Source organism: Acidocella sp. C78 (genome assembly GCF_907164655.1).
The window spans coordinates 1-55,005 of record NZ_CAJQZK010000072.1 but is presented as its reverse complement, the minus strand read 5'-3'; the positions used below and the strand labels follow the sequence as shown (position 1 = coordinate 55,005).

Annotated in this window: 50 protein-coding genes, 2 tRNA genes and 2 pseudogenes (1 of these 54 only partly in view); 23 read left to right on the top strand and 31 right to left on the bottom strand. The window is 69.0% G+C overall.

Annotated features, from left to right (window positions below; genetic code table 11):
• Positions 1 to 1,048, bottom strand: partial view of a transketolase gene (locus ACIDOCELLA78_RS88320; protein WP_201728588.1) — the beginning only. It extends 1,337 nt beyond the left edge of the window; 1,048 of the gene's 2,385 nt are visible here — the first part of the coding sequence; its start codon is at positions 1,046 to 1,048; the stop codon falls past the left edge of the window.
• Positions 1,045 to 1,185: a hypothetical protein gene (locus ACIDOCELLA78_RS88315; RefSeq protein ID WP_214006280.1), complete on the bottom strand. Its 141-nt coding sequence runs from the start codon at positions 1,183 to 1,185 to the stop codon at positions 1,045 to 1,047. The genes ACIDOCELLA78_RS88320 and ACIDOCELLA78_RS88315 overlap by 4 nt, the downstream gene beginning before the upstream one ends.
• On the opposite strand from ACIDOCELLA78_RS88315, the gene ACIDOCELLA78_RS88310 reads away from it, so the two are divergent.
• Positions 1,169 to 1,639, top strand: a complete 471-nt coding sequence (locus tag ACIDOCELLA78_RS88310) for an Lrp/AsnC family transcriptional regulator (protein WP_201728587.1) — start codon at positions 1,169 to 1,171, stop codon at positions 1,637 to 1,639. The genes ACIDOCELLA78_RS88315 and ACIDOCELLA78_RS88310 overlap by 17 nt on opposite strands.
• A gap of 25 nt (positions 1,640 to 1,664) precedes the next feature.
• Here ACIDOCELLA78_RS88310 and ACIDOCELLA78_RS88305 read toward each other — a convergent pair whose 3' ends face one another.
• Positions 1,665 to 3,770 carry a bifunctional diguanylate cyclase/phosphodiesterase gene (locus ACIDOCELLA78_RS88305; RefSeq protein WP_201728586.1) on the bottom strand — a complete coding sequence of 702 codons (2,106 nt, stop codon included), beginning with the start codon at positions 3,768 to 3,770 and terminating at the stop codon, positions 1,665 to 1,667.
• A gap of 329 nt (positions 3,771 to 4,099) precedes the next feature.
• On the opposite strand from ACIDOCELLA78_RS88305, the gene ACIDOCELLA78_RS88300 reads away from it, so the two are divergent.
• Positions 4,100 to 4,759, top strand: coding sequence for a phosphoribosyltransferase (locus tag ACIDOCELLA78_RS88300; protein WP_201728585.1), 660 nt, complete (start codon positions 4,100 to 4,102; stop codon positions 4,757 to 4,759).
• Positions 4,760 to 4,777: 18 nt separating this feature from the next.
• Here the strand turns inward: ACIDOCELLA78_RS88300 and ACIDOCELLA78_RS88295 are convergent, their stop codons facing one another.
• Complete coding sequence (locus tag ACIDOCELLA78_RS88295) at positions 4,778 to 5,737, bottom strand: ribose-phosphate pyrophosphokinase (protein WP_201728584.1); 960 nt, start codon at positions 5,735 to 5,737, stop codon at positions 4,778 to 4,780.
• On the opposite strand from ACIDOCELLA78_RS88295, the gene ACIDOCELLA78_RS88290 reads away from it, so the two are divergent.
• Positions 5,736 to 5,879: a hypothetical protein gene (locus tag ACIDOCELLA78_RS88290; protein ID WP_201728583.1), complete on the top strand. Its 144-nt coding sequence runs from the start codon at positions 5,736 to 5,738 to the stop codon at positions 5,877 to 5,879. The two genes, ACIDOCELLA78_RS88295 and ACIDOCELLA78_RS88290, sit on opposite strands and share 2 nt — an antisense overlap.
• Positions 5,880 to 5,895: 16 nt before the next feature.
• On the opposite strand, the gene ACIDOCELLA78_RS88285 is transcribed toward ACIDOCELLA78_RS88290, so the two are convergent.
• The 3 genes from ACIDOCELLA78_RS88285 to ACIDOCELLA78_RS88275 form a co-directional block, all read right to left on the bottom strand.
• Complete coding sequence (locus ACIDOCELLA78_RS88285) at positions 5,896 to 7,146, bottom strand: phosphotransferase (protein ID WP_201728582.1); 1,251 nt, start codon at positions 7,144 to 7,146, stop codon at positions 5,896 to 5,898.
• Positions 7,143 to 8,498, bottom strand: a complete 1,356-nt coding sequence (locus ACIDOCELLA78_RS88280) for a nicotinate phosphoribosyltransferase (RefSeq protein WP_201728581.1) — start codon at positions 8,496 to 8,498, stop codon at positions 7,143 to 7,145. Before ACIDOCELLA78_RS88280 ends, ACIDOCELLA78_RS88285 begins: the two co-directional genes overlap by 4 nt.
• 139 nt (positions 8,499 to 8,637) lie before the next feature.
• Positions 8,638 to 8,922, bottom strand: a complete 285-nt coding sequence (locus ACIDOCELLA78_RS88275; protein WP_201728580.1) for a hypothetical protein — start codon at positions 8,920 to 8,922, stop codon at positions 8,638 to 8,640.
• On the opposite strand from ACIDOCELLA78_RS88275, the gene ACIDOCELLA78_RS88270 reads away from it, so the two are divergent.
• The 7 genes from ACIDOCELLA78_RS88270 (at position 8,899) to ACIDOCELLA78_RS88240 (ending at position 12,695) form a co-directional block, all read left to right on the top strand.
• Entirely contained in the window at positions 8,899 to 9,141 is a 243-nt protein-coding gene (locus ACIDOCELLA78_RS88270; protein WP_214006279.1) for a hypothetical protein, read from the top strand. The two genes, ACIDOCELLA78_RS88275 and ACIDOCELLA78_RS88270, sit on opposite strands and share 24 nt — an antisense overlap.
• 235 nt (positions 9,142 to 9,376) lie before the next feature.
• The gene (locus tag ACIDOCELLA78_RS88265; protein WP_201728579.1) at positions 9,377 to 9,940 is read left to right on the top strand and encodes an RNA polymerase sigma factor; all 564 of its coding nucleotides are present in this window, start codon (positions 9,377 to 9,379) and stop codon (positions 9,938 to 9,940) included.
• Positions 9,930 to 10,604: an NrsF family protein gene (locus tag ACIDOCELLA78_RS88260; RefSeq protein WP_201728578.1), complete on the top strand. Its 675-nt coding sequence runs from the start codon at positions 9,930 to 9,932 to the stop codon at positions 10,602 to 10,604. The genes ACIDOCELLA78_RS88265 and ACIDOCELLA78_RS88260 overlap by 11 nt, the downstream gene beginning before the upstream one ends.
• A 190-nt stretch (positions 10,605 to 10,794) precedes the next feature.
• Positions 10,795 to 11,064 (top strand): nitrate/nitrite transporter NrtS, encoded by a 270-nt coding sequence (nrtS, locus tag ACIDOCELLA78_RS88255; RefSeq protein ID WP_201728577.1) that lies wholly within the window; start codon positions 10,795 to 10,797, stop codon positions 11,062 to 11,064.
• Positions 11,065 to 11,255: 191 nt separating this feature from the next.
• Positions 11,256 to 11,444 (top strand): hypothetical protein, encoded by a 189-nt coding sequence (locus ACIDOCELLA78_RS88250; protein ID WP_201728576.1) that lies wholly within the window; start codon positions 11,256 to 11,258, stop codon positions 11,442 to 11,444.
• On the top strand, positions 11,405 to 12,172 hold the full coding sequence (locus tag ACIDOCELLA78_RS88245; RefSeq protein WP_201728575.1) for a DUF3047 domain-containing protein: 768 nt from the start codon (positions 11,405 to 11,407) through the stop codon (positions 12,170 to 12,172). Before ACIDOCELLA78_RS88250 ends, ACIDOCELLA78_RS88245 begins: the two co-directional genes overlap by 40 nt.
• A gap of 46 nt (positions 12,173 to 12,218) precedes the next feature.
• A complete protein-coding gene (locus ACIDOCELLA78_RS88240; RefSeq protein ID WP_201728574.1) occupies positions 12,219 to 12,695 on the top strand; it encodes a hypothetical protein in 477 nt (158 codons plus the stop codon).
• A gap of 28 nt (positions 12,696 to 12,723) precedes the next feature.
• On the opposite strand, the gene ACIDOCELLA78_RS88235 is transcribed toward ACIDOCELLA78_RS88240, so the two are convergent.
• The 5 genes from ACIDOCELLA78_RS88235 to ACIDOCELLA78_RS88215 form a co-directional block, all read right to left on the bottom strand.
• Positions 12,724 to 13,434, bottom strand: coding sequence for an EAL domain-containing protein (locus tag ACIDOCELLA78_RS88235; protein ID WP_201728623.1), 711 nt, complete (start codon positions 13,432 to 13,434; stop codon positions 12,724 to 12,726).
• A gap of 351 nt (positions 13,435 to 13,785) precedes the next feature.
• Positions 13,786 to 13,860, bottom strand: a tRNA-Val gene (locus tag ACIDOCELLA78_RS88230).
• Between the two features lie 70 nt (positions 13,861 to 13,930).
• Complete coding sequence (locus ACIDOCELLA78_RS88225) at positions 13,931 to 14,497, bottom strand: hypothetical protein (protein ID WP_201728573.1); 567 nt, start codon at positions 14,495 to 14,497, stop codon at positions 13,931 to 13,933.
• Positions 14,497 to 15,522 carry a cyclopropane-fatty-acyl-phospholipid synthase family protein gene (locus tag ACIDOCELLA78_RS88220; protein WP_201728572.1) on the bottom strand — a complete coding sequence of 342 codons (1,026 nt, stop codon included), beginning with the start codon at positions 15,520 to 15,522 and terminating at the stop codon, positions 14,497 to 14,499. The genes ACIDOCELLA78_RS88225 and ACIDOCELLA78_RS88220 overlap by 1 nt, the downstream gene beginning before the upstream one ends.
• Before the next feature lie 68 nt (positions 15,523 to 15,590).
• Positions 15,591 to 16,391, bottom strand: coding sequence for a DUF1295 domain-containing protein (locus ACIDOCELLA78_RS88215; protein WP_201728571.1), 801 nt, complete (start codon positions 16,389 to 16,391; stop codon positions 15,591 to 15,593).
• Positions 16,392 to 16,489: 98 nt separating this feature from the next.
• Here ACIDOCELLA78_RS88215 and moaB point away from each other — a divergent pair, with 98 nt between their 5' ends.
• Positions 16,490 to 17,029: a molybdenum cofactor biosynthesis protein B gene (gene moaB / locus ACIDOCELLA78_RS88210; RefSeq protein WP_201728570.1), complete on the top strand. Its 540-nt coding sequence runs from the start codon at positions 16,490 to 16,492 to the stop codon at positions 17,027 to 17,029.
• A gap of 30 nt (positions 17,030 to 17,059) precedes the next feature.
• Here moaB and ACIDOCELLA78_RS88205 read toward each other — a convergent pair whose 3' ends face one another.
• Positions 17,060 to 17,569, bottom strand: a complete 510-nt coding sequence (locus ACIDOCELLA78_RS88205) for an Lrp/AsnC family transcriptional regulator (RefSeq protein ID WP_201728569.1) — start codon at positions 17,567 to 17,569, stop codon at positions 17,060 to 17,062.
• Positions 17,570 to 17,720: 151 nt separating this feature from the next.
• On the opposite strand from ACIDOCELLA78_RS88205, the gene ACIDOCELLA78_RS88200 reads away from it, so the two are divergent.
• Genes ACIDOCELLA78_RS88200 through ACIDOCELLA78_RS88180 form a run of 5 tightly spaced genes read left to right on the top strand, consistent with a single transcriptional unit; the run spans position 17,721 to position 23,208 of the window.
• Complete coding sequence (locus tag ACIDOCELLA78_RS88200; protein WP_201728568.1) at positions 17,721 to 18,281, top strand: bifunctional precorrin-2 dehydrogenase/sirohydrochlorin ferrochelatase; 561 nt, start codon at positions 17,721 to 17,723, stop codon at positions 18,279 to 18,281.
• Complete coding sequence (gene cobA, locus ACIDOCELLA78_RS88195) at positions 18,278 to 19,069, top strand: uroporphyrinogen-III C-methyltransferase (RefSeq protein ID WP_201728567.1); 792 nt, start codon at positions 18,278 to 18,280, stop codon at positions 19,067 to 19,069. Before ACIDOCELLA78_RS88200 ends, cobA begins: the two co-directional genes overlap by 4 nt.
• A 4-nt stretch (positions 19,070 to 19,073) precedes the next feature.
• Positions 19,074 to 20,822, top strand: coding sequence for a sulfite reductase flavoprotein subunit alpha (locus tag ACIDOCELLA78_RS88190; protein WP_201728566.1), 1,749 nt, complete (start codon positions 19,074 to 19,076; stop codon positions 20,820 to 20,822).
• Complete coding sequence (locus ACIDOCELLA78_RS88185; protein WP_201728565.1) at positions 20,822 to 21,505, top strand: phosphoadenylyl-sulfate reductase; 684 nt, start codon at positions 20,822 to 20,824, stop codon at positions 21,503 to 21,505. The genes ACIDOCELLA78_RS88190 and ACIDOCELLA78_RS88185 overlap by 1 nt, the downstream gene beginning before the upstream one ends.
• A gap of 29 nt (positions 21,506 to 21,534) precedes the next feature.
• A complete protein-coding gene (locus tag ACIDOCELLA78_RS88180) occupies positions 21,535 to 23,208 on the top strand; it encodes an NADPH-dependent assimilatory sulfite reductase hemoprotein subunit (RefSeq protein ID WP_201728564.1) in 1,674 nt (557 codons plus the stop codon).
• 85 nt (positions 23,209 to 23,293) lie between these two features.
• Here ACIDOCELLA78_RS88180 and ACIDOCELLA78_RS88175 read toward each other — a convergent pair whose 3' ends face one another.
• Both ACIDOCELLA78_RS88175 and ACIDOCELLA78_RS88170 read right to left on the bottom strand, forming a co-directional pair.
• Positions 23,294 to 24,538, bottom strand: a complete 1,245-nt coding sequence (locus ACIDOCELLA78_RS88175) for a c-type cytochrome (RefSeq protein WP_201728563.1) — start codon at positions 24,536 to 24,538, stop codon at positions 23,294 to 23,296.
• Complete coding sequence (locus ACIDOCELLA78_RS88170; protein WP_201728562.1) at positions 24,538 to 26,202, bottom strand: PQQ-binding-like beta-propeller repeat protein; 1,665 nt, start codon at positions 26,200 to 26,202, stop codon at positions 24,538 to 24,540. The genes ACIDOCELLA78_RS88175 and ACIDOCELLA78_RS88170 overlap by 1 nt, the downstream gene beginning before the upstream one ends.
• A gap of 194 nt (positions 26,203 to 26,396) precedes the next feature.
• Between ACIDOCELLA78_RS88170 and ACIDOCELLA78_RS88165 the strand changes: the two genes are divergently transcribed.
• Positions 26,397 to 27,803 carry an FAD-binding oxidoreductase gene (locus ACIDOCELLA78_RS88165; protein WP_201728561.1) on the top strand — a complete coding sequence of 469 codons (1,407 nt, stop codon included), beginning with the start codon at positions 26,397 to 26,399 and terminating at the stop codon, positions 27,801 to 27,803.
• A gap of 23 nt (positions 27,804 to 27,826) precedes the next feature.
• Here the strand turns inward: ACIDOCELLA78_RS88165 and ACIDOCELLA78_RS88160 are convergent, their stop codons facing one another.
• The 6 genes from ACIDOCELLA78_RS88160 to ACIDOCELLA78_RS88135 form a co-directional block, all read right to left on the bottom strand.
• Entirely contained in the window at positions 27,827 to 29,932 is a 2,106-nt protein-coding gene (locus ACIDOCELLA78_RS88160; RefSeq protein ID WP_201728560.1) for a TonB-dependent receptor, read from the bottom strand.
• A complete protein-coding gene (locus ACIDOCELLA78_RS88155) occupies positions 29,932 to 31,041 on the bottom strand; it encodes an S-(hydroxymethyl)glutathione dehydrogenase/class III alcohol dehydrogenase (protein WP_201728559.1) in 1,110 nt (369 codons plus the stop codon). The genes ACIDOCELLA78_RS88160 and ACIDOCELLA78_RS88155 overlap by 1 nt, the downstream gene beginning before the upstream one ends.
• Before the next feature lie 92 nt (positions 31,042 to 31,133).
• Positions 31,134 to 31,706 (bottom strand): S-(hydroxymethyl)glutathione synthase, encoded by a 573-nt coding sequence (gfa, locus tag ACIDOCELLA78_RS88150; RefSeq protein ID WP_201728558.1) that lies wholly within the window; start codon positions 31,704 to 31,706, stop codon positions 31,134 to 31,136.
• A gap of 222 nt (positions 31,707 to 31,928) precedes the next feature.
• Entirely contained in the window at positions 31,929 to 32,678 is a 750-nt protein-coding gene (locus tag ACIDOCELLA78_RS88145; protein WP_201728557.1) for a c-type cytochrome, read from the bottom strand.
• A 42-nt stretch (positions 32,679 to 32,720) separates the two neighbouring features.
• Positions 32,721 to 33,605, bottom strand: coding sequence for a quinoprotein dehydrogenase-associated putative ABC transporter substrate-binding protein (locus ACIDOCELLA78_RS88140; protein ID WP_201728556.1), 885 nt, complete (start codon positions 33,603 to 33,605; stop codon positions 32,721 to 32,723).
• A gap of 152 nt (positions 33,606 to 33,757) precedes the next feature.
• The gene (locus tag ACIDOCELLA78_RS88135) at positions 33,758 to 35,605 is read right to left on the bottom strand and encodes a methanol/ethanol family PQQ-dependent dehydrogenase (protein WP_249675729.1); all 1,848 of its coding nucleotides are present in this window, start codon (positions 35,603 to 35,605) and stop codon (positions 33,758 to 33,760) included.
• 296 nt (positions 35,606 to 35,901) lie between these two features.
• On the opposite strand from ACIDOCELLA78_RS88135, the gene ACIDOCELLA78_RS88130 reads away from it, so the two are divergent.
• Both ACIDOCELLA78_RS88130 and ACIDOCELLA78_RS88125 read left to right on the top strand, forming a co-directional pair.
• Entirely contained in the window at positions 35,902 to 37,899 is a 1,998-nt protein-coding gene (locus ACIDOCELLA78_RS88130; RefSeq protein WP_201728555.1) for a sigma-54-dependent Fis family transcriptional regulator, read from the top strand.
• Positions 37,896 to 38,456, top strand: coding sequence for a nucleoside 2-deoxyribosyltransferase (locus ACIDOCELLA78_RS88125; RefSeq protein WP_201728554.1), 561 nt, complete (start codon positions 37,896 to 37,898; stop codon positions 38,454 to 38,456). The genes ACIDOCELLA78_RS88130 and ACIDOCELLA78_RS88125 overlap by 4 nt, the downstream gene beginning before the upstream one ends.
• On the opposite strand, the gene ACIDOCELLA78_RS88120 is transcribed toward ACIDOCELLA78_RS88125, so the two are convergent.
• Positions 38,350 to 39,420, bottom strand: a complete 1,071-nt coding sequence (locus ACIDOCELLA78_RS88120; protein ID WP_201728553.1) for a hypothetical protein — start codon at positions 39,418 to 39,420, stop codon at positions 38,350 to 38,352. The two genes, ACIDOCELLA78_RS88125 and ACIDOCELLA78_RS88120, sit on opposite strands and share 107 nt — an antisense overlap.
• A complete protein-coding gene (locus tag ACIDOCELLA78_RS88115; protein ID WP_201728552.1) occupies positions 39,420 to 40,877 on the bottom strand; it encodes an MBOAT family protein in 1,458 nt (485 codons plus the stop codon). The genes ACIDOCELLA78_RS88120 and ACIDOCELLA78_RS88115 overlap by 1 nt, the downstream gene beginning before the upstream one ends.
• Before the next feature lie 150 nt (positions 40,878 to 41,027).
• Here ACIDOCELLA78_RS88115 and ACIDOCELLA78_RS88110 point away from each other — a divergent pair, with 150 nt between their 5' ends.
• The 3 genes from ACIDOCELLA78_RS88110 to ACIDOCELLA78_RS88100 all read left to right on the top strand — a co-directional run bounded on the left by ACIDOCELLA78_RS88110 (position 41,028) and on the right by ACIDOCELLA78_RS88100 (position 46,033).
• Entirely contained in the window at positions 41,028 to 42,164 is a 1,137-nt protein-coding gene (locus ACIDOCELLA78_RS88110; RefSeq protein ID WP_201728551.1) for an ATP phosphoribosyltransferase regulatory subunit, read from the top strand.
• 4 nt (positions 42,165 to 42,168) lie between these two features.
• On the top strand, positions 42,169 to 43,458 hold the full coding sequence (locus ACIDOCELLA78_RS88105) for an adenylosuccinate synthase (RefSeq protein ID WP_201728550.1): 1,290 nt from the start codon (positions 42,169 to 42,171) through the stop codon (positions 43,456 to 43,458).
• Between the two features lie 79 nt (positions 43,459 to 43,537).
• Positions 43,538 to 46,033 carry a TonB-dependent receptor gene (locus tag ACIDOCELLA78_RS88100; protein WP_249675724.1) on the top strand — a complete coding sequence of 832 codons (2,496 nt, stop codon included), beginning with the start codon at positions 43,538 to 43,540 and terminating at the stop codon, positions 46,031 to 46,033.
• A gap of 72 nt (positions 46,034 to 46,105) precedes the next feature.
• Here ACIDOCELLA78_RS88100 and ACIDOCELLA78_RS88095 read toward each other — a convergent pair whose 3' ends face one another.
• From ACIDOCELLA78_RS88095 to ACIDOCELLA78_RS88075, 5 genes and pseudogenes are all read right to left on the bottom strand, one after another.
• Positions 46,106 to 46,858, bottom strand: a complete 753-nt coding sequence (locus ACIDOCELLA78_RS88095; RefSeq protein WP_201728549.1) for an HpcH/HpaI aldolase/citrate lyase family protein — start codon at positions 46,856 to 46,858, stop codon at positions 46,106 to 46,108.
• Positions 46,859 to 47,348: 490 nt separating this feature from the next.
• Positions 47,349 to 48,185 carry an alpha/beta fold hydrolase gene (locus ACIDOCELLA78_RS88090; RefSeq protein ID WP_249675721.1) on the bottom strand — a complete coding sequence of 279 codons (837 nt, stop codon included), beginning with the start codon at positions 48,183 to 48,185 and terminating at the stop codon, positions 47,349 to 47,351.
• 23 nt (positions 48,186 to 48,208) lie between these two features.
• Positions 48,209 to 50,143, bottom strand: a complete 1,935-nt coding sequence (gene acs, locus ACIDOCELLA78_RS88085; RefSeq protein WP_201728548.1) for an acetate--CoA ligase — start codon at positions 50,141 to 50,143, stop codon at positions 48,209 to 48,211.
• Positions 50,144 to 50,239: 96 nt separating this feature from the next.
• Positions 50,240 to 52,512 (bottom strand): annotated as a pseudogene (locus ACIDOCELLA78_RS88080) (NADP-dependent malic enzyme).
• Between the two features lie 146 nt (positions 52,513 to 52,658).
• A tRNA-Leu gene (locus ACIDOCELLA78_RS88075) sits at positions 52,659 to 52,744 on the bottom strand.
• Between the two features lie 24 nt (positions 52,745 to 52,768).
• Between ACIDOCELLA78_RS88075 and lipB the strand changes: the two genes are divergently transcribed.
• A complete protein-coding gene (lipB, locus tag ACIDOCELLA78_RS88070) occupies positions 52,769 to 53,455 on the top strand; it encodes a lipoyl(octanoyl) transferase LipB (protein WP_201728547.1) in 687 nt (228 codons plus the stop codon).
• Positions 53,456 to 53,460: 5 nt separating this feature from the next.
• Here the strand turns inward: lipB and ACIDOCELLA78_RS88065 are convergent, their stop codons facing one another.
• The 3 genes and pseudogenes from ACIDOCELLA78_RS88065 to ACIDOCELLA78_RS88055 form a co-directional block, all read right to left on the bottom strand.
• Positions 53,461 to 54,096 (bottom strand): hypothetical protein, encoded by a 636-nt coding sequence (locus tag ACIDOCELLA78_RS88065; protein WP_249675718.1) that lies wholly within the window; start codon positions 54,094 to 54,096, stop codon positions 53,461 to 53,463.
• Positions 54,097 to 54,193: 97 nt separating this feature from the next.
• Positions 54,194 to 54,379 (bottom strand): annotated as a pseudogene (locus ACIDOCELLA78_RS88060) (polysaccharide biosynthesis protein); the annotation flags it as partial.
• A partial coding sequence (locus ACIDOCELLA78_RS88055) for an oligosaccharide flippase family protein (protein ID WP_283770830.1) occupies positions 54,301 to 55,005 on the bottom strand: 705 nt, incomplete at its 5' end. The gene ACIDOCELLA78_RS88055 and the pseudogene ACIDOCELLA78_RS88060, both read right to left, overlap by 79 nt.

Here is a 55,005-nt window from a genome sequence, read left to right as displayed (position 1 = left end):
GCCTCACGCCCATGTGGCGCTGCCAGGCCCGCATCTGCTCGACCGTCATCACCCCGCCGTGATTGTCCTTGTGCCCGGCGATCGGCGTGCCCCAGCCCTTGATCGTGTAGGCGAGGAAGCAGGTCGGGCGGTCGTGATCGATGGCGGCGAAGGTGTCCGCCATGGTCTGCACGCAGTTGCCGCCGAGATTTTCCATCAGCGCGGCCAGCTCGGCATCGCTGCGCCGGGCGATCAGCGCCGAGACCGCGCCCTGGTCGCCCAGCTCGTCGAGCAGGCGCCGGCGCCAGGCGGCGCCGCCCTGGAAGGTGAGTGCTGCGTAGCGCTGGTTGGGGCAGGAATCGATCCAGCATCGCAGCGCCTCGCCGCCCGGCTCGGCGAAGGCCGCGCGCTGCAACGCGCCGTATTTGATCCGCACCACGTCCCAGCCAAAGGCCTCGAAGATCTTCTCGATGCGCTGCCACAGCCCCTCGCGGGCCACGCCGTCGAGCGACTGGCGGTTATAGTCGATCACCCACCAGACATCGCGCAGCCCGTTCTTCCAGCCTTCCTGGAGGCATTCGTGGATGTTGCCCTCGTCGATCTCGGCATCGCCCATCAGCGCGACCATGCGGCCGCGCCGCAGATCCCGCCCCCAGGGCTTCGCCGCGATATAGTCCTGAACCAGGGAGGCGAAGGAGGTGATGGCGACGCCGAGCCCGACCGAGCCGGTGGAAAAATCGACGTCGTCATCGTCCTTGGTGCGGCTCGGATAGCTCTGGGTGCCGCCGAAGCCGCGGAAAGTCTCCAGTCGCGCGCGCGTGGTGTTGCCCATCAGGTATTGCATCGCGTGGAACACCGGGGCGGCGTGCGGCTTGACCGCGATGCGGTCTTCCGGGCGGAGCGCGGTGAAATAGAGCGCCGCCATGATACTCACCATCGAGGCGGAGGAGGCCTGGTGCCCGCCAATCTTGATGCCGTCCGCCTTCGGCCGGAGGTGGTTGGCGTTGTGGATCATCCAGTGCGACAGCCAGAGCAGGCGCTGTTCGGCGGTTTTCAGATGCGGCGTCATTCGCGGTCTCCCGGCGTGAGGGCGGTGCGCCGAGTGTAGGCGGGCGGGCGGAGCGAATCCTTGCGATTCGCGCGCGTGAAGGCGATATTGTGGTGAAATTTTTCATGGATTTTTATGATCATGGTGAAATCCGGCACGATCGATGATTTCGATAGGGAGATTCTGTCCACGCTGCGGAGCGATGCGCGGATCTCCATGCTCGACCTCGCCGAGCGGGTCGGGCTGAGTGCGACGCCGGTGGCCCGCCGCGTGCGCCGGCTGGAGCGCGAGGGCATCATCCGCGGCTATACCGTGATGATCGACGAGGCGGCGCTCGGCTACGATGTCTCGGTGTTCGTCTCGGTGAAGCTGGACAAGCAGGTGGACGACGCGCTGGTGCGCTTCGAGGCGGCGATCGCCTCGTTTCCGGAAGTGGTCGATTGCTGGCTGATGACGGGCAGCCGCGACTATCTGCTGCGGGTGGTGACGACGAGCCTTGCCGGGTTCGAGCAGTTCCTGGTCGGGCAGCTGACGCGGGTGCGGGGTGTGGCCTCGATCGAGAGTTCGATCCCGCTGCGCCGGGTCAAGGCCGGGGTGTCGCGCGCGGCCTGAAGGGGCGGCGCGAACGGCGCGCCGGTCAGGTGCCGGCGAAGGCGGAGACGGGGGGCAGGCGCGGCAATGCGTCTGCCCGGGCGCGCAGCCAGCCGGCGACATCCTCCTCAGGCATCGGCCGGCTGAACAGGTAGCCTTGCAGCGAGCCGACGCCGAGTTCGACGAGGTGGCGGTTCTGTTCCGTGGTCTCGACCCCCTCGGCCGTGACTTGCAGGCCGAGGGCACGGGCGATCGAGAGGATCGCCTCGATCGTGGCGTAGCCGTTGCGCCCGGCATCGCGGACGAAGGACTGGTCGATCTTGATGACGTCGATCGGCAGGTTGCCGAGGAAGGACAGCGAGGAGAAGCCGGTGCCGAAATCGTCGAGCAGGATGCCGATCCCCTGGCGGCGCAGGCTGTCGAAAAGCTGCGCCGAGCGTTCGGCGTCGTGCAGGAACATGGTTTCGGTGATCTCGATCTTCAGGCGCGAGGGCGGCAGGCCGGAGACCGCGAGCGCATGCTCGACATCCTCCATGAGATTGCCGACCAGCACATGGGCGACCGAGATGTTGACGGTGACGGCGATCGAGGGATCGGGCCAGCCGGCGGCGGCGAGGCAGGCCTGTTCGAGCACCCAGCCGCCGATCCGCTGGATCTGCCCGCTCTGCTCGGCGACGGGGATGAAGGTGGCGGGGCTGATCGCGCCGCGCAGCGGATGCATCCAGCGGAGCAGCGCCTCGAACGCGGTGCAGGCACCATTGCGCGCGGAGATGATCGGCTGGAATGCCAGGCTGAACTGGCCGTCGCGGATCGCGTCCCGCAGCCCCTGCTCGAGGTCGTAGCGGTCCGCCATGTCTTCGGCGAGGGCGGGGTCGAACCGCTTGGCCCGGCTCTTGCCCTCGCGCTTGGCGGCATACATCGCGACATCGGCGGCGCGGATGACGATGTCGGCGGACTGGCCGTTATCGGGATAGAGGGCAACCCCGACCGACGCCTCGATCCGGCAGATATCGGCGCCGACGGTGATCGGCGGGCGGATCGCGTCGATCAGATTTCCGGCGAGGCGCAGCGCCGCGTCGCCATCGCAATCGGGAAGCGCGATCAGGAACTCGTCACCGCCCCAGCGTGCCACGTCGCCCCTGCCATCCACCGCCGCGGCCACCCGCGCGGCGGTCTGGCGCAGCACCTGATCACCGATTTCGTGGCCGCGCAGGTCGTTGATCTGCTTGAAATTGTCGAGATCGAGGAAGAGTAGCGCGACACCGGACGGCGATTGCGCGGTGCCGCCAAGCATTGCGGCGAGACGGCTGTTGAAGGTCGCGCGGTTGGAAAGCCCGGTCAGCGGGTCGATCGAGGCGAGGCGGCCGAGCGCCTCGGCATAACGTTCGCGCTCGGCAACCTCGTGGGCCAGTTCCGACGTCCGCTCCGCGACGCGGCGCTCCAGCGTCGCATTGGCCTCGGCGAGATCGAGCCGGACCCGTTCGAGCGTCTTGCGCTCCTCTTCGGCGCGGATCGTCAGGACCTGGTTCCAGCGGGTGAGCCGGAGCCCGTTCAGCACGGTGCGCGAGGTGCGCCGGGCGAACACGAAGGAGGCGATGAAGCCGAAAATGCCGAATACCGCGAATCTGCCGCCGTCATCCGGCCGCGCGAACAGCACGAAGGCGACGCCCGGCAGCATCACCGCGGCGCAATAGCCGACGATCAGCCGGAAGCTCGCGCTCAGCACCGTGACGCTGCCGCCGGCCATGGCGAAGAACACCATGAAGGCATAGGCTTCGGAGAGGGGGGGCAGGCGCCAGAAGAACAGCCAGGAGAAACTGCCGAGCAGCAGGGCGAGCGCCATCGTGCCGGCGCCGAACCGGCGGATCTGCCGCCGCCCGTCGAACGCCTGCTGGCGAAGCCGGGGAAACAGGATGAACATGTCGACGAAGCGGATCGCCGAGATCAGCAGGATACCGGCGTACCACGCATAGAGGCCGGGCGACAGCTCAGGTGTTCGCACCACGACGATCAGGATCGCGGAGACCGCGATGGTGACGAAAACGCTGCTGCTGCCCATCGAATAGAGCAGCGATGCGCGATCACGCTGGATCAGCCGCTCAAGCTCGGGGTCTGGCGGGGCATCCGGGCTCGGGTGCGGGGTTGTCCACATGGAATGCTACCGGGCAGGCGTCGGTCTGCTGAAATGCGGTTTCGAATGCAAGACGGCATTGCTTTCAACTGTTTCGGGCGAGCGCCGGGACCGCCCTCCTGCGTCACGAATTATGCACGATCCGGTTAACGAAACATTATCGAAACGGCTTTGCCCCGGGACCCTACCTTGCGCGGGAGGAATGACCGTCGCCTCGGGATCTGGACCATCCCCCTCCCCTTCCCTTTCCCCGCGGAGGATCATCCGATCTGGTGATTCCATTTGACCGGCAACGCCACCACGCTCGGGACCGGCGCCGGGAGAGATTGCCGGGCGCGGGAGCGGAGACGATGTTTCAGGACCGTCACGAGGCCGGCCTGCGCCTTGCCGCTCGGCTGCGCCGGTTCAGGCGCGCGCGGCCGGTGGTGCTGGCGCTGCCCCGCGGCGGCGTGCCGGTCGGTTTCGAGGTGGCCGCGGCACTGGAGGCGCCGCTCGATGTGCTGCTGGTCCACAAGCTCGGCGCGCCGCACCAGCCGGAGCTGGCGATCGGCGCGCTCGGCGAGGGAGAGACGGCGGCGCCGTATATCGACACGGCGCTGGTGCGGCGGCTCGGCGCCCCGGCGGCGTACATCGCCGGGGAGCAAACGCGGCAGGCGGCGGAGCTGGCGCGCAGGCGGTCGGTCTATTGCGCCGGGCGGGCGGCGGTTGCGATCGGCGGGCGGACGGCGATCGTCGTCGATGACGGGATCGCCTCGGGGGCGACGATGCGGGTGGCGCTGGAAATGGCGCGGGCGCGGCACCCAAAGCGACTTGTGCTGGCGGTGCCGGTTGCCGGGCAAGACGTGATCGCGCGGCTGCGCCCGCTGGCCGACGAGGTGGTCTGCGTCGAGATGCCGGCGAGCCTTGGCGCGGTCGGCGAATGGTATGCCGATTTCGGGCAGGTCGGCGATGACGAGGTGGTCGACACCCTCGCCCGCGCCGCGGCGCGGCCGGGCGCGAACCGCGGATGACGCGCCGGGCCGGCGCGGTCATGCCGCGTCGTGGCAGGTCGCGATGGCGCGGGCGATCGTTTCAGCGGCATCGATGATGGCAAGGCGGCGCGGCGCCCCCGCGCCGGCATCGCCGGGCGGCACGGTGTTGGCGATGACGATGCCATCGAGCAGCGGCGAGGCGAAGAGTTCGGGCGCGCCGCCCACGAACAGGCCATGCGCGGCGGCGGCGTGCACCGCGACGGCGCCGGCCTCGCGGCAGGCGCGGGCGGCGCGCAGCAGGGTGCCGCCGGTGCTGACGAGATCGTCGATGATGATCGCCGCCCGGCCACGCACCTCGCCGGCGAGGAGCGCGCCGCTGACCACGCCGCCCGAGCGGTGTTTCTCCATGCAGGCGCTGCCCACATCCGCGCCGGTGGCGGCTTCGAGCGCCTGGCGGAACTGTTCGGCCCGCTTGGCGCCGCCGGCATCCGGCGAGACCGCGACGACGCGGGAGCGGCGCGGCAGGGCGGCGAAATGCGCGGCGAAGAGCGGCGCCGCCGGCAGGTGGATCGTGGGGCAGCGGAACGCGTTCTCGAAGGCGGCGAGGTTGTGCACCTCGAGCGCGATCACCCCGGCGATGCCGACCGCCTCGAACAGGGCGGCGACGTAGCGGGTGGTGATCGGGTCGTTGGGCTTGGTCCGGCGATCCTTGCGGGCGTAGCACAGATAGGGGGTGACGGCGGTGACGCGGGCGGCGCCGGCATCGCGCAGCGCGCCGCAGAAGAACAGCAGGCGGCAGAGCCTGTCGTTGGGCGAGGCGCCGGGGCCGCCATGCAGGCTGTGCAGCACGAACGCGTCGTGGCCGCGCACATCCTGCAGCGGCCGCGCCTTGTGCTCGCCGTCCTCGAACTCGCGCTCCTCGTGGCGGGCGAGCGCGATTTCGAGACGGGCGGCGACCCGGCCGGCCAGCGGCGCGCTGCCCTGGAGGCCGAACAGCGAGAGCGGGGCGCGGGTCATGGCGGCATCCTTTCACCCATCGGGGTCATGCGGGCGGGGCGTCGTTGGTATCGATGTCGGTGTCGGCATCCGCATCGAGCCGCATGCCCTGCCCCGCGGCGAGGGCGGCGGCGCGGGCGCGGGCGGGCGCATCGCCGGGTGACGCGACGAGCAGGACGCTACCGCCGGCGGCGAGCGTGGCCGCGGCCTCGCGCCAGCGCGGCCCCTCGGCCCCGGCGAGACGAAGGATGCGCGCGCCGGGCGGCGAACTGGCCGCCGCGGCGCGGCGCGCGGCGCGGGCGCGGGTCGCCGCGTCGTCCGGCCCGGCAAGGAACATCAGGCGCGGCGGGGCGGGGTCGAGAAACCGGCGCGAAGCGGCAAGGTGAGCCCGCGCGGCGGCGGCGAACGCGGGCATTTCGGCCGGGTCGGTCTGCCGGCAGGCCTTGCCGGCCAGGGCGTAGCAGCGGGTCGCGGCGCGCAGGGACAGGAAGAGCGGCAGGGCGCGCGGCCAGTCGGGATCGGGGGGCGGCGTCCTGATCGGCGTTGAACAGCGCGTTGGCGAGATCGCGCCGGCCGCGCAACTCGAGGTCCATCAGCAGGAAGGCGAGATCGTGCAGCGTGTCGATGCAGCCGATCTCGTCGCTGAACTCGATGCAGTCGAACAGGGTCGGCCGGCCGCGGAAGAGGCAGATATTGGCAAGCCGGAGATCGCCGTGACAGCGCCGCACCCAGCCGGACGCGCGGCGCCGGTCGAGCAGCGGCGCGAGGGAGGCGAGGGAGGCTTCGGCGCGGCGGCCGAGGGCGGCGACCGCTTCGCCATCGAGCAGGGGGCCACCAGGCGCGGGACCGCCAGGCGCGGGACCATCGGCTGGCCGGGTGAAGCGGGCGAGTTCGCGGGCGTTGTCGGCGATGACGCGGGCGACCGCGGCGCTGCCGCCATGATCGGGCCGGCGCGCGGCGGCGAGATGGAAGCGGGCGATCCCGGCGCCGAGGGCGCGCATCAGCGCCGGGGTGAGCGCGCCGGCCGGCGCCATCGCGTCCAGCAGGTCGGCCTGGGCGAAGCGGCGCATCATCACCACGCAGTCGAGCGTCTCGCCCGGACCATCGAAGGCGAGGCGGCCGGCTTCATCGCGGGTGATGCGGCGGACCGCGAGATAGAGCGCGGGCGCGGTGCGGCGGTTCAGCGTCAGCTCCGCCTCGCAGGCGGCGCGGCGGGCGGCGAGCGTGGTGTAGTCGAGTGCGGCGTAGCGGATCGCCCGCTTGAGCTTGTAGGCGCGGTCGGCGGCGAGAAAGACGATCGAGCAGTGGCTGGCGATGCGCTCGACCCGCCCGCCGGCGAGGCCGTAACTCGCCGGCCGCGAGAGGAAGGCGATCGCCGCCTGCTGGTCGGGCGGATCGGCGGGAAGCGGATCGGCGGGTGGCGCGGTCACGCGAGCCCCGCGGCGCGGGCGAGGCGCTCCGCGAGGGCGCGGTCGACCTCCCTCGCGAGGGCGCGCAGGCCGGGGCTGATCGTCACCTCCGCGCGGCCGGGGTCGAGGCGGCGCAGCGCTTCGGGCAGGCGCGCGAGGGCGCGGCGGGCATGGCCCCGCGCCGCCTCCAGCCCCGGCAGCCCGGCGACGCGGCTGCCGCCCCGCATGGCCGGGCGCAGCAGATCCTCGCCGGGGACCGCCTCGTCGAGCCGGGCGATGGTATCGGCCTCGATCGTGCCGCCGGGCCCATGGCGACGGACCACCCGCTTGCGCCCCGGCCAGGTCGCCTTGCCTTCGCTGCGCTTGCGCCGGGGGAGTCCGGCGTATTCCTGGAGCTTGTAGGCGCAGTCGAGCGCCGGCGCGTCCGCGGCGGTGGCGAGCGCGGTGCCGACGCCGTACCCATCGATCGGCGCGCCGGCGAGGGAGGCGATCTTCGCCTCGTCGAGCCCGCCGCTGGCGAAGATGCGGATCGCCGCGCAGCCGGCGGCATCGAGAATGCCGCGCACCGCCCTGGCATGGGCGCCGAGATCGCCGCTGTCGATCCGCACGGCGGCGATCGTGACGCCTTCGGCGGCGAGGCGCGGGGCGAGGGCGGCGACGAGGCGGGCGGCGGCCTCGGTGTCGTAGGTATCGATCAGCAGGGTGAGGCCGGCCGGGCGGCTGCGGGCGAAGTGGCGAAAGGCGGTCGCCTCATCCGCATAGGCCTGGACGAAGGCATGGGCCATGGTGCCGAAGAGCGGGATGCCGAAGGCGCGGCCGGCGGCGACGGTCGCCGTGCCGTCAAACCCGGCGAGGTAGCCGGCGCGCGCGGCGAGCAGGCCGGCCTCGGCGCCATGCGCGCGGCGCAGGCCGAAATCGACGAGCTGCCGGCCGCCGGCGGCGAGCACCATGCGCGCAGCCTTCGAGGCGATCACGGTCTGGAAATGAATGAGGTTGAGCAGGCGGGTCTCGACCAGCTGGGCCTGCGGCAGCGGGGCGGTGACGCGCAGCACCGGCTCATCGGCGAAGAAGACCGTGCCTTCCGGCATCGCATCGACATCGCCGGTGAAGCGGAAGGCGGCGAGACTGTCGATGAAAGTGCGGTCGAACCGGGCGGTGGCGCGCAGCCAGTCTAGCTCGTCGGCGCCGAAGCGGAGGGTTTCGAGAAACTCCACCGCCTGTTCGAGCCCGGCGGCGACGAGGAAGCCCCGCCCGGGCGGCAGCGCGCGGAAGAACAGCTCGAAGACCGCGATATCGTCCATGCCGTCGGCCGCGTAGGCGTCCAGCATCGACAGCTCGTAGAGGTCGGTCAGCAGGGGGCTGGGGTCCGACATGGCCGAACCATGCGCGGGACCGCGCCCCGGCGTCGATGATCCTGGTCAAGCGGCGGCGCGGGGCGATCCGTCCGATCGTGGACGTATCCTCATCCGGTCGGGCGTTGCCGGCCGAACGGATGAGGCGGGGGTGGCGCGCTCAGTTTCCGGGCCGAGGCGCGGCGGGGCAGGCGGAATGCGCGGCCAGCAGGGTGACGACGCCACGGCATGTGGTGACGTGATCGGCCCTGGCGATGCCGGCCAGGTTGACCGCCGACTCCGGCGAGACGGCGGGGGCTTGCAGATATGGCGCGATGGCAACCTCGTCCGCGGTGGAGACCACCCTGCCCCCGGCGGCGAGCGCCACGGCGCCGAGGCCCGACAGCGGCGCCAGCACGACGAGGGCGGACGCGATGCGACGATGCGCGATGATAAACCTTTTCATCTTGTTTCCTATCGAGTCGGTGATGTGACGAAAAGATTTTTTCTCGGGAAGGATTTTCGCTTGTTATTGTTTTTGTTGATGTTGTTGTTCGTGATCTTGTTAGTTCAGCTCGGGTTTTTCCGACGCCTGTTCATTTTCAGCCCGCATCGGGCGCTGCGCCGATCGGTGGCGCGCCGCACGGGAGAGGGGGTGGAATTGTTATTAGGGGCGGATGGTTAACAAGTCGTTTTGATATCTGGCCGTTCGCAAAACCGGTTGGCCGATCGGGTAGCCGCGATCGTGCCGGCCGGTGGCGATCAACGGCGCGGCGTCGTGTCTTGAGCCGGTTTGTGAAACGACGCACGGGCTGGACCTCGCCTGTTGAATTCCGCATCATCCCGCAGCCCGGAGGTATTTTGCCGATCGGGAACAATGTCCGATTTACACGCGCTTCATGAATGATAGGTATTGCGCCATGAGCGAGCAGGGCGACTGGGCGCGGTGGCTGAGCGAGGCGCAGGCCGGGAATCGCCGGAGCTACGAGGCGTTGCTCAGGGCGGCGCTGCCGTGGCTGCGCGGCATGGCCCGCAGGCGGTTCCCCTGGGCCGATGCGGCCGAGGCCGAGGATATGGTGCAGGATACGCTGCTGGCGCTGCACCGCAACCTGCATCTCTACGATCCGGGCCGGCCGGCGGAGCCTTTTCTGCTCGGGATCCTCAAGCTGCGGGGGGCCGACCGGCGGCGGACGCGGGCGCGGCACCAGGTCCGCGAGACGCCGCTCGACGATGTGCCTGTAACCTCGACGGCCCTGGCGACGAAAGAGACGCAGGAGGTCGCGATCGATGCCGGGCGCGTGTCATCCGCGGTGGGCGCGCTGCCGCCGCGCGACAGGGAGATTCTGGAGATGCTGAAGCTGCGCGAGATGTCGCTCGCCGAGACCTCGGCGGCGACCGGGATGAGCGTGGGCGCGCTGAAGGTGGCGACGTTCCGGGCCATCCGGCGCCTGCGGGCGAAACTGGGAGTGACCGATGAGGAGTGAGGACCTGATCACGTCGCTGGCGCAGGATCTGGGCGCCGTCAGGCCCCTGCCCTCGCCCGCGCGGCTGCTGGCGGTCTGGCTTGGCGTCAGCGTTCCGGTTCTCGCCGCGATCACCCTGATGATGGGGCCGCGCCCCGATCTTGCCGGGAAATGCGGCGAGGCGGGGTTCGTGATTTCGCAGGGTCTCGGCGTCGTCACGGCGGTGGTCTCGGCCTATGCCGCGTTCTGCGCCGGCCGCCCGGACCAGCCGGGGTGGAAACTCTGGGCGCCGATGCTGGCGATGCTGGTCTGGCTCGGCGATCTTGGACGGCAATGCGCGGTTGTGAGCCTGCAGGACGCCGGCGGCGTGCTGCGCCTGCAGCTCGACCCGATGTGCGTGCCGGCCATCGTCATCGCGGGCGTGATTCCGGCCGGCTTGATCGTGGCGCTGATGCGCCGCAGCGCGACGTTCCGGCGCGACCATGCCTGCCTGTGCGGCGCGCTCGCCGCGGGCGCGGCGGCGGACGTGGCGCTGCGCCTGTTTCACGGCTCGGTCAACATCGCCACTCTGCTCCTGTGGCAGATGGGAAGCGTGATGCTGTTCACCTCCACCGCCTGGTTCATCTCGAGCACGATCCTGCGCAATGTCGCGCGGGCGCCGCGCCGCCGGCAGCTGGCCGGCTGATGCGCCGCCGGGCCGGGCAGGCATCCACCCGTGACCGGACCGATCGCGCCGAGGCGCCGAACCGCGAGGCGCGGGGCGCCGTCGGAAATGCACACGGCGTCCGAACCGGATACGAAATATTAAGAGAAGCGCCGGTACACCGCGCCGATGCTCCCTTCGCCTTGCCCATGACCCTGAACAGATGACGCAGATGGCACCGGCAGACGACGGCCCGCCCGGGATGGTCGCGATGGCGCGGCGGGCGATCCGGCTCAGCCTCGCAGACGGCATTCCGGCGCGCTCGCTGCGCGTCGCCATCGTGGTCGGGATCATCCTCAATCTGATCAACCAGGGCGATGCGCTGCTCGGCCTCGCCCGGCCGCACTGGCTGAAGATGATCCTCACCTTCATCGTGCCCTATTGCGTGGCGACCTATGGCGCCGTGTCGTACCGGATGCGGGAGGGCGGAGGGGCGGAATGACGCCAAGCCAGCACAAGCACGGAGCGTGCCGATGACCGCCGGAAGACCCGGACCCCTCGCCGCGCTGGCGACGCTGTCGCTCGCGATGGCGGGAAAAATACTCTCGCGCCTGTAACCAACAGGTCGGTCGCCGCGAAATACGGAGCAGCGGCCTCGCTGGATGCCGCCACACATCGACACAGGAGTTTGCCATGCGCGGCACCTATCGCCGGCTTCTTCTCGCGGCCTCGCTCGCGGTTTTCGCAACCGCCGGCACCGCGTTCGCGCTGCCCGGATGCACCCCGCACGACCGGCTGATCCAGAAGGTCGATACCAGCTACAAGACGCAGTTCCACACGAAATGCGCGACACCGGGCGCGACCGCGCAGACGGGGCGCTGACCCCGGTGCGCAGGCGTTCGCATGCCGGCCGGCGCGATGCCATCACGGCGCTGACCGTTTTTGGTGTGCTGGTGACGGCACTCGGCCTGCCCGCCACGGCGCCAGCCGGCGCCGCGGCGGCGCAACCGCCCGCGTTTTCCTCGGGGTCGCTGGCGGGATGGACGGTCAAGCGGTTCGATGGCCGCCATGTCACGCATTATGCGCTCGCCGCCGCGCGCGGCGGCGACGTGCTGCGGGCGGTCTGCAACGATTCGGCCTCAGGCCTGATCTGGAAGCACCGGATCGATCTCGACGAAACCCCGGTGATGAGCTGGCGCTGGAAGATCGCCCATGTCTATCCCGGGCTCGACCCCCATGCGAAGTCCGGCGACGATTATCCCGCGCGCGTCTATGTCGTCGCCGGCAATCCGCTGTTTCCCTGGACGCTGCGCAGCCTTGTCTATGTCTGGGCGAACGGCCCGGTCACGGCGGCGAAGCACGGGCCGCACGGCACGAGTTTCTACCCCGACCCGTATACCTCGCAGGCCGAGATCGTCGCGCTCCGGCAGGGCCCTGCCGGCGCCGGCCAGTGGGTTGCCGAGCAGCGCAACGTGAAGGCCGACCTCGCCCGCGCCTTTGGCGGCCATCGGCACATCATCGGCGCCATCGCGGTCATGACCGATTGCGACGATTCGCACACCCATGGCCGTGCCTGGTACGGCGATATCGGTCTGCGGGCCGGCGGGTAGAGCGGGCCTGCTTGCCTCGCACCGGGCAGGTTCCCATTTCCGCAGCATGGTCACGGAACGACAGCCGCACGGCCTCGGTGTCATGGCGCTGCGGCGCTATATCCTGAGCGTGGCGGCGGGCAATCTCGCGTGGGAGATCGTGCAGCTCCCGCTCTATCGCATCTGGTATCACGCCGGCGCGCTGCGCCTGGCCGGCATCGCCCTTGCCGGAACCTGCGGCGATATCCCGATCGCGATCGTGTCGCTGGTCTGCGCCTTCAGCCTGTTCGGCAGGGATGGTGCCGCGCCCTCCATCGGCCCGTCCGTCGCCTGGGCGACCGTCGCCATCGGGTTGGTTTACACGATCGGCAGCGAAATGGTGCATCTGCGGCTTGGCACATGGCACTATGCGGCGCTGATGCCGCGCCTGCCGTTTCTCGGCGTCGGCCTTGGCCCGACGCTCCAGTGGCTCGCCATTCCGCCGCTGGCGCTGCGCGCCGCGGGTGGGCGGTTCGGCCAGCCGCGCCAGGCGCGCGCGGCGTGAGGCCCGGCCCTCCGAAGGGCGCGGCGGTTCAGGACGCGGGAGGCGCGCGATCGGGCCAGTCTGGCGCGGGCAGGCTGCGAAAACCCGGCCTCGCGAAGACATAGCCCTGCATGAGCGTGATGCCGAGATCGGCCAGCGCGGCGCTCTCATCGCGCGTTTCAACGCCTTCGGCAACGATGGTGATCGCCATTTCGCGGCACATCGCGGCGCAATGGCCGACGATGCTCCGCCGCCCTTTGTCCGTGTCGATCCCGCGGATCAGCTCCATGTCGAGCTTGACGAGGTCGGGGCGGAATTTGGCGAGCAGGTTGAGGTTGGAATATCCCGACCCGAAATCGTCGATGGCGGTGCGAAAGCCCATCGCCGCGTATTCGGCGACGATGTTGGCCAGATGGTCGGGGGCGGCGAGAAGCTCACCCTCGTTGATCTCGAAGATGAGCTTGCCGGTGGGAAACCGGGAGCGGGCGGCGGCCTGCAGCGTGGTGCGGATGCAGGCCCGCGGCTCGTAGACGGCGTTGGGCAGGAAATTGATCGAGAGATCGGACGCCATGCCGCCAAGGCCGAGCGATGCGGCGGTCTCGATCGCGGTGACGCGGCAGGCCTGGTCGAACGTATAGAGTTCGGCCTTGCCGACGCTGCGCAGGATGCTCGCCGCGGACTCGCCGGCGGGGCCGCGCACCAGAGCCTCGTAGGCGAAGACCGATCGCGCCGCGATATCGACGATCGGCTGAAACGCCATGGCCAATGGCCGGTCGAACAGCCCCTGCCGGCAGCCGGCGCAGGATTTCGTGATTTCGGGACGTGTTTCAGTCATCCCCATGCCGACATCGTCATCATTGATACGCCCTCAAGCCAAGCATCCGGAAAGACAGATTTAAGGTTCGGCAGGATGCGACCAATTATTTAACGAAACGCTAAAATGCTCCGGCACATCGGGCTTGCGGTTCTGCCCCGTGGCGGCGGCGCTGCGAAAATCCGCAGCCGACGCAAAAGGGCGCCAACGGCCGGACTGTTCAGCAGATAGCCAATGTATTTGTGACGATCGGATATTGGGAACCGGGCACCATCCTGTTTCGACGTCGCGAAAGGATGGTGGGTGCGACAGGGATTGAACCTGTGACCCCCGCCGTGTGAAGGCGATGCTCTCCCGCTGAGCTACGCACCCGGTCCGCTCGTCTCTAGCGGCGCGGCGCGGCGAAGGCAAGAGGCCCCACAGAGGCGGGGCGCGGTTCCGCTCAGCGCCGCGCCGGGGGCACCGCGGGACGGACGGTGGCGAAGGCAAGACCGAGGAAAAATGTGAGGCAGGCGACGCTGAAGCCGTTCAGCGTTGCGAGCGATGCGGCGGCGGCGGCCGGATAGGTCGCGACCGGCGGCATCGGGGCGAGGCGCAGCGCGGCATAGGCCAGGAAGGGCAGCCCGGCGAGGGCGAACATCGTCCGCCGTTCGGACTGGTGGAAGCCGAGCGTCGCCAGCATCACGCAGGGAATGAGGAACAGCGCCACCCCGGAGGAGAAGCCGAGCACGTGGTTGCACCATGCGGTGTTCAGCGTCGCCACCGTGCAGAGCAGGGCGCGCGCGGCGTAGCCGCTGCGCCGGGCAAGCAGCGGCACCGCGAGCCAGAACGGCAGCGAGGCCAGGGTGAGCAGCACGAACGGGCCGGCATCGCGCCCGAGCACGGCCCAGAGATAGAGCGGGTAGAACGGCGTGTTGCCCGCCAGCACGAGGGCGATCGTGTTGCAGGTCGCGGTCAGCCCGTCCTCATGCGCGACGAAACCGGCAAGGGCGCGGGCGGCGGCGCGCATCAGACCGGCCGCAGCCGGTAGTGGCTGACCCCCCAGGACTCGCCGCCGGCATGGCCGAACAGCCCCTCGGTGGCGAGGAAGAACAGCCGCCAGCGGCGCTTCCACAGCGCGGCCTCGGCACCATAGACGCGGCTCAGGATCTCGCCGATCGGGCCGGCGTTGCGGTCGTAATTCTCCAGCCAGAGGCGCGCGGTGCGGGCATAATGCGTGCCGTTCCAGCGCCAGTCGGCCTCCAGCGCGAACAGGTCGGAAAACTGGCCGATCAGCCCGTGGCTCGGCATGATGCCGCCGGTGAAGAAATGCCGGGCGATCCAGTCCGCCGGATCGTCGTGATCGAAGCGGTAGGGGCCTGTGCGGTGCGAGAACACGTGCAGGAACAGCGCGCCGCCGGGCGCGAGCCACTGGCGGACGCGCCCGAGCAGGCCCTGCCAGTTGGCCATGTGCTCGAACATCTCGACCGAGACCACCCGGTCGAATGTCCGCTCGGGGATGAATGCGTTCATGTCGGCGGTGACGACGCAGAGATTGGCCAGGCCAAGCCGCGCGGCCTCCGCCTCGATATGCGCGCGCTGCGAGGCGGAATTGGAGACGGCGGTGATGGCGGCGGCGGGGTAGCGCTCGGCCATGAACAGGCTGAGCGAACCCCAGCCGCAGCCGAGTTCGAGAATCGACTGCCCGTCGGCGAGGCCGGCATGCTCGCAGGTCTGAGAGAGCGCCTCGATTTCCGCCGTCTCCAGCGTATCGGCCGGAGAGCGGAATAAGCAGCTCGAATATTTGCGGCGCGGCCCCAGCACCTGACCGAAAAACGCCGCCGGCACCTCGTAGTGCTGGGCATTCGCCGCATCGGTGTGCAGGGCGATCGGCAGGCTTGCCATGTCGCGGGCGAAGGCGCGTTCGGCATCTGCCGTCAACGAGGCGAGCTTGCGGTCGGTCCGCCCGACCAGCCCGGCGATGCCGCGGCGGGTCAGCGCGTCGGGGATCGGCAGGCGCTCGGCCATTCCGGCCATGGTGGCGGCGAGGTTCATGCGTTCGCTCCGGGGCTTGGTTCAGACCCTAGGGTTACGGCGCCGTGGGGCATACGGATGCACCGCGCTCAGCCGCGCCACCGCTTCGGCCACGGCACGATCGGGCTGACCCGCGCCTGGTAGTCGCGATAGGCGTCGCCGCGCGAGGCCAGCATCTCGCGTTCGAGCGGCGGCACGCCGGAGATTTTCGCCAGCAGCCAGTACATGAACAGCGGCGCGGCGAGGCCGGCGAGGCCCGGCCACCACGGCCCGGCGAGCCCGATCAGCGGATAGGCGAGCCAGACCAGGATCTCGAAGAAATAGTTCGGATGGCGCGACCACGCCCACAGGCCGCTGGCGCAGACCTTGCCGCGATTGGCCGGATCGGCGCGGAAGGCGTGCATCTGCCGATCCGCCAGCCCCTCGCCGGCGACCGATCCGGCGAAGACGGCGAGCCCCGCAAGGGTCAGGCCGGGGGCGAGCGGATAAGGGTTGCTCGCCGCGAGCGTCACGGCAAGGGCCAGCAGCCAGGCGACCGCGGCCTGGATCATCAGCAGGGCGAACATCCGCCGCTCGAACCCCGCCCCCCATTCGGCGCGGAACCGCGCATAGCGCGCATCCTCGTGGCGGATGGCGGCGGTGCGGCGCAGGATGTAGCCGCCGAGCCGGCCGGCCCAGACCAGCACCAGCGCCGCCACCAGCAGCCGCCGCGCCGGCGCCGCCGTGCCGAGCGGCACCAGCGCGCCGACCGCCCCGGCGATGCCGGTGCCGAAGGTCCAGAACACGTCGACCCAGCCGGAATTGCGGGTCGCGCGCTGCGCCACCCAGGCGCCGGCCATGACCAGCATGAGAAAGAGCAGAAGCGTCAGCGCGAGTGCCGGATATGCCATGCGCAAGACATTCATCCGCCCCGCACTTCGTCAAGGGCCGGGCTGCGCCGCCGGCGCCGAATCGCTATATGACGCGGCAGATCAGAAGGAGCCTCGCCATGTCGCGCATCGACGAAAGCCGCAAATTCGTTCCCGTCTCCATCGCCGTGATGACCGTCTCGGACACGCGGACGGCGGAGACCGACACGTCGGGCGACGCGCTGGCCGCGCGCGTCGTGGCCGCCGGCCACAGGCTGGCCGCGCGCGGCATCGTCCGCGACGACGCGGACCTGATCGCCGCCCGGCTGCGCGCCTGGATCGCCGATCCGGCGATCGATGTGGTGATCACCTCGGGCGGCACCGGCATCACCGGGCGGGATGTGACGCCGGAAGCCTTCTCCCGCGTGCTGGAGAAGGAGATCGAAGGGTTCGGCGAGCTGTTCCGGATGCTGAGCTACCAGAAGATCGGCACCTCGACGATCCAGTCCCGCGCGATCGGCGGGGTGGCGGGCGGTACCTATCTCTTCGCCCTGCCCGGCTCGACCGGTGCGGTGAAGGATGGCTGGGACGACATTCTCGTCTTCCAGCTCGATTCCCGGCATCGGCCCTGCAACCTCGTCGAACTCATGCCGCGGTTGCAGGAACACCTGACCGCCTGAGCGAACGACCGGCCGCCGCGCCCCCGCCGGTCAGATCGGCGGCGGGCCGGATTTCATCCGCTCCATCGCGAAGCGGGAGCTGACATTGCGCAGCGGCACGGCGGCGATGAGTCGGCGGTAGAACGCGTCGTAGGACGGGATGTCCGGCGCCATGACGTGCAGCAGGTAGTCGACATCGCCGCTCATCCGCCAGGCGCCGACGATCTCGGGCATGGTGGCGACGACCTCGGCGAATTTCGCGATCCAGCCATCGGAGTGATCCGCCGTCTCGATCGAGACGAAGACCGAAACCGGATAGCCCAGCCGCTCGGGCGAGAGTGCGACCACCCGGCCCTGGATGACGCCGGCCTCCTCCATCCGCTTGATCCGCTTCCAGCAGGGCGTGGCCGAAAGCCCGACCTCCTTCGCCATGATGGCGAGCGGCACGGTGGCGTCGCGCGCAAGCAGGCGGAGGATCGCGCGGTCGATCGTGTCGAGCGCGGCGGGGGCAACCGGCGCCGGCGGTGCCGGGGCGGGGCTGGTCCGGGCTTTGTCGGTCATTCCAAAATACCCTTCAGTTTTGGATTCGTTTTTCATATCGTCGAGTTAAATCAGAAAATCAAACTTATTTTCTGCTGAATGAGCCGATTTCGGAGAAATCTGTTTTCCTGCCCCGGCCGCGTTCCTATACTTCGTTTGTGCAGGAGACACCATGATCCCGATCGCCCTCGACCCACGGCTGACCTCGCTCGGCGTTGCCGGCAACGGCCCCCTGGCGCTGCGCCGCTACCGCGCGCTGCGGGCGGCGGGGGCCGAAGGCGCGCTGCTGTTCTCCGACGATCCCGCCGCCGAGGCGGTCGAGGCGGCGGGGGCGAATCTGCGCCGCGCCCTGCCGGACGAGGCGGCGCTGGCGGCGCTGCATGTGCTGTGGATCGTCGATCTGCCGGCCGAGGCAGCGGAAGCGCTGGCGGCGCGGGCGCGGGCGGCGCGCGTGCTGGTCAATGTCGAGGACGTGCTGCCCTTTTGCGATTTTCACTCGGTCGCCGAAATTCGCCGCGGCGACCTGCTGCTCACCATTTCCACCGCCGGCGCCGCCCCCGGGCTTGCCGGCGTGCTGCGGCGCGATCTCGAAACCCGGTTCGGCCCGGAATGGGCCGACCGCGTCGCGCGAATCCGCGCGCTGCGCCGCGGCTGGCAGCAGGAGGGCGTGACCATGCCCGAGGCCGCGCGGCGGATCGCCACTCTCGTCGAGGAAGAAGGCTGGCTCGCATGATCCGACATCCCGCATTCGCCCCCGGCAGCGTCTGGCTGGCCGGCGCCGGGCCCGGCGACCCCGCGCTGCTGACGCTGGCGGCGCTGCACGCGATCGAGACCGCCGACGTGATTCTGCATGACGCGCTGGTGCCGGGGGAAATCCTCGGCCTCGCCCCGGCGGCGACGCGGCTGGTGCCGGCGGGCAAGCGGGCCGGCGGCATCCACACGCCGCAGCTCTCGATCAACGAGGACCTGATCGCCCTCGCCCGGCAGGGGCTGCGGGTGCTGCGCCTGAAGGGCGGCGATCCGTTCGTGTTCGGCCGCGGCGGCGAGGAGTGCCTCGCCCTCGCCGCGGCGAGCATTCCCTTCCGGGTGATCCCCGGCATTTCCGCCGGCATCGGGGCGGCGAGTGCCGCGCACATGCCGATCACCCATCGCGGTGTCGCCCGCAGCGTGGCGTTCGCCACCGGCGAGGCCGGGCCGGCCGGCGGCGAGGTGGATTTCGCGGCACTCGGCCGCGCCGCCGACACGCTGGTGCTCTACATGGCGCGGCAGAATATCGGCCGCATCGCCGCCGCCCTGATCGAGGGCGGCCGCAGCCCGACCGATCCGCTGGCCTTCCTGCTCGACGCGACGACGCCGCGCGAGCGCATCGTCCACACCACGATCGGCGCCGCCGCCGCCATCGCCGCCACCCTGAAGCCGGCCGCCACCCTGGTGATCGTCGGCCCCGTCGCCGGAATCGGCGCGATGCTCGCGCCGCACCGCCCGGACGCCGAACCCTCGATCCGCTCCGCACAAGGTTGACATCATGACCCGCACCGCCGCCCTGCCCCGTTCCGCCCCCTTCGCGCCCGAGGACATCGCCGTTCTCGACAAGGTGATCGGCCGCGCCTCCAGCACGCAGCGCGCCTGGCTCGCCGGCTTCCTCGCCGGGATCGACGCCGCGAAGGGCGATGCCGCCCCGCCCGCCGCGCCGCCGGCGGCGAAGACGAAACTCACCATTCTGTTCGCCACCGAATCCGGCAATTCCGAGGCGCTGGCGAACGCCGCGAAGAAGGACGCGCAGAAGCGCGGCTTCGCCCCGCGGGTGCTGGACATGGCGGATATCGGCCCCGGCGCGCTGGCCGAGGCCGAGAACCTGCTGGTCATCGCCTCGACCTGGGGCGAGGGCGAGGCGCCGCAGCGCGCCGCCCCCTTCATGCGCGCCCTGCTGGCCGAGGACGCGCCGGCGCTGGAGGGTGTCACCTTCGCGGTGCTCGCGCTCGGCGATTCATCCTATGCGCAGTTCTGCGAGACCGGACGGCAGATCGACGCGAGGCTGGAAGCGCTCGGCGCCCGCCGCATCGCCCCCCGGCTCGACTGCGATCTCGACTACGAGGCACCGGCGGCGAGCTTCATCGACAGCCTGTTCACCGCGCTCGCGCCGCAGGCCGATGCCGGCTCGGTCATTCATGTCGATTTCCACCGCGCCGAGGGCGTCGAGATCAGCAAGGCCAACCCGTTCGAGGCGGAGGTGGCGGCGCTGCACCCGATCACCTCGTCGCGCTCGGAGAGCGAGACGCTGCATCTCGAACTCGACCTCACCGGCTCCGGCCTGAGCTACGAGCCGGGCGACACGCTGGGCATAGCCCCCACCAACGCCCCGGCGCTCGCCGATGCGATTCTCGGCGCGACCGGGCTTGCCGGCAATGCCGAGGCCCGCGAGACGCTGATCCGCGAGCGCGACATCACCACGCTGACCCCGAAGCTGATCGCCGACTATGCCGCGCTGACCGGCGAGGCGAAGCTTGCCGCCCTCGCCGCCGACGAAGCGGCCCGCGCCGCGTTCATCGCCGGGCGGCAGCCGGTCGACCTGTTCGAGGCGTTTCCGCACCGGCTCGATGCCGGCCAGCTCGCGGCCCTGCTGCGCAAGCTGCCGCCGCGCTATTATTCCATCGCCTCGTCGCAGAAGCTGGTGGGGGATGCGGCGCATCTCGCCATCGCCAAGGTGGCGTATGAAAGTGCGGGCCGCGCGCGGCTCGGCGTCGCCTCCGGCATGGTCGCCGAGCGGCTGCGCGAGGGCGACACGCTGCCGGTCCATATCAAGGCGAACCCGCATTTCCGGCTGCCGGAAGATACCGCGACGCCGATCGTGATGATCGGCGCCGGCACCGGCATCGCCCCCTACCGCGCCTTCCTGCAGGAGCGCGAGGCGATGGGGGCGGCCGGGCGGAGCTGGCTGATCTTCGGCCATCGCCGCTTCACCCATGATTTCCTCTATCAGCTCGAAATCCAGGACTGGCTGAAGAGCGGCGTGCTGAACGAGATCGACCTCGCCTTCTCGCGCGACCAGCCGCAGAAGCGCTACGTGCAGCATGTGCTGTGGGAGCGGCGCGAGGCGCTGCAGGACCGGCTCGCCGAGGGGGCGACGCTCTATCTCTGCGGTGACGCCAAGGCGATGGCCCGCGATGTCGATGCGACGCTCGTGCGCATCCTCGGCGGCGAGGACGCGGCGAAGGGCCAGGCCGCACTCGATGCGCTGATCGGCGCCGGGCGCTACAAGAAGGACGTCTATTGATGAGCGAACAGGTTCAGGAGCGCGCGGCGGCGACGCTCGACATGCTGCGCGCGGCGCTTCATGCCCATCACGGCAGGATCGCGCTGGTCTCCTCCTTCGGCACCGAATCCGCCGTGCTGCTCGACATGGTGGCGCGGATCGACCGGGCGCTGCCGGTGATGTTTCTCGATACCGGCAAGCTCTTCCCGGACACGATCGCCTATCGCAACGCGCTGATCGCCCGCCTGCGGCTGCACGATGTCCGCACCATCCGCCCGGACCCCGCGCATCTCGCCGAGCTGGACCCGGAGGGCGCGCTGTTCGGGCGCGACCCCGACCTGTGCTGCACCATCCGCAAGACCATGCCGCTGGACGCCGCACTTGAAGGGTTCGAGGCGTGGATTTCCGGCCGCAAGCGCACCCAGTCCGACCAGCGGGCGCGCATTCTGCCGATCGAGACCGGGCCGGACGGGCGGACCATCGTCAACCCGCTGCATGACTGGGAGCGCACCGATATCGACGCCTATTTCGCCGCCCGGCGCCTGCCGCGCCACCCGCTCGAATCCGAGGGGTTCCCCTCGATCGGCTGTGCGACCTGCACCCGCCGCGTGCGCCCCGGCGAGCCGCCGCGCGCCGGCCGCTGGAGCGGCACCAGCAAGACCGAATGCGGCATCTTCCTCGACCGCGCCGGCCAGGCCGCCTGACCCGACAACGCTAACAGAAAGAGCCCACCATGGCGGATCGTGACGTCATTCAACTCTCCCGCAACGAGGACATCAAGGCGCGGAGCGATTTTCTCCGCGGCACGCTGGTCGAGGAACTCGGCCAGCAGGCGCTCGGCGGCCTCACCGAGGATGGCGGCCAGCTGGTCAAGTTCCACGGCATGTATGTCCAGGACGACCGCGACCTCCGCCCCGAGCGGGCGAAGCGCAAGCTCGACCGCGCCTATTCGTTCATGGCCCGGCTGCGAATTCCGGCCGGCGTGCTGACGCCGCGGCAGTATCTGGCACTCGACCGCATCGCCGATGAGCGGGCCAACGGCACCATCCGGGTGACGACGCGGCAGACCGTGCAGTTCCACGGCATCATCAAGTCGAACGTGCGCGCAGCGCTCCAGGCGATCGACGCCGCCCTGCTCGACACGATCGCGGCCTGCGGCGATGTGAACCGCAACGTGATTTCCACCGCCAACCCCTATCTCTCCCGCGCCCATGCCGAGGCGGCGGAGGCGGCGCGGGTACTTTCGGCGCATTTCCTGCCGCGCACCGGCGCCTGGCGCGAGGTGTTCATCGGCGATGAGCGGGTGCTCGGCGGCGAGCCCGAGGCCGAGCCGATCTATGGCGCGACCTACCTGCCCCGCAAGTTCAAGATCGCCATCGCGGTGCCGCCCTCGAACGATGTCGACGTTTTCGCGCACGACCTGTCCTATATCGCGATCGTCGAGAACGGGGTGATCGCGGGATACAACGTCGTGGTCGGCGGCGGCATGGGGGCGACGCATGGCGAGACGGAAACCTATCCGCGGGTGGGCGACGTGATCGGCTATTGCCCGGCGGATCGGCTGATCGAGTCGGCCGAGGCGGTGCTGACGACCCAGCGCGATTTCGGCGACCGCACCAACCGCAAGCACGCGCGGCTGAAATACACGATCGACACCCACGGGCTCGACTGGTTCCGCGCCGAGGTCGACCGCCGGATGAGCGCGCCGCTGGAGCCCGCACGCGCCTTCACTTTCGAGGGCAATCACGACCGGCTCGGCTGGAGCACCGACGCCGAGGGCCACCATCACTTAACGCTGCACATCGTCAACGGCCGCATCGCCGACCGGAGCGATGCGCGCCTGAAATCCGCCCTCGCCGCCATCGCCGCATTGCCCGGCTTCATCGATACCGGCGCGCTGGTGATGACCACCAACCAGAACATCATCATCGCCCGCGCGAACGACGCCGAGCGCGCCGCGATCGACGCGATTCTGGCGGAGCATGGGGTGAGCCAGGACGTCTCGCGCCTCGCGGAAGGGGCGATGGCCTGCGTCGCGCTGCCGACCTGCGGCCTCGCTCTCGCCGAGAGCGAGCGCTACCTGCCGACGCTGGTCGGGAAGATCGACGGGATTCTCGCCGATCACGGGCTCGCGGAGCAGAAGATCACCATTCGCATGACCGGCTGCCCCAATGGCTGCGCCCGGCCCTATATCGCCGAGATCGGGCTGGTCGGCCGCAACCCCGGCAAATACAACCTGATGCTCGGCGGTGCTGCCGACGGCGCGCGGCTCAACACGGTCTATCGCGAGAATGCCGGCGAGGCGGAAATCCTCGCCGCGCTGGAGCCGGTCATCGCCGCTTATGCCAGGGACCGGCTGCCGGGCGAGGGGTTTGGCGACTACACGCGGCGGGCGGGAATCGTCTGAGCTTCCCTCGGCTGCATCGCAATGAAAAAACCTGGCCGGAGGCTGCTCCGGCCAGGTCGAATTCATGGTGATCGGCGCGGAGTGGTTATTTCACCACGCAGACGCCAAACTTGTCCGGCGTGCCGGCCGGATGAAGCGGGGTCGAAAGTTTCACCGTTCCGAAATCGCTGCCCGGATCGGTGGGAAACGCCGTCTTGCCGGCGGGGAAGCAGTTCGACGCCATCAGATAGGCCATGACATCGGCATATTCCGCCGGTTTGAGCGAGCCGGGATCGTTGAACGGCATGTTCTGCGTGACGATCGTGTTCAGGATCGAGGCGGAATAGCCGTTCTTGGTCGCGGTGGTCAGGAAGTCCTTGCCGGCGATCGCCGGAGCGGCGACGCCCTGGAGGTTGGCGCCGTGGCAGCTCGCGCAATGCGCGGAATACACCGCCTTGCCCGCCGTGGCCTGCGCCATGGTGTAGGACACGGCGCCGTCGCTGCTGGTGGCGGAGACGCGGATCAGCCGGGCGGCCGGCGCCTTCGCGACCGGGGCCGCGGCGGGGCGGATCATCGCCTGCGACGCGGCGTGATGGGTCGCCTTGGCGGCGCAGAGATGCTGCACCATCGCGGCAACGGGCGTGTAGAGCACGAGCATGGAACCTTCCTTCCTGACCATGGCGGCACCGCCGGTGGCGATGGGGGTGCTGCCGAGCTTCACGGCCCGCCATACCAGCCAGCCCTGCGACATGCCATAGCCCGGCGCGCGCGGCGCAGCGCAACCGTTCTCGACCGGGGCGCCGGACGGCACGCCGAGCCCGGTATTGGCCATGGCGCCGAGCATGCCGCCAAAGACGTCATGCGCGCCGGGGCGGCCTTCGGCCATCGCCAGCGTCTGCAACGCCTGCGACACGTCGACCTCGTAAGCGCCGAGGCCGCGCGCGTTGGTGGCGTCCTGCAGGCTCGCGACGGAGGATTGCAGGTTGACCAGAACGCCGTGCAGCATCGGCACGAAGGGCGGCGAGGCGCGGCGGTCGAGCAGGGTGTTGACCTCGCCGATCGCCCCGGCCGGATCGCCGGGCAGGCCGGCGGCGGCGTCATAGGCCTCGTCCTTGTTGCCGACAAGCAGGTTGATCGCGCGATGCGCGGCCGTCTTGTAGCGGGCGGGGCCGTTGGTCGCGTCGTTCTCGGCGGTCATGATCGTGCTGACGGCGGAACGGATATTCGCCAGCACCGCCGCCGCGCGCGCCTTGTCGGAGGTGGGTGCCGCGGCATGGGCGCAAGGCAGAGCGAGGGCGGCAAATGCCGCCCCCGCGATGATCAGGCTACGCGCAAAACCAGTCGCTGACATTACTTCGCCAGCGCAAACATGGTCAGCATGGTGCCCTTGTTGGTCTTCGGCATGGTCGGCAGCATCTGGTTGCCAGCCTGGCCGGACGCGACCGCGACGTATTCCGTGTTGCCCTGGGTGAAGGCAACCGGCGGCGCGATGATCGGGGAGCCGGTGTCATAGCTCCACAGCTTCTTGCCGGAGGTCGCGTCATAGGCGTTGAAGTCGCCATTCTCGAGACCGGTGAAGACAACGCCGGTCGAGGTCGAGAGGGCGCCGCCCGCCATCGGCAGCTTGGAATTGTCGCGCCACGCGAAGACGCCGGTGTTCACGTCGATCGCGTTGAACTGCCCGGTGTTCGGCCCGACGAATTTCGGGAACGCGCCACCGAGGTAGAACTGACCGGCGATGTAGACCACCTTCTTCGTCGACCGCCAGAAGCCGCACTCGTTCGAGCTCGGCAGGTAGATCATGTTGGTCTTCGGATCGTAGCTGCCGCCGTTGTATTCGACACCGCCATTGGTGTTCGGGCAGGCCACGTTGCCCTTCAGCGACGGCGGCAGGTTGAGGTGATACTGCATGCTGACCGCGAGGTGGTTCACCACCTGGCCGGTCTGCGAGTTCAGCAGCCAGAAATTGCCGGCCTTGTCGCCATCGGCCACCAGCGGCATTTCCTGCCCGTTCACCTTGCCGTTGAACAGGATCGGCGGCATCACCGGATCCCAGTCATGCGTGTCGTGCGGGATGAACTGGTGGGCCCAGACCATCTTCGGCTTCGCACCCGAGATGTTGATCGCCAGCAGGCTGTCCGAATAGAGGTTGGCACCCTTGCGCGCCGGGCCGTTGAAGTCCGGCTGCGGGTTGCCGGCATTGGCGTAGAGCATGCCGGTCTTGGGGTTGAGCGCCATCATCGTCCACACGGCGCCGCCGCCGCGCTTCCACGAATCGCCGCTCCAGGACTTGTTGCCCTTCTGGCCCGGCCCGGGGATGGTTTCGTATTTCCACTCGACCTTGCCGGTGGTCGGGTTGATCGCCTGGATCGTGCCGATTCCACCCCAGTCGCCGTTGGAGATGCCGAGCAGCAGCACGGTCTTGCCGGTCTTGGGGTTGGTGTAGGGCAGCGGCTGCATCGTGTAGAACGAGTTCGCGGTGTCGGAGACCTCGACCTTGTCAAACACCTTCTTGCCGGTGGTCGCGTTCAGCGCGATCAGGTGACCATCGAGGGTCGCGAGATAGGCCTTGCCATCGAGCAGGGTGACGCCGCGGTTGGCGGCGAAGGAGATGACATGGGGGTTGTCGGAGAACTGCCACTTCAGCTTGCCGGTCTTCACGTCGACCGCATAGACGTGGTCATGCGCCGAGGTGATGTAGGCGGTGCCGTTCCAGATCACCGGGGCCGCCTCGATCGGGCCGTTGTCGGACACCTGGAAGGTCCAGACCGGCTTCAGCTTGGAGACGTTGTCCGGCGTGATCTCGCCGATATCGACATAGCGGTTGTTGTCGTAGTTCTTCGCGCCGAGAATCCAGGTCGAGTTGCTGGCGGCGGTGTTGGCGTAGTCCTTCGGAGTCGGCGTGGTGTTGGAAATGGCGCCCGCGTGGGCAACCCCGGCAATGCCGGCGACGAGAGCGGCGGCGGCAACGCCGCCGACGAGGCCGCGGCCTCCCTTTATCCGATTCGACTTCATATTCGTTTCCCCTGTTGAAAATGAGGCTGCGTGCCGGGACGCGCTGGCGCACCCGCGACTGCGTGATAACGCTATCATAAGATGTGAAACGATCAAGCTTTCGTGTCTGTTTGGCGACACGCTGTTCCCAAACGGAGCAACGCCGCCACGCGCCGGCGGCTTTCCCCGCCGGGAAATGGCGATATAGTCGGCCCATGCCAGACCTGATCGACCAGCTTGCGGCAGCACTCGGGCCGGGCGGCGTGCTCGTCGCCGCCGACGAGATCGCCCCTTACGGCGCCGACTGGCGCGGCCTGTTCAGCAACGCGCCGCGCGCCGTGCTGCGCCCGCGCGACGCCGCGGGCGTTGCCGCCGCCCTTCGGCTCTGCGCGGAGGCCGGCGTGCCCGTGGTGCCGCAGGGGGGGAACACGTCGATGGTCGCGGGCGCGGTGCCGGCCACGGCGGGGCGGGAGATGGTGCTCTCGCTCGCGCGGATGAACGCGGTGCGCGCCCTCGACCCCGCGGGGCTGACCATCGAGCTTGAGGCCGGCGTGCCGCTGCGCGCCGCCCAGGAGGCCGCGCGCGCCGCCGGCGCGCTGCTGCCGCTCTCGATCGGCTCGGAGGGATCGGCGACGATCGGCGGGGTGATCTCGACCAATGCCGGCGGCAACAATACGCTGCGCTTCGGCAATGCGCGCGACCTCGTGCTCGGCCTCGAAGTGGTGCTGGCGGACGGCACGGTGTGGAACGGGCTGCGCCGGCTGCGCAAGGACAATACCGGCTACGCGCTGCGCCAGCTCTTCGCCGGCGCCGAGGGCACGCTCGGCATCGTCACCGCCGCCGTGCTGCGCCTAGCGCGGGCGCCGCGCCAGTATCAGACCTGCTTCTGCGCCCTCGACAGCGTGGCCGCCGTGCTCGACCTGTTCGCCCGCTTCCGCGACGAGGACGAGGCTGCACTCTACGCCTTCGAATACATCTCCGGCGCCGCCATGGCGGTGAACGCGGCGCACATGCCCGATTTCCGCCTGCCGCTCGCGGCCCCGGCGGCGCATTACGTCCTGCTCGAACTCGCCAGCACGCGGCGCGGCGACAGGCTGCGCGAGACGGTGGAGGCCGTGCTGGCCGACGCGCTGGAGGATGGCGTGATCGGCGATGCGGCGATCGCCGAATCGCAGGGGCAGCGCGCCGCCTTCTGGGCGCTGCGCGAGCATCTCTCCGAATCGCAGCGCCGCGCCGGCGCCTCGGTGAAGAACGACGTCTCGGTGCCGGTCGCCGCCGTGCCCGCCCTGCTGGAGCGCGCCGAGGCCATGCTCGCCGCCCGCCACCGGGGCGCGCGCATGGTCGCGTTCGGGCATATCGGCGACGGCAACATCCATCTCAACGCGCTGCAGCCCGAAGGGGCCGACCCCGCCGCCTTCATGGCCGGCGCCGAGGCGCTGATGGAGGATGTCAACGCCATCGTCATGGAGCTGGACGGCAGCTTCTCGGCCGAGCACGGCATCGGCCTGGTCAAGACCGGGGCCTTCGCCCACTGGCGCGCCGCCCCCGAGCGCGAGATCATGCGCCGCATCCGCACCGCACTCGACCCGGCGGCGACGCTCAACCCCGGCAAGCTGTTCTGACCTGAAGTCGTCGGCCCGCCCGCTCAGAACCGGTAGCGCGCGCGCATGCCGATCACGAAATTCCGCCCCGGCGCCGGCTCGTAATAGGTGGCGTTGCTCGCCGCGATCACCACGGCGCCGACATAGGTGCGGTTGAACAGGTTGTTGATCCGGGCGAACTCGTTGAAGCGGATCGGCCCGAAATCCTCGCGGAACCCGGCGGCGAGCCCGGCGGTGAAATACCCCGCCGCATAGGCCGAGTTCTGCGAATCGACATACATCCGGCTCTGCCACTGGCCGTTCGCCTGGGCATAGAACCCGCTCGCCGGATCATGCCAGTCGATCTCGCCATAGACGCGCTGGTCGGGCACGCCGGGCAGCGCCTTGCCGGCGAACTGGTTGGCGAGGAAATGCGCCTTCAGCAGCGAATATGAGCCGTACAGCTCGAGATGATGCGGCAGATGCGTGTCGATGCTGAGATCGACGCCGTTGCGCGCCGTCTGCCCCTGGTTCGAATAGGCGGTCCGCGCATCCTTCGAGGAGGAGACCTCGATCTCGTTGTTGGTGTGGATGTGGAAGACAGCGAGCTGGAGATAGGTCGCCGCCCCGATCAGGCTCTTGATCCCGGCCTCGAAATTCTGGCTGCTGGTGGGGCGCAGCGCGGAATTGAAGCCCGCCTGGCCATTGGGCAGGTAGGCGAGCTGGTCGAGCGTCGGCGTTTCGAATCCCTCGCCATAGTCGGCGTAGAGATTGGTCGTCGGCGTCAGGTGATAGGTCGCGCCGGCGACGAAGCTGGTATTGCCGTAACTGACCGAGCCGGAATCGTTGGTCAGCGCGCTGGTCACGTAATTGTCGGTCACGCTGAAATAGTCGTTGCTGTGGCGAAGACCGACGACGAGCGTCGCGCGGCTGGTCACGTGTGCGTTGAGCTGCGCGTATTCGGCGACGTTGCGCGCCACATCCTGCTCGTTGCGGCGCAGCGCGCCGATCGCGCCGTAATCGTTGACATAGCCCTTGCGGTGCTGCTGCTCGTAGCCGAAATCGACCCCGCTCACGAGGGTGACGGGAATGCCGGCCACCCGGTCCTTGTGGGTCAGGGAGGCATCGATCCCGCCGGACTTGCGGGCGAGATCGACCACGCCGCCGCCGGATGCGGCGAAACTGCCGGTGAAGGGCAGGAACTGCAGCACCGAATGCGTCGCCTCGTAGACGACGACGCGCATGGCGTTATGCGCGTTGAACCGATGGTTGAAGACGAGACCGAATTGCAGATGGCGCAGCACCTTGCGGGTGCCGAATGCTTCGGTGTTGGTTCCCGCCTGGGTCGGATCGGCGTGATACTGCGCCGCGGTCAGCCCGCCGGGGTCTTCGGAATAGGGTTCGTTCAGACCGTCGACCAGCAGCGTGTAGCTGGTGTCCGGGTTCACCTGCACGCGGAACTTGCCGTAGAATTGCTGGCGCCGGGCGGCGCTGTGCTGGCGATAGCCGCCGGTGTAGAAATCCGACGCGTTCATCATGTAGTTGAACGAGCCGCCGCGCCCGAAGCCCGCCGTGCCGCCATAGCTCGCGCCGACGCGCCAGCCGCCATAGGAGGCGGCGGTGATGCCGCCGCTCACCGTTGGCCGCGCCGGGCCATCCTTGCTGAACACCTGGATCACGCCGCCCGAGGCATTGCCGTAGAGCACCGAGAAGGGGCCGGTCAGCACCTCGATCCGGTTGATGTCGCCAAGGTCGATCACCTCGGAATCGGTCGTCCCGTCCGGCCCGGTCAGCGTCATGCCATCGACGAGGATGCGGATGTTGCGCACGCCGAACGGCGTCTGCGCGCCGAAGCCGCGCGAGGTGATGCGCAGCCCCTGCGCGTAGTCCTGCCGGTTCTGCACATCGATGCCGGGCACGCGGTTCAGCGTCTCGCTGAGGTTTTCCTCCTCGTTGGCGAGGCTGACCTGATGGCCGGAGACACTGTAGATCGACACCGGAACATCGAAGCTCGGCTCCGGCGTGCGGGTCGCGCTCACCACGATCCTGCGGATCGCGATCTCGCCCGGCGAAGGCACGATCAGCGGTTTTGCCACCTGACCGAACGCCGGGGCGGCGAACGCCGTGCCCCCGAGGAGGGACACGGCGAGCAGGCGGAGCCGGCGGGACATCAGTACACGACGACGCTGCGGATGCTCTCGCCCTTGCGCATCAGCTCGAAGCCTTCGTTGATCTGCTCGAAGGGCAGCACATGGGTGATCAGATCGTCGATATTGATCTTGCCGTTCATGTACCAGTCGACGATTTTCGGCACGTCGGTGCGGCCGCGCGCGCCGCCGAACGCGGTGCCGCGCCAGTTGCGCCCGGTCACCAGCTGGAACGGGCGGGTGGAGATTTCCTGCCCCGCGCCGGCGACGCCGATGATGATCGAGGTGCCCCAGCCGCGATGGCAGCATTCCAGCGCCTGGCGCATCACCTTCACGTTGCCGATGCACTCGAAGGAATAGTCGGCGCCGCCATCGGTGAGGTTGACGAGATAGGGGACGAGATCCTCGCCGATCTCGGCCGGGTTGACGAAATGCGTCATGCCGAATTTCTCGGCCATCGGCTTGCGGGCGTTGTTGAGATCGACGCCGACGATCATGTTCGCCCCGGCGAGCCGCGCGCCCTGGATCACGTTCAGGCCGATGCCGCCGAGACCGAAGACGACGACATTGTCGCCCGGCTGCACCTTGGCGGTGTTGATCACGGCGCCGATGCCCGTCGTGACGCCGCAGCCGATATAGCAGATCTTGTCGAAGGGGGCGTCCTCGCGCACCTTGGCCACCGCGATTTCCGGCAGCACGGTGTAGTTGGCGAAGGTCGAGCAGCCCATGTAGTGCATCACCGGCTCGCCATCGCAGGAGAAGCGCGAGGTGCCATCCGGCATCACGCCCTTGCCCTGGGTCGCGCGGATCGCGGTGCAGAGATTGGTCTTGCGCGAGAGGCAGGATTTGCACTGCCGGCATTCCGGCGTGTAGAGCGGAATCACGTGATCGCCCTTCTTCACGCTGGTCACGCCGGGGCCGACATCGACCACGACACCCGCCCCCTCATGGCCGAAAATGGCTGGAAACAGCCCTTCGGGGTCCGCGCCCGAAAGCGTGTATTCGTCCGTGTGGCAGATGCCGGTGGCCTTGACCTCGACCAGAACCTCGCCCGCCTTCGGTCCTTCCAGGCGGACCGTGCCGAGTTCGAGCTTTTCACCGGCTTTCCACGCAATCGCGGCGCGAACGTCCATCGTATCTATCCTCCTGTGAGCGTAAGCCGGCCGGATGCGTTCACCCGGCCGGGCAATGGATGCCGTCCTGGCGGGTGCGACCCGCCGGGCGATCAGGCCGCGAGCTTGCCGTTCGCCTTCGCGACATGGGTCGCGATGGCGTCCATCAGCGGCGGCGACAGGCAGTCATACGGCTCGAGGCCGAGTTCCTTCAAGCGCGCGCGGATGGCGCCCATCTCGGCCGGCGGCGTGCCCTGCTCGATCACCGAGGAGACGAAGGCGGCGAATTCCGGCGCCGACCAGCCCTGGTCGGACGACAGCTCGGTATGCACGAAATCGAGCCCGTAGAACGGATGGTCCTTGTTCTCGATGCGGCCGAACATGTGCACGCCGCATTCGCGGCAGGCATGGCGCTGGATGACCGCGTTGTGATCGACGATATGCAGCTTGTTGCCGTTCTCGACGACGTGAACCTTGTCCCGCGGCACGACGGCGACGATCGAGAATTTCGCGCCTGCCGGCTTCCAGCATTTGGAACAGCCGCAGGCGTGGTTGTGCGCGGTCTGCGAATCGATCCGCACCACCACCTGGTGGCTCGGGCAGTGGCAGCGCAGCGTGCCGCCGGCGAAGCCGGACGAGCCCGGCCTGATGCCGTTATCGATGGACGGATGCAGCGAGATGGCCATGTTTCTGACTCCCTATCTTGGTTGGATCATCCTTAAGCCGATCAGACGACGCCATCCGGGCGGACGGCGCTCCGGTATCGCGAGCCCGCACTCGGGCCGCTCCCGGATCGAGGCCGGACACCCGCGAGATCAGTCGTCCGGTTTCGCGCCTGTTCCTGAAACTCACCCGGGACTTTCAGGAACAGGACAGCGTGTCGGGGTGCGGGACCGCGCCCCGCCCCCTCACTCCTTGGGCGCGCCGGTGCCGACGGCGCCCACCGCGCGGGCCTTCACATATTCGTAGATCACGCGGATCTGGTGCGGGGTGAAGAACCCGGCCCAGCTCGGCATGCCCTTCGCCTTCACCCCGGTCATCGCGACATTGGTGAAGCCGGCCTCGGTCATGCCGTTGTTGAGCGACGCCCGCAGATTGGGCGCGTAGGAGCCGCCCACGGCATCCTCGCCATGGCAGCGGAAGCAGTAGGAGTTGAACAGCTCGTAGCCGCGGAAGACATCCTTGGTCACCTTGTCGGTGCCGGGCTGGAAGATCGGGAAATCGACCTTCACGGTCTTGCCGTTGACCTTGTAGCTGTAGGTCTTGCCGGCGGCGGCGGGCGCGCTCGCGGCCTTCGCGCCCTTGAGGCTGAGAATCCAGGAGACGATCTCCTTGGTGTCGGCTTCCGAGAGCTGCGGGTGGGCGGGCATCGGGATCTTGCCCCAGGTGCCGACATGCCCCTTGCGGATCGCGTTCACCAGCGTGTCCTCGGCGCCGGACTGGCCGGCGAATTTCTGCGCCACCGCGTCGAAAGCGGGGCCGACGACCTTCTGGTTGATCGCGTGGCAGGAGAAACAGTCGCTCCCCTTGGCGAGCTGCTCGCCCTTCGGCATCGCGCCGGCGCCGCCTGCGGCGAAGGCGGCGGCGCTCAGCAACCCGGCGCCGGCGGCGGCGATCACGCTCGCGCCAATGAATGATGAAATCGAACTCTTGGTCATGCGTATCACTTTCTCATGCTTCGGATCGTGGCGCGGCCGGGTTCAGCCGTTGGAATAATTGTAATGACGCGGGTTGGGCAGCAGTCCGACGTTGAATTTCGCGAGCGTCGCGGCGATCTCGGCCTTGTGGGTGGCGATCACCTTGTCGAGTTCGGCGCGCAGCGCGGTGTCGCCCTTCCGCACGCCCATCGACATCGCGTAGGAATAATGCACCGCCGGCAGACCCGGGCCGTATTCCTCCGACGGCACCCGGCGCAGTTGCAGATCGGGGTAGTCCTTCATGAAGGCGCCGATCGCCGGCTCCCAGGTCACCATCACGCCGACCTTGCCATCCTGCACCGCCTGGAGCAGTTCGCGCGGCGAGGCGGCGGGATTGCCGGCGACGTGGAACACCACGGCGTTGCGGATCAGGCCGAGAATCTTGACCGCGGTCTCCGGCGTGGTTTCCGCCTCGAACCCGATCCTGACCGAATGCATCGAGACCGAGCGCATCGAGCGGATATGCAGGTGCTTGTCCTTGCGGGTCACGAACACGTAGGAGGAGCGGTAATAGGGCTTGGTGGCCAGTTCCTCGTTGTCGCCGGTTGGCAGGTTCATGATGACGTCGCATTTGTGCGCGTCGAGATTGAGGGCGAGGAAGTTCGAGAAGCCGCCATGCGCGCGGTAGCTCGCCCAGGTGTATTCGAGCTTGCGGCCCATCGCCCGGGCGACGAGTTCGGCGATCTTGTTCTCGAAGCCCTCGCCGGCGCGGTTCGAGTAGGGCAGGTAGCCCGGATCGGCGCAGACGCGCAGCACGTGAGCGCTCGCGGCGGGGCTGGTCTTGGAGGGCTGAGCGGTTGTGCTGGCCGCGGCGCTGCCCTCGGGGGTGGCGGCGAGGAAGGCGGCACAGCCCGCGAACATCATCCAGCGGATCATCGACGATTTCATGGGTTTCACTCCGTCAGCGTGGCCGGCCGGATATCGGGCCGGTTCCTGTCGTTGCAGGCACCCGCCGCGCGTGGCGGCGCTCGGGCGGGCAAGGCAGAAAAAGCTCCAGCCCGGGCAGGGGAGCGACCCGGGCTGGATGGTCAAGACGCGCCTCAGTTCGCGCTGGCCACTTTCGAGGGCAGCGAGAACACCATCAGCGTGCCGCCAAGGTTGGTGTAGTCGGTCAGCGTGGCGTTCAGACCCACGGCGCCGAGACCGGCGGAGGATTTGTGCAGGTTGTCCGCCATGCCGATCGCGGCCCAGCCGCCGACACCGCTCAGCACCGCCACATACTGCTTGCCGTCATGCATGTAGGTGATCGGGTTGCCGATGATGCCGGACGGCGTCTTGAACTGGTAGAGGATCTTGCCGGTGTTGATGTCCACCGCGCGGAACATCCCCTTCAGCGTGCCGTAGAACGCGACATTGCCCGCCGTGGTCAGCGCGCCGCCCCAATCCTGGAACATGTCGTGGATCTGCCACTTGGTCTTGCCGGTCATCGGGTCATAGGCGATGAAGCGGCCGCGATAGCCGCCCGGCCCCGGGATCATGTTCACGATGGCGCCGACGAACGGGAAGCCGGACTTGTACTTCACGTTGAACGCCTGGTAGCTCATGCACAGGTGGTTCAGCGGCGCGTAGAACAGGCCGGTCTTCGGATCGTAGGAAACCGGCTGCTCGTCCTTGTCGCCCTGCGACGAGGGGCAGATGTCCTTCACGTTCTTGCCCGCCTCGGTCATCTTGGCGGGATCGACGATCGGCTCGTTGGTCTTGGGGTTGATCCCGGTCGCCCAGTTCACCGAGGGGTCGTATTTGTGGATCGCGATCGGGCTGCCGTTCGCGCGGTTCATGACATAGCTGAAGCCGTTGCGGTCGAAATGCACCAGCGCCGGGACTTCCTTGCCGTGATCCTTGACGTTGACGAGAACCATCTCGTTCACGCCGTCATAGTCCCAGCCGTCATGCGGGGTCATCTGGTAGACCCACTTGACCTTGCCGGTCTCGGGGTTGCGGGCCCAGATGGTCATCGACCAGCGGTTCTTGCCGGGGCGCTGGCTCGGGTTCCAGGTGCCGGGATTGCCCGACCCGTAATAGATCAGGTTCAGCTTCGGATCGTAGGAATACCAGCCCCAGGTGGTGCCGCCGCCCACTTTCCACTCGTCGCCCTGCCAGGTCTTGGTGCTGGAATGCGGGCCGACGGGCTTGCCGGTCGCGCCGTCGATCGTGGTGGCCGGATCGATCAGCGTGTCCTTCGACGGGCCTTCGCTGTAGCCGCGCCAGACCATCTTGCCGGTGTGGATGTTGTAGGCGGTGATGTAGCCGCGCACGCCGTATTCACCGCCGGCGATGCCGATGATGACATTGTTGCCGACGACCATCGGCGCGCCGGTCATGGTCTGGCCCGCGGTCGGATGCCCGTTATCGGCCGACCACACGACCTTGCCGGTCTTGGCGTCGAGCGCATAGAGGCGGGCGTCGAGCGCGTCGATGAAGACCATGCCATCGGCATAGGCCGGACCGCGGTTGACGACGTCGCAGCAGGCGACCGGCGGCGCGTTCGTGTTGCGCGGCGGGGTGTATTTCCAGGCGATCTGGTCGGGATGATCCAGATTGATGGCGTAGACGTAGTTCGGATAGGACGTCTCGTAATACATCATGTTGCCGACGACGATCGGCTGGCCTTCGAGGCCGCGATCCGTCCCGGTCGACATCGTCCACGCGACCTGCAGGTTCTTCGCGTTCTTCGCGTTGATCTGGTCAAGCGTGCTGTAGCGCCAGTTATTGTAGGTGCCGGTTGGCATCACCCAGTCATTGGCGTTCTTCTGCATCTGCAGCAGCGACTCATTGGCGCTGCCCGACGTGGCCGCCTGCGCCGAAAGCACAAGCGCCCCTGCCCCCAGAATGCCGAAACTGGCCGCCAGCAGCGACCGCTTCAGCGATTTCGTCCCAAGTCTTGTCATTACGCTCCCTCCAAATGCGCGCCGGCGCCACATGACGACGGCTGCGGACGTTTGACGCGTTACCGGATTCCCCCGGCTGGCATGAGCATAGGCAATTCGCGTGCCAATCGTGCCGGCCGCGCCGGGGCGGCACAAATCCGGAGGTTGTGGTTCCGCCGCCGGCGGATCGCGGCAAATCGGGGTGACAATGTGTAATTTGTGTGGAACACTCTGTCTCGCGTTGTCGTCACACGACGAGCCGGCACAAGACCGGCATGCGGAACGGCGGCGGATACGGTCAGGGGAGCGACCAGAAGATGACCGACGTGAAACATGGGCAGGTGCATGCCGCGATGGCGCCGCCCGGCCGGGATTTCCGGCACGAGGACTATATCGAGGCGGCATGGCGGCGGTGCCGCGACGAGTACGGGCTGAACCCGGAGGCGCCGCCGGCGGCGGTGCATGTCGGCGGGGCGGCGCTGTGCCACATCCGCGAGGAACACGCGCTGTTCGAGCGGCTCGGCCGGGTCGAGATGCACCGGCTGCTCGGGCAGATCGGCCAGCAGACCGGAACGTCCGCCACACCATCGCGCTACGTGCTGATGCTGACCGACGCCGAGGGCACCGTGCTCGACGTCTTTACCGACAGCGCCAATGCCGCCCGCGCGCAGGCGGCGAACATGGTGCCCGGCTTCCTGTGGGACGAGCCGCATGCCGGGGTGAACGGCCCTGGCACCTCGCTGCACGACCGGCGCTCGCGCGTTGTTCATCGCGACGAGCATTTCTTCACCTGCAACAACAACATGACCTGCTCGGCGGTGCCGGTCTGGGGGGCGAATGGCCGGCTGCTCGGCGCGATCGACGCCACCTGCCTCGATTGCGATGACAGCCGCGCCGCCCAGGTGCCCACCATCGCCCTGGTCAGCATGTCCGCCCGCATCATCGAGCAGCTGCATTTCACCAACAGTTTCCGCGACTGCATGATCATGCGCTTTCACGAGCGCCCCGAACTCGTCGGCCTGCCCTATGACTCGCTGCTCGCCGTCGACGGGGACGGGCTGATCCGGGCGGTGGACAATTCGGTGCCCGCCATGCTCGGCGCCAGCGGGCACGAGACGCTGGTTGGCCGCAGCGTCGCCGAGGTGTTCGACATCTCGCTCGACCGGCTGATGGAACACGCCGAAACCCAGCCTTTCGCCATCTGGCCGATCGCCCATGGCGACGACCGGCACGGCTTCGCCAGCGTCTGGCCGGCGAAACGCGCCCGCGCGCGCCTTGCCGCCGGCGCCACCGCCTCGCGCCGCGCGCTGGGGGTGGTGGAACCGCGCACCGCACGGAAACTGCCCGCCATGACCCGGCCGCGCCGCGACACCCCGCCCTCGCTCGCCGCCCTCGCCGGCGCCGACCCGGCGATGGCGCACAATGTCTGGCGCGCCGAGCGGGTGATGAACCGCGACATCAACATTCTTCTCCTCGGCGAAACCGGCACCGGCAAGGACACGTTCGCCCGCGCCATCCACAACGCCAGCGGCCGCAGCGGCGCGCCCTTCGTCGCCATGAGCTGCGCCGCGATCCCCGAGCAGCTGATCGAGAGCGAGCTGTTCGGCTACGAGGCCGGCGCCTTCACCGGCGCGCGGCCCGGCGGGGCGCGCGGCAAGGCGGTGGCGGCGCATGGCGGCACCCTCTTTCTCGACGAGATCGGCGACATGCCGCTCGCCATCCAGGCGCGGCTGCTGCGCCTGCTCGAGGAGCGCGAGATCGTCCCGCTCGGCAGCACGACGCCGATCAATGTCGATATCAGGGTGATCAGCGCCACCCACCGCGACCTGGAGGCGATGGTCGCGCGCGGCGCGTTCCGCATGGATCTGTATTACCGGCTCAACGGCGTCGCCCTCACCATGCCGGGGCTGCGCGGACGGGCCGACCGGCAACAGCTGATCGAGACGATCTGCGCCGAGGAAAGCGAGGACGGCGCGGTCACCATCGCCCCCGCCGCGATGGCGGCGATGACCGCCTATGACTGGCCGGGCAATATCCGCGAACTGCGCAACACGCTGCGCACCGCCCTCGCCTTCGCCGATTCCGGCCGGATCGAGGTGCATCACCTCCCGCATGTGATCGCCGAGCGGCTCGACGCCGCCGCAGCGGCACCGCCGCCGGCTGCGCCCAGCCCCGACCCCGAACGCGCGCGGATCGTCGCGGCGCTCGACGAGCATCACTGGCGCATCGGCACCACCGCCGCCAGCCTCGGCATGAGCCGCAACACGCTCTACCGCAAGCTGCACCGCTTCGGCCTGATGAACGAGCCGAAGTGACGCGCCGCCCGGTCGCCTATCTCGCCGGGCCGGACCTGTTCCTGCCCGGCGCCGCCGCGCATGCCGCGCGCAGGATCGCCATCGCGGCGCGGCATGGCATCGAGGCGCTCGCTCCGCTCGACGCGCCGGCCCCGGAATGCCGGCCGGGCGAGGCACTGTGGCAGGCGATCTTCCGCCAGGATGTGGCGATGATGGAGGCCAGCGACATCGTCATCGCCCATCTCACCCCGTTTCGCGGCGCCTCGGCCGATGCCGGCACGCTGGTCGAGCTGGGCTGGTTCCTCGGCCGCCGCCGCCCCTGTTTCGGCTATTCCAACGCCGCCACCCCGTTCGCCGCCCGCAGCCGCATGCAGGTCGCGGCCCAGCCCGATCCGCTGCCTGGCACCGCGATCGAGGATTTCGGCCTGGGCGACAACCTGATGATGATCGGCGCGCTGGAAGGCGGGCTGCTCACCCCGCCGGACGGGCAGGATCTGCCGTTCGACTCGCTCGCGACGTTCGAACGCTGTGTTGCGCGGGCGGCAGCGTTTCTTGCGGGCAGGTCGCCGCCAGGCTGAGCATCGCCGACGCCGGCGCGGTCAGCTTGCGATGGAGCAGCCGGGCGAGGCCGCGCGCCACCAGCAGGCTGTGGAAATACTGGCAGGGCTGCGCCAGGTGATCCTCGCTGTTGTAGAAATCGGCGCGCGGATAGCGGCTGCGGTTGGCGAGTTCGAGGAACCGCCCGCCATGGCGCAGATAGACGGCGCGGATGGCGCGCAGATCGGCCTCCGGCAGGCGCACATCGCGGAAATCGGTGGGCAGCCCGCCGATCACGATCACCCCCCGCGCCGTCGCGGCAGTGACGAACCGGGCGATCAGCACCGCGCCATAGCCGCGGCGGATCTCCCGCGCCGACGGCTCGACCCGATGCAGCCCGGCGAGGAAAGACCGGTCGGCGGTGGCGAGCGAGGTGCCGATCTCGTCGCCCTCCGCATCCTCCTCGCGGGCGAGGCGGGCGCGCAGATGGCCAAGCCCCGCCGCCCGCGCCGCCATCTCGGCCAGCGCCTCCAGCCCGTCCGGCATGGTGTTGTCGAAGGCCGCCCCCAGAATCCGCCCCGGCGGCAGCCGCCAGAGCAGCGCGCGGTCGTGACGGAACAGCATGGCGCCATCGACATCCATCCGGTTGGCCGCGCGGCTGACGACGTATTGCTGCACCTCCATCGGCAGGTAGGCGATGTCGCCGCGATGCAGCAGGGGTAGCCAGCGGCGAAACAGATCGTCGAGCCCGATGCCGACGGCGATGCCGCCGTTCTCGCATCGCACCCCCAGCATCGCCCCCATCACCCGGCAGGAATGCGAATAGGGCCCGTTCGAGCCGGCGAGGATCACCAGCTTCGGCGAAGGCAGCGCCGCGCCGCGGGCGAGTTTCTCGCGCATCTCCAGCCGCAGCAGGCCGAGCGAGAGCGGACGGTCGAGCAGAAAGGCGAAGGAAGCGAGGTAGAGCGCGAGCGAGGCGATGGCGCAGAGAAGCAGACGGCGCATCAGAACTGGAAATAGATGAAGGGCCGCGCATAGGGCGCGAAGATCAGCGCCTGCGCGGTGAAGGCGAAGCCGGCGATGAGCGCCGCGTTGCGGCCGCGCGCGCCGAGCGCGTGGATATCGGGCGACAGCAGCATGATCCCCCAGGCGAGGCCGATCAGCGCCGCCGCCTGCACCACGCTCATCGTCCGCGCCGCGCCGAGCCAGGGCAGCACCGCGACGGGCTGGGCGATCGCGCCGAGCGCGGGAATCGCGGCGATGATCTGGCGCGGCAGCAGCACCCCGCCGGCGCCGGCGAGACCGCGCAGCATGATCCGGCAGGCCGCAAGGCTTTCGGCGCGGAACGGCACCCAGGCCAGCAGCACGGCGAGCAGCGTCAGCCCCTGCGCCGCCAACCGGGGCAGACGCGTCCCTAACCGCCGCCACTGGTGATGGATCACGAGATAAAGCCCGTGCAGCCCGCCCCACAGCATGAACGACCACGCGGCGCCATGCCAAAGCCCGCCGAGCAGCATGGTGATCATCAGGTTGAGGTTGCGCCGCGCCTCGCCACAGCGGTTGCCGCCGAGCGGGATGTAGAGATAGTCGCGCAGGAAGCAGGACAGGGTGATGTTCCAGCGCCGCCAGAAATCCGAGATGTCGCGCGCCTGGCAGGGGCTGCGGAAATTCAGCGGAAAGCCGATGCCGATCATCCGGGCGAGGCCGATCGCCATGTCCGAATAGCCGGAGAAGTCGAAATAGATCTGCGCGCCATAGGCGAGCAGCGCCAGCCACGCCTCGACGAGCGAGAGCGAATGCCCCGCCGCCGCCGCCGCGAACCCCGGATCGGCGAAGCGGGCGAGGCTGTCGGCCAGCACCAGCTTCTTGCCGAGGCCGAGGAGGAAGATTTCGATGCCGGCCACGAGGTCGTCATGCCGCAGCCGGCCGCGATGGCGGGCGAATTGCGGGATGATCTCGCCCGGGCGGACGATCGGCCCGGCGATCAGATGCGCGAAGAAGGCGACGAAACAGGCATAGTCGAGAAAGCCGCAGGCGGGCACCTCGCCGCGCGCGGTATCGACCAGATACATCACCTGCTGGAAGGTGAAGAAGCTGATGCCGAGCGGCAGCAGGATGACGATCGCCGGCGCGGGCAGGCCGAGCAGCGCCGCGCCCGTCGCCGCCAGCAGCCCGGCATATTTGAACCAGCCGAGCAGCAGAAGATTCGCCGCGAGCCCGCCAATGAGCCAGCGACGCGGCCGGGGCGAGCGCCGCATCGCCGCCGCCAGCGCGTAATTGCCGAGGATCGATCCGGCCAGCAGCGGCAGCAGCAGCGGCTTCCACCAGCCGTAGAACACGAGGCTCGCCAGCAGCAGCAGGCCGAGCGCCGCTCGCGCCCCGGCAATCCGCCCGGCAAGGGCAAAGCTGGCCAGAAACACCGGCAGAAACCCGAAGACGAAAGGAGCCGCGTTGAAAAGCACGATTAAAATACTCGCTTAGGTTGAAAATACCTTGCCACGCGGCGCGGGCGATTTCTACCCCGAATTGGCCCCGGCGGCACCGGATGCTATAGGCCGCGCGAGCCCGGCCCCTCCGGGCCTTCCCCACGCCGCGCCGGAACCCGTATCGACATGACCGACGACCTGCCGCCCCACCCCGCTTTGCTGCCCGCGGGCTTCACCGACCTGCTGCCGCCGGACGCCGAGGCCGAGGCGCGGTTGACCGAAACGCTGACGGCGAGCTTCGGCGCGCATGGCTATCAGCGGGTCAAGCCGCCGCTGGTCGAGTTCGAGACCACGCTGCTCGCCGGCAGCGGTGCGGCCGTGGCCGAGCAGACCTTCCGGCTGATGGACCCCGAATCGCAGCGGATGATGGGCGTGCGCGCCGACACCACGCCGCAGATCGCCCGCATCGCCACGACAAGGCTCGCCGCCGCCGCAAGGCCGCTGCGCCTCGCCTATGCCGGGCAGTGCCTGCTGGTGCGCGGCTCGCAGCTCGCCCCCGAGCGGCAGGTGGCGCAGGCGGGCATCGAGCTGATCGGGCCGGATCTGCCGGCGGCCGACGCCGAGATCATCATCACCGCCGCCGCCGCGCTCGCGGCGACCGGCATCGGCGAGGTCAGCGTCGATCTGACCATGCCGCCGCTGATCCCCGCCTTGCTGGGCGACACCTCGGCCCACACCGCGCTGGTCCGCGCGCTCGACCGCAAGGACGCCGCCGAGATCGCGGCGCATGGCGGCGCGCTGGCCCCGACGCTGCTCGCCCTGCTGGATGCCGCCGGCACCGCCGAGACCGCGATCGTCCGCCTCGCGGCGATCGACCTGCCCGCCCCGGTTCGTGCCCTGGCGGACCGGCTGAGCGCCACGGTCGCCGCCATTCGCGCGCTGATGCCGGCCTTGCGGCTGACCATCGACCCGGTCGAGTTCCGCGGCTACCGCTACCATACCGGCGTCGCCCTCACGATCTTCGCGCCCGGCCGCCAGGCCGAGTTCGGCCGCGGCGGGCGCTATCTCTGCGACAATGGCGAATCGGCGACCGGGATCACCCTCTATCCCGACACGATCCTCGCCGTCGCCCCGCGCCCTTCCCTGCGCCCGCGCCTGTTCCTGCCCGCCGGCACCCCGGCCGATGCCGGGGCCCGCGCCCGCGCCGAGGGCTTCGCGACCATTCGCGGCCTCGCCGCCGCGGCGGATGACGCCGCCGAGGCGCGCCGCCTGTCCTGCTCCCATCTCTGGCGCGAGGGCCGCGCCGTTCCGCTCGAAGGATAACGCCATGGCAAATGTCACCATCATCGGCGCGCAATGGGGCGACGAGGGCAAGGGAAAGGTGGTCGACTGGCTGGCCTCCCGCGCCGATGTCGTCGTCCGTTTCCAGGGCGGGCACAATGCCGGGCACACGCTCGTGGTCGGCAACCAGACCTACAAGCTCTCGCTGCTTCCCTCCGGCCTCGTGCGCGGCAAGCTCGGCGTGATCGGCAATGGCGTGGTGGTCGACCCGGTAGCGCTGCTCGCCGAAATCGGCCGGGTGCGCGCGCAGGGGCTGAACGTCTCGCCGGAAACCCTGCGCATCGCCGACAACGCGCCGCTGATCCTGCCGCTGCACGCCGCCCTCGACGCCGCGCGCGAGGCGGCACGCGGCGCACGGCGCATCGGCACCACCGGCCGCGGCATCGGCCCCGCCTATGAGGATAAGGTCGCCCGCCGCGCCATCCGCATCTGCGACCTCGCCGAACCCGAAACGCTCGACTGGCGGCTCGACGAGCTGCTGCTGCACCACAACACGCTGCTGGCCGGCCTCGGCGCGCCCACCTTCGGCAAGGCCGAGCTGATGGACCAGCTCCTCGCTCTGGCACCGCAGATCCTGCCCTTCGCCGAGCCGGTGTGGGAACGGCTGGCGGAGGCCAAGAAGGCCGGCGCGCGCATCCTGTTCGAGGGCGCGCAGGCGGTGATGCTCGATGTCGATCACGGCACCTACCCGTTCGTCACCTCGTCCAACACCGTTTCCGGCCAGATCGCGGCGGGCGCCGGCGTCGGGCCCGACGCGGCGGGGCGGGTGCTCGGCATCGCCAAGGCCTATTCCACCCGCGTCGGCTCCGGCCCCTTCCCGACCGAGCAGGACAACGAGATCGGCCGCCATCTCGGCGAGCGCGGGCACGAATTCGGCACCGTCACCGGCCGCGCCCGCCGCTGCGGCTGGTTCGACGCCGCCCTTGTCCGCCAGGCGGTGAAGGTCGGCGGCATCCAGGGCCTGGCGCTGACCAAGCTCGACGTGCTCGACGGGATGACGACGCTGCAGATCGGCGTCGGCTACCGCATCGGCGGCGAAACCCTGCCCCATCTGCCGCCCGGCGCCGCGGCGCAGGCGAAGGCCGAGCCGGTCTATGAAACCATCGAGGGCTGGTCCGGCTCGACCCGCGGCGCCCGCTCCTATGCCGATCTGCCGGCGCAGGCGATCAAATATGTCCGCCGCATCGAGGAGCTGGTGGAATGCCCGGTCACCCTGCTCTCCACCAGCCCCGAGCGGGATGACACGATCCTGATGCAGGACCCCTTCGCGGACTGAGCGCAACGCGGCACAATCCCGCGCCGTGACAGGCGGCGCGGCGGCGGCAACGACCGCCCCGGACATGGAGGAAACGACGATGAAACCGAGATCAGCCATCCCGCACGCGCGGCGACTCGCACTTCGGGCCGCCGCGGCGATGGCGGCGGGCACGCTCGCCGCGCCGCTGGCGCCCGCGGCGAAGGCTGCGCAAACGCCCGCGGCGAAGGCGCCCCTCATCGTCGCGCCGCTCGCGCCGGCGCAGCCGCGGGACGCGAAAGCCAGGGCAACCGGCGCCAAGGCGCCGATCGCCATCCGCACCATCCGCGTCAATGTCGCCCCGCTCGCCGGTGCGGCGATCAACGCGGCGAAATGGCCCGCCCTCGTGCAGCAACTGGGCAGCCGGCAGATCAACGTTGCCGGCAACCCGAGCGTCGTCGCCGCCCTTGGCCGCTCCGCTTCCGGCGTCAACCTGCAGAACAGCCAGGCCAACCCCTACCAGCCGGACATCATCTATCACGGCTTCACCCTCTCGCCGATCCAGGGCACGCCGGAGGGCATCAGCGTCTATGTCGGCGGCGCGCGCTTCAACGTTCCCTTCGGCGACCTCGCGCTGTGGAGCGTGCTGCCGCAGGCGGCGATCGCGCATATCAGCGTCGAGGACGCCAACCCGCTCTTCGGCCTCAACGCCCTCGGCGGCGCGCTCAGCGTGCAGATGAAGAACGGCTTCACCTATCATCGCGGCGAGGTCGAGCTGTCCGGCGGCTCGTTCGGCACGCTGCGCGGCAACGGCCAGTATGGCATAAGCCACGGCGACACCGCCGCCTATATCGCGGTGCAGGGCGCGCGCTCGGGCGGCTGGCGCGACCTGCAATCCTCGGCCCTCGAAAGCGCCTATGCCGATCTCGGCTGGCGCGGCCCGCATGCCGAGCTGCACATCAACGGCATGTTCGGCCATTCCTTCCTCAACGGCCCGGCGACGGTGCCGGCGAAGCTGCTCGCGATCGCGCCGGGAGCGGAATATACCGGGCCGAACTCGATCGAGGACACCTATGCGCGCATCGCCGCGACGCTGAACGACCGGATCGACAGCCACACATCGGTGCAGGCGGTGTTGTATTACGACCATCTGCGCGAGCACCTGATCAACGGCAACGGGCCGGTCGATGCGCAATGCACCGACGGCTCGACCAGCCATCTCTGCGGGCTGGGCTCGACGACGCCGGCCACCCTGCTCGGCGGGGGCACCGTGCCCTATTTCGCGGTGCCGTCCGGCTATGTCGGCTACGGCTCGCTCGCGGTGAACAGCACCACTACCGATGGCTACGGCGCCACCGCCCAGCTCAGCCGCAAGGACGTGCTGTTCGGGCTGAAGAACCACCTGATCGCCGGCGCGAGCTTCGATGGCGGCTTCACCACCTTCACCGCCACCAATTTCGACGGGCTGCTCAACGCCGTCCGCGTCTATGCCGCGCCGCCGGGCAGCGGACAGGGCTACCAGACCGACGAGCCGGGCGCCCTGCCCTCGGCCGAGGCCATCCGCAACGCCTATTACGGCCTCTATCTGTCGGATTCGCTCGACCTGACCCCCCGCCTCACCCTGACGCTCGGCGGGCGGCTCAACATCGCCCAGATCGACCTGCACAATACCGAGGCCGCGAGCGTGCTCGCCGCGGGCCAGGTGCAGAACCAGGCGGATCTCAGCGGGCATCACAACTACCAGCACTTCAACCCCACGATCGGCTTCAGCTACCGGCTGACCCCGCTCGCCTCGCTCTATGGCAGCTACTCGGAGGCCAATGCCGCGCCCACCCCGGCCGAGCTGACCTGCGCCAACCCCACCGACCCCTGCACCCTGTCCAACTTCATCACCTTCGACCCCAACCTGAAGCAGACCGTCACCAAGAATCTCGAAGCCGGCATCCGCGGGGCGCTGCTGGTCGGCGGTGACGGCACGCTGACCTACAATTTCGATTACTACCACATCCGCGCGAATGACGATGTCGAGTTCCTCGCCACCGACCTCAACAACAACACCAACGGCTATTTCGCCAATATCGGCGGCGTGCTGCGCCAGGGCGCCGATCTCGCCCTGCGGCTCGATTTCGCGAAATGGGATGCGTATTTCAACTATTCGCTGATCGAGGCGACCTATCGGAGCGGCTTTCAGGTCGCCTCGCACAGCCCCTCGAATGTGGGCGGGGTGATCACCGTGCGGCCGGGCGACCGTCTGGCCGGCGTGCCGGAGAACCTTTTCAAGTTCGGCGCCGACTACAAGGCGACGCCGGCCTGGACGCTCGGCCTGTCGGCCAACGCGCAGACCGGCACGTATCTGCATGGCGACCAGTCGAACCAGCAGCCGCAACTGCCCGGCTTCGTCGTGCTGAACGTCACCACCAGCTACCGGCTCACCCCGCGCATCACCGTGTTCGGCGAGGTCGATAACGTGACCGACGCGCATTATTACGTCTATGGCGGCTTCTCCAACCCCGCCGGCATCGCCTATGTGCTCGGCCCGGCCTATGCCGCCGACAACCGCGCCTATTCCACGGCGGCGCCGATCGCCGGCTATGCGGGGGTGAAGGTGAAGTTCTAGAGCATCATCCGATCAGATGGGGTCATCTGATCGGATCAAGATGCTCGGAATATCAATACGCCATGGCGCCGCTCAGCCGCCGCGGAAGGCCTGCACCGCGGCGGCGGCCCCCTGGGCGATGAAGGCGGCATCGGAGCCGACGGTGACGAGATCGAACCCGGCCGCGACCATCTTCCGCGCATAGGCGGGCGAACCCGTATGCACCGCGGCGCGCTTGCCGTGATGCTTCGCCCGGGCGAGGATGTGCAGGATCGCGTCATAGACGGGCGAGGCTTCCGGGTCGAAGCGCGGCGCCTCGCCGAGCGAGAGCGCGAGATCGTTCGGCCCGATATAGACCGCGTCCAGCTCGGGGATCGACACGATCTCGTCGATCGCCTCCAGCGCCGCGCGCGTCTCGATCATCGCGAAGCCGGTCACCATGTCATCGGCGCGGCGCGCGTAATCGGCGCCATGCACGAGGGCGGCGCGGATCGGGCCATAGCTGCGCCGGCCGCGCGGCGCGTAGCGCAGGCAGGAGACGAAGGCCTCGGCCTCTTGCCGCGAATTGATCATCGGGCAGATCACGCCGAGCGCGCCGGCATCGATCGACTTCATCACGATTCCCGGGTCGAACCACGGCACCCGCACCATCGGGATCACATCGGCGGCGGCCATCGCCGTCAGCATCGGCACCAGGCCCGAATAGTCCACCAGCCCGTGCTGCATGTCGACCGTCAGGCTATCCCAGCCCTGCCGCGCCATCAGCTCGGTGGCGAAGCCGGCGGGGACCGACAGCCAGCCATTCAGCACGGCACGGCCGGACTCCCAGTGTTGTTGCAGCGTCATCGTATATCCTCCCGCATGATTTGACGGCAGCATTCCATAGCTGGCCGCGCGAGACAAACCGCATCGGCACCCACCTCGTGATCCGCGGCGTGTCTGCCCTGCAACACTCCGTCGCGAAACCGCGCCGGTTGCCATCGCGCGATTGCGATCGGCGATCGATGAGGCTACATTTCACTGAAATGACACAAAAAAAGCCCCGCCGGAACACCGGCGGGGCAGTCAACAGGGAGGCTTCACGTCTGGGAGACGTCGGGATCCGAAGACCCCTATCCGGTCGGTCAGGACCGGATGGCAAACGGCATCGCTGCCGAAACTCCTGAGCGGGCGAACCCGTCTCTCATGCAGATAATGCGCCGCGAGCCCCGGAAAAGGGGGGACGGCATGAAGCCGCCATGAACTTATCGCATAACCTGAATGTCTGCGACGCGGCTCAGGCCGCGTCTAATGTCCGCAACGCGGCTCAGGCCGCGCGGAATGTCAGCAACGCGGCTCAGGCCGCGCTGGCCAGGGCGGCGAGCTCCTGGTTGAACCGCTCGGCGAATTCGTATTGCGGGGTGTGCCCGCATTCGGGGTAGAGCGAGAGCCGCCCCTGCGGCACGGTTTCGGCGATATGCCGCGCCATTGCCGGCAGCACGATATCGTCCTCCTCGCCCTGGGTGACCAGCGCCGGCCGGTCGAGCGCGGCCAGCGTGTCGGTGAAGTCGAGCGTGCGCATCAGCAGGAAGGCGCGCACCGCCGGCGGGGTGAGCGCGAAGCCCGCCAGCGCCCGCTCGGCATCGGCCGCCGGCAGCGGCCGGTGGGTGGTGGCGTGGATCACGCTGCGCGCGCCCTCGATCATCACCGCCGGATCGTCGCTGGCCGCCATCACCGCGCCCTCGATGAAGCGGGGGCCGATATGCATTGGCGGGTTCGAGGAAATCACCGCGGCGCCGACGAAATTCACCGCACTCACATTGCGGGTGCCGTGCCGGGCGAGATAGTCGCCGACGACGTAGCCGCCATAGCTCGCCGCGACCAGCACCGGCCGGCGCAGGCCGAGCGCGATCATCACCGCGGCGATGTCGTCCGCCCAGTGCGCGCCGGTCTGGTAGAGTTCAGGGTCGAGCGGCCGGTCGGAAAACCCGTGGCCGCGCAGGTCCATGCAGACCAGGCGGAAGCGCTCGCGCAGCGCGCTGTCGAACTGCCCGCGCCAGGCGAGATAGCAGGACGACCAGCCATGGATGAACAGGATGGGCTGCGCCGCTTCCGGCCCCCATTCACGCACATGCAGCCCGACGCCGCCCGAGCCCATCACCCGATGGACCCGGCCGGCCTCGTGCTCGATCATTCCGCCCACCGCCGCGCGGCCGCTCAGCCCAGCCGGTTGCGCACGAGGTCGTCCACCACCCCCGGATCGGCGAGGGTCGAGGTATCGCCCAGGCTGTCGGTCTCATTGGCGGCGATCTTGCGCAGGATGCGGCGCATGATCTTGCCCGAGCGGGTCTTGGGCAGGCCCGGCGCCCACTGGATCGCATCCGGCGCCGCGATCGGGCCGATCTCCTTGCGGACCCACATCACCAGTTCCTTGCGCAGCTCCTCGGTCGGCTCCTGGCCGGCGACGAGCGTGACATAGGCATAGATGCCCTGGCCCTTGATGTCGTGCGGGAAGCCCACCACCGCGGCCTCGGCCACCATGGCGTGCGCCACCAGCGCGCTCTCGACCTCGGCGGTGCCCATGCGGTGGCCGGAGACGTTGATGACGTCGTCCACCCGGCCGGTGATCCAGTAATACCCGTCCTCGTCGCGGCGCGCACCGTCGCCGGAGAAATAGAAGCCGCGGAAGGTCGAGAAATAGGTCTGGATGAAGCGCTCGTGATCGCCATAGACGGTGCGCATCTGCCCAGGCCAGCTATCGGCGAGGCAGAGATTGCCTTCCGTCGCGCCGTCCAGCACGTTGCCGTCGCCATCGACCAGAACCGGCTTCACGCCGGGCAGCGGCAGCGTCGCCGACCCCGGCTTCTGGTCGATCGCGCCGGGCAGCGCCGAAATCAGGATGCCGCCGGTCTCGGTCTGCCACCAGGTATCGACGATCGGGCAGCGCTGGTCGCCGACGACGCGGTAATACCACAGCCAGGCTTCCGGGTTGATCGGCTCGCCGACCGAGCCCAGCACCCGCAGCGAGGCGCGCGAGGTTTTCTTCACCGGCCCCTCGCCGTCGCGCATCAGCGCGCGGATCGCGGTCGGGGCGGTGTAGAAGATGTTGACCTTGTGCTTGTCCACCACCTGCCAGAAGCGGCTGGTGTCGGGGTAGTTCGGAATTCCCTCGAACATCAGCGTCGTCGCGCCATTGGCGAGCGGGCCGTAGACGATATAGGTGTGCCCCGTCACCCAGCCGACATCGGCGGTGCACCAGTACACCTCGCCCTCGTGATAGTCGAACACGTATTGATGGGTGAAGCTCGCCCAGACCATGTAGCCACCGGTCGTGTGCAGCACGCCCTTGGGCTTGCCGGTCGAGCCGGAGGTGTAGAGGATGAACAGCGGGTCTTCGGCGTTCATCGGCTCCGGCGGGCAGTCGAGCGGCATGGTCGCGGCCGCCTCGTGATACCACACGTCGCGGCCGTCCTGCATGTCCACAGCGCCGCCGGTCGCCTTCACCACCACGACCTTCTTCAGCATCGGGCAGGATTTCGCCGCGGCGTCGACATTGGCCTTGAGCGGCACCTTGCGGCCGCCGCGCCGGCCCTCGTCGGCGGTGATCAGGATCGAGCTGTCGCAATCCTGGATGCGGTTGGCCAGGCTGTCCGGCGAGAACCCGCCGAACACCACGGAATGGATCGCGCCGATCCGCGCGCAGGCGAGGATCGCCACCGCGGCCTCGACGATCATCGGCATGTAGATCGTCACCCGGTCGCCCTTGCGCGCGCCGAGCGATTTCAGCACGTTCGCCATGCGGCAGACTTCGGCGTGCAGCTCGCGATAGGTCACGTGCCGCTGTTCGCTGGGATCGTCGCCTTCCCAGATGATGGCGACCTGGTCGCCGCGGGTGGCGAGATGCCGGTCGAGGCAGTTGGCGGAGGCGTTCAGCACGCCATCCTCGAACCACTTGATCGAGACGTTGCCGGTGAAGCTGACATCCTTGATCCGGGTCGGCGGCGTCATCCAGGTGATGCGCTTGCACTCCTCGGCCCAGAACGCCTCCGGGTTCTCCGCCGCGCGGCTTGCCATGTCGTCATATTTCGCGCGGTTGATCAGCGCGCCGGCGGCGATTTCCGGCTTTACGGGAATGATTTCGGGCTGCGACATGCTCGGTTCCTCATCAAATTTATTAAGCCATTTTTTTTTACCGGTATGGCATGTTTGTGCGGCATCCGAAAGTATTGCGCTGCAAAAAACCGTTGCCTAACCGGCCATCAGCGCCGCTTCCATCGCCGCCACCGCGCTCATGTTCACGAGGCCGCGCGCCGTCACGCTCGGGATCGCGATATGCAGCGGCTTTGACAGGCCGAGCAGGAACGGCCCCACCGTCACCGCCTCGCCCGCCGCCTTGAGCAGGTTGAAGCCGATATTCGCCGCGTCGATCGAGGGCATGACCAGCAGGTTGGCCGAGCCGGTCAGCCGGCTGTCGCACACCGCGCGGGCGCGGATCGGCTCGAACAGCGCGGCGTCGGCGTGCATCTCGCCATCGACCTCAAGTTCCGGGTCCTGCGCGTGGATCAGCGCCAGCGCCCGGCGCATCTTGCGCGCCGAGGCCGAGTTCGACGCCCCGAAATTCGAGTGCGACAGCAGTGCGACCTTCGGCGCAATCCCGAAATGCGACACCATTTCCGCCGCGAGATGCGTCATCTCGGCGATGTCTTCGGAGGACGGGTCCTCGTTCACATGCGTGTCGCAGAAGAACAGGTTGCCGCTTTGCAGGATCAGCGCCGTCATCGCCGAAACCCGCTTGATGCCCGGCTTGCGCGGGATGATCGGCATCGCGTAGCGGAACTGGCGCGACCAGTCGCCGAGCCCGCCGCAGATCGCCGCATCCGCCTCGCCGGCGGCGAGCAGCATGCCGGCGGCCACGGTCGGCCGGCGGGAGAGCTGGCGCTGGGCCGCATCCGGCGGCACGCCGCGGCGATTGACGATGTGCTGGTAGTTTTCCAGCAGCCGGCGGAACAGGCCCTGCTCGCGCTCGAAATCGATGATGCGGAAATCCTGCTCCGGCTTCATCCGCAGGCCGAGGGCCGCGATCCGCTGCATGATCGCCGCGGTGCGGCCGACCAGCAGCGGCGTGCCCATCCGGTCGTCGATCACGCTCTGGGCGGCGCGCAGCGTCCGCTCGTCCTCGCCCTCGCCATAGACGATCCGCACCTTCGCCGAGCGCGCGACCTCGATCACCGGGCGCAGCAGCAGGCCCGAGCGGAACACCAGCCGTTCGAGATCGTGCTGATAGACGTCGAAATCCGCGATCGGCCGCCGCGCCACCCCCTCATCCATCGCCGCCCGCGCGACGGCGGGGGCGATGTGCAGGATCAGCCGCGGGTCGAACGGTTTCGGAATGATGTAGTCCCGCCCGAACACCGGCGCGACGCCGCCATAGGCCGCCGCCACCGTCTCGGACGCCTCGATCCGCGTCAGCTCCGCGATGGCGGTGACGGCGGCAAGCTTCATCCCTCGGTGATGGCGGTCGCCCCCACATCGAGCGCGCCGCGGAAGATGAACGGAAAGCAGAGCACGTTGTTGACCTGGTTCGGAAAATCCGACCGCCCGGTGCAGACGATCGCATCCGGCCGGCGCTCGGCCACCAGCTCGGGGCGGATTTCCGGCTCCGGGTTGGCGAGGGCGAGGATCAGCGGATTGGCGGCGAACTTGTCCAGCCAGTCCGGCTTGAGCACGCCGGGGGCGGACAGGCCGAGGAAGATGTCCGCGCCGTCGAGCACCTCCGGCAGGGAGCGCGCCGCGGTGTCGCGGGCGAAGGGCTCCAGCGTCTCGTTCAGGTTCGGCCGGCCCTTGTAGATCACCCCCTCGATATCGGTCATCACGATGTTCTCGGGGTTGGCGCCGAGCGCGATCAGGATGCGCACGCAGGAAATCGCCGCCGCCCCCGCGCCGGAGGTAACGATCCTGACATCGTCGATCGTCTTGCCCTGCACGATCATCGCGTTCTGCACGGCGGCGCCGACGATGATGGCGGTGCCGTGCTGGTCGTCGTGGAACACGGGGATGTTCATCCGCTCGCGCAGCGTCTGCTCGATGCGGAAGCACTCCGGCGCCTTGATGTCTTCGAGGTTGATGCCGCCGAAACTCGGCTCGAGGGCGGCGACCACCTCGATGAACTTGTCCGGGTCCGGCTGGTCGACCTCGATGTCGAACGTGTCGATCCCGGCGAATTTCTTGAACAATACGGCCTTGCCCTCCATCACCGGCTTGGAGGCGAGCGCGCCGATATTGCCGAGGCCGAGCACCGCCGTGCCGTTGGTGATCACGGCGACGAGATTGCCGCGGGTGGTGTAGTCGAACGCGGTGTCGGGATCGTCCTTGATGGCGAGGCACGCCGCCGCGACGCCGGGAGAATAGGCCAGCGCGAGGTCGCGCGAGGTTTCCATCCGCTTGGTCGGCGTGATCGCGAGTTTGCCCGGCCGCGGATGGCGGTGGTAATCGAGTGCGGCCTTGCGTAACGCTTCATCCATGTCCGGTCCCTCCTGGGTCGGGCCAGAATGCGCGATCAGGGTCGCCCGGACAACCGGGCTTTCACATGGCAGGATAGCGATGAAGAGTTTGTCAGATACCGGGCTGTTCCGGCCCCTCGGGGCGCTCCGGGCATGTCCCGGAGCGTTGGTGCGGTCGAGAAGACTCGAACTTCCACAGGGTTTCCCCCACAAGCACCTCAAGCTTGCGCGTCTACCATTCCGCCACGACCGCCTCGCAGCGGGAGCGCTATAGCCGATGGCGCGCGCCGTATCAACAACCCATGACCACATCGAATGGGCAAAAGCGCCGGGCCTGACCGATTATCCCGCGGCACTCGCGGAAATGCAGGTCCGGGCGGCGGCGATCCACGCGGGCGCGGCGGCCGAGCGCGTCTGGCTGGTCGAGCATCCGCCGCTCTACACCGCCGGCACCTCGGCGCGCGACGCGGATCTGCTGCGCGCCGGCGATGCCGCGGTTTTCCGCACCGGGCGCGGCGGCCAGTGGACCTATCACGGGCCGGGCCAGCGCGTCGCCTATGTCATGCTCGACCTGTCGCGGCCGCATGGCACGGTCCCGCCGCGCGACCTGCGGGGCTATGTCACCGGGCTCGAATCCTGGCTGATCGCCGCACTGGCCGGATTCGGCGTGCGCGGCGAAACCCGGGCCGACCGGGTCGGCATCTGGGTTGCCGATGCCGCCGGCCGCGAGTTCAAGATCGCGGCGATCGGCGTGCGGGTATCGCGCTGGGTCAGCTATCACGGCATCGCGCTCAATGTCGCGCCCGATCTCGGCCGCTTCGGCGGCATCGTGCCCTGCGGCATCAGCGAGCACGGCGTTACCTCGCTCGCCGCACTCGGCATCGCCGCGCCGATGGAGGCGGTCGATGCCGCGCTGGCCGATGCCTTCGCCGGGGTTTTCGGCGCCGCGGCGCGGCCGGTCTGAGCCGCTCAGCCGGCGACCGGCACCGCCGGGGCGCGGCGGAAGGCGGCGGCAAGCCGCCGCGCCATGCCGGTCATCCGCCTTGGCGCAAGCGCCAGCATCACCGCGAGGAAAATCACCCCCGCCGCGCCGCCGCCAATCAAGAGTTGCAGCCGCAGCCCGAAGGCGAGACCGAACTCCCGCGCCAGCGCCGCCATCAGCGCGGCGGTGCCGAGCCGCGCACCGATCAGCGCCGCGACCGGTGCGCCCATCAGCCGCAGCAGCGGCCAGGCCGGCTGGCCGATCCCGATCGACAGCGCCGGCAGCATCAGCAGCGCCACCACCAGCCCGCGGGCGGAGAGCGCCCAGCCGAGCGGCACCAGCCCGAACGGCGCCGCGAACCAGGCGGCGAACGCGATGGTGCCGGCATTCATCGCGGCGAAGGCCGAAACCAGCCCCGGCCGGCGCAGCGCCGTCAGCATCGGCTTGACGAAGGCATAGATGGTCGAGGCGGGGACGATCAGGCTGAGCGCCGCGAATACCGGCGCCGCGCTGGCCCAGCGCGCGCCGAACATCAGCACCACCAGCGGCCCCGCCACCGCGCCGCTCACCGACGCGGCGCCGAGCGAGAGAATGGCGAGAATGTCCATCAGCGCCAATGCCACCGCGAAGCGCCGCGCCGGGTCCTCGCGGACCGCGACGAAAAATCGGCAGGAACACCTTGCTGGCCGGCAGGATCGCGAGTTCCTGCAACACCTCGGCCAGCCGCTGGGCGATCCGGAACTCGCCCACCGCCACCACCGGCACGCGCATGCCGACCAGCACGACATAGCCGGTATGGGCGAGGTAATCGACGAAGGCCGCCCCCATCATCGGCAGGTTGAAGCTGAGGGCGGCGGCCAGCGCTGCCCAGCGCGGCGGCGCCGGCGGTCGCCATCCGGCGGCGATGGATGCGGCCAGCGCGTAAAACCCGATCCCCACCATGCGCTGCACCAACAGCGCCGCCAGCCATAGCCACGAAACACCAGCGCCAGCGCCACGGCCCCGCCCAGCACCGTGCTGCCGACCGACATGAGGCTGAGGGCGCGGAACCTGAACGCCTGCGACAGCCGCGCCGCCGGGACGATCAGGAAGGCGCCGAGCAGGATGTTGAGCGAGAGCGCGCGGGTTACCCAGCCGAGGGCGGGGGCGCGGTAATAGGCGGCGATCGGCGCAGCGGCGGCGAAGAGCAGGATGGTGACCAGCACGGCAAGGATGAGCTGCGCCCAGAACGCCCCGGCCTCGACCACCCGATCCCCCGGCGCGGCGACCACCTGCTCGCCGGCGCCGCCGGCGGTGACCATGCGGGCGAGTTCGGAAATCGCCGAGGCGAGGGCGACGGTGCCGACATCCTGCGCCGAGACGTGGCGGAGCAGGATCACCAGCACGGCGAAACCGAAACTCCGCTCGCCGAGCACGGTCAGCAGGTTCCACGCCGTTCCCCTCGCCGCGCCGCGCTGCAGGCTCACGCCGCGCCCCTCGCCGCCGCGCGGGCGCGATATCCGCAAATCATCATGCCCGAAGATTACATCCTG

Coding starts and splice junctions, on each gene's coding strand:
- ACIDOCELLA78_RS88310 (WP_201728587.1), top strand. CDS start 1,169: ATGGTGAAATCCGGCACGATCGATGATTTCGATAGGGAGATTCTGTCC.
- ACIDOCELLA78_RS88305 (WP_201728586.1), bottom strand. CDS start 3,770: ATGTGGACAACCCCGCACCCGAGCCCGGATGCCCCGCCAGACCCCGAG.
- ACIDOCELLA78_RS88300 (WP_201728585.1), top strand. CDS start 4,100: ATGTTTCAGGACCGTCACGAGGCCGGCCTGCGCCTTGCCGCTCGGCTG.
- ACIDOCELLA78_RS88290 (WP_201728583.1), top strand. CDS start 5,736: ATGGCGGCATCCTTTCACCCATCGGGGTCATGCGGGCGGGGCGTCGTT.
- ACIDOCELLA78_RS88295 (WP_201728584.1), bottom strand. CDS start 5,737: ATGACCCGCGCCCCGCTCTCGCTGTTCGGCCTCCAGGGCAGCGCGCCG.
- ACIDOCELLA78_RS88280 (WP_201728581.1), bottom strand. CDS start 8,498: ATGTCGGACCCCAGCCCCCTGCTGACCGACCTCTACGAGCTGTCGATG.
- ACIDOCELLA78_RS88270 (WP_214006279.1), top strand. CDS start 8,899: ATGCGCGATGATAAACCTTTTCATCTTGTTTCCTATCGAGTCGGTGAT.
- ACIDOCELLA78_RS88275 (WP_201728580.1), bottom strand. CDS start 8,922: ATGAAAAGGTTTATCATCGCGCATCGTCGCATCGCGTCCGCCCTCGTC.
- ACIDOCELLA78_RS88265 (WP_201728579.1), top strand. CDS start 9,377: ATGAGCGAGCAGGGCGACTGGGCGCGGTGGCTGAGCGAGGCGCAGGCC.
- ACIDOCELLA78_RS88260 (WP_201728578.1), top strand. CDS start 9,930: ATGAGGAGTGAGGACCTGATCACGTCGCTGGCGCAGGATCTGGGCGCC.
- nrtS (WP_201728577.1), top strand. CDS start 10,795: ATGGCACCGGCAGACGACGGCCCGCCCGGGATGGTCGCGATGGCGCGG.
- ACIDOCELLA78_RS88250 (WP_201728576.1), top strand. CDS start 11,256: ATGCGCGGCACCTATCGCCGGCTTCTTCTCGCGGCCTCGCTCGCGGTT.
- ACIDOCELLA78_RS88245 (WP_201728575.1), top strand. CDS start 11,405: ATGCGCGACACCGGGCGCGACCGCGCAGACGGGGCGCTGACCCCGGTG.
- ACIDOCELLA78_RS88240 (WP_201728574.1), top strand. CDS start 12,219: ATGGTCACGGAACGACAGCCGCACGGCCTCGGTGTCATGGCGCTGCGG.
- ACIDOCELLA78_RS88235 (WP_201728623.1), bottom strand. CDS start 13,434: ATGGCGTTTCAGCCGATCGTCGATATCGCGGCGCGATCGGTCTTCGCC.
- ACIDOCELLA78_RS88225 (WP_201728573.1), bottom strand. CDS start 14,497: ATGCGCGCCGCCGCCCGCGCCCTTGCCGGTTTCGTCGCGCATGAGGAC.
- ACIDOCELLA78_RS88220 (WP_201728572.1), bottom strand. CDS start 15,522: ATGAACCTCGCCGCCACCATGGCCGGAATGGCCGAGCGCCTGCCGATC.
- ACIDOCELLA78_RS88215 (WP_201728571.1), bottom strand. CDS start 16,391: ATGGCATATCCGGCACTCGCGCTGACGCTTCTGCTCTTTCTCATGCTG.
- moaB (WP_201728570.1), top strand. CDS start 16,490: ATGTCGCGCATCGACGAAAGCCGCAAATTCGTTCCCGTCTCCATCGCC.
- ACIDOCELLA78_RS88205 (WP_201728569.1), bottom strand. CDS start 17,569: ATGACCGACAAAGCCCGGACCAGCCCCGCCCCGGCACCGCCGGCGCCG.
- ACIDOCELLA78_RS88200 (WP_201728568.1), top strand. CDS start 17,721: ATGATCCCGATCGCCCTCGACCCACGGCTGACCTCGCTCGGCGTTGCC.
- cobA (WP_201728567.1), top strand. CDS start 18,278: ATGATCCGACATCCCGCATTCGCCCCCGGCAGCGTCTGGCTGGCCGGC.
- ACIDOCELLA78_RS88190 (WP_201728566.1), top strand. CDS start 19,074: ATGACCCGCACCGCCGCCCTGCCCCGTTCCGCCCCCTTCGCGCCCGAG.
- ACIDOCELLA78_RS88185 (WP_201728565.1), top strand. CDS start 20,822: ATGAGCGAACAGGTTCAGGAGCGCGCGGCGGCGACGCTCGACATGCTG.
- ACIDOCELLA78_RS88180 (WP_201728564.1), top strand. CDS start 21,535: ATGGCGGATCGTGACGTCATTCAACTCTCCCGCAACGAGGACATCAAG.
- ACIDOCELLA78_RS88175 (WP_201728563.1), bottom strand. CDS start 24,538: ATGTCAGCGACTGGTTTTGCGCGTAGCCTGATCATCGCGGGGGCGGCA.
- ACIDOCELLA78_RS88170 (WP_201728562.1), bottom strand. CDS start 26,202: ATGAAGTCGAATCGGATAAAGGGAGGCCGCGGCCTCGTCGGCGGCGTT.
- ACIDOCELLA78_RS88165 (WP_201728561.1), top strand. CDS start 26,397: ATGCCAGACCTGATCGACCAGCTTGCGGCAGCACTCGGGCCGGGCGGC.
- ACIDOCELLA78_RS88160 (WP_201728560.1), bottom strand. CDS start 29,932: ATGTCCCGCCGGCTCCGCCTGCTCGCCGTGTCCCTCCTCGGGGGCACG.
- ACIDOCELLA78_RS88155 (WP_201728559.1), bottom strand. CDS start 31,041: ATGGACGTTCGCGCCGCGATTGCGTGGAAAGCCGGTGAAAAGCTCGAA.
- gfa (WP_201728558.1), bottom strand. CDS start 31,706: ATGGCCATCTCGCTGCATCCGTCCATCGATAACGGCATCAGGCCGGGC.
- ACIDOCELLA78_RS88145 (WP_201728557.1), bottom strand. CDS start 32,678: ATGACCAAGAGTTCGATTTCATCATTCATTGGCGCGAGCGTGATCGCC.
- ACIDOCELLA78_RS88140 (WP_201728556.1), bottom strand. CDS start 33,605: ATGAAATCGTCGATGATCCGCTGGATGATGTTCGCGGGCTGTGCCGCC.
- ACIDOCELLA78_RS88135 (WP_249675729.1), bottom strand. CDS start 35,605: ATGACAAGACTTGGGACGAAATCGCTGAAGCGGTCGCTGCTGGCGGCC.
- ACIDOCELLA78_RS88130 (WP_201728555.1), top strand. CDS start 35,902: ATGACCGACGTGAAACATGGGCAGGTGCATGCCGCGATGGCGCCGCCC.
- ACIDOCELLA78_RS88120 (WP_201728553.1), bottom strand. CDS start 39,420: ATGCGCCGTCTGCTTCTCTGCGCCATCGCCTCGCTCGCGCTCTACCTC.
- ACIDOCELLA78_RS88110 (WP_201728551.1), top strand. CDS start 41,028: ATGACCGACGACCTGCCGCCCCACCCCGCTTTGCTGCCCGCGGGCTTC.
- ACIDOCELLA78_RS88105 (WP_201728550.1), top strand. CDS start 42,169: ATGGCAAATGTCACCATCATCGGCGCGCAATGGGGCGACGAGGGCAAG.
- ACIDOCELLA78_RS88100 (WP_249675724.1), top strand. CDS start 43,538: ATGAAACCGAGATCAGCCATCCCGCACGCGCGGCGACTCGCACTTCGG.
- ACIDOCELLA78_RS88095 (WP_201728549.1), bottom strand. CDS start 46,858: ATGACGCTGCAACAACACTGGGAGTCCGGCCGTGCCGTGCTGAATGGC.
- ACIDOCELLA78_RS88090 (WP_249675721.1), bottom strand. CDS start 48,185: ATGATCGAGCACGAGGCCGGCCGGGTCCATCGGGTGATGGGCTCGGGC.
- acs (WP_201728548.1), bottom strand. CDS start 50,143: ATGTCGCAGCCCGAAATCATTCCCGTAAAGCCGGAAATCGCCGCCGGC.
- lipB (WP_201728547.1), top strand. CDS start 52,769: ATGGCGCGCGCCGTATCAACAACCCATGACCACATCGAATGGGCAAAA.